We start from the raw sequence: 57,671 nt of genomic DNA, 5'->3' as shown, positions 1-57,671 counted from the left end.
TGACTTATCGTTTCATCTTTTAAATGTAAACTTAATATGTGGGCAAAATTAGGAATAGCTTTTTTAAAGAAAATCTTATCCTCTTTTTCAGTAAGCAAAGCAGATAGTTTTATCGCTAAATTACGGCTGTTGTTTACTAAAGCTCCCCATTGCTTTCTGCCTTCCCACCAACGGTCATAAGCGGTGTTTGTTCTAAAAACGAGTAATAATGAAATAACAAATCCCAGCATGCCGTGCATGATGGGAATGTTTTTTAAATTATGATTTTCAGCTAAATTAAAATGCTCCAATTCAAGATATGCAATGATACCCGAAAAAATACCTATGCTTATCATCAGCGGTAATAATTGTCTGAAAGTATCCGCTTTATGAAATTTGAATATAAATGTAAACCAATCTTTAGGATTGTATGAAATCATAGTAATCAGTCTTTATAAACTCGTGTCATTTCAATCTTCTCAGGAGCATGAAGCACCATTGGGAATTTTTCAATTTTTACTGAACTGATATCTAATCCAAAGGCCTTTTCTTCAGAAAGTGAGAACTGTTTTAAGAAGAAATATGTATTCATGACTACTTTTTCGTAAAAACTCAGGAAACTGTCGTTTGAAAGATATTTTTCAGAAAGTACAAATTTGAAATCACCTAAAATTTTGTTTTTATGCAAAGATTCATAACGGCTGGTGATATCCACTTCACCCTTTTCAACCATATCCTTGATAACTTCTTTAAACATTAAGTTAATCTTGGTTGGCTCTCTAAATCCAAGATTGAAGTCTATACGGTATAGATCGTCTTTTATGATTTCAGTAACACGGTATTCTTTTTTATAAGGTTCGTTAGTAACATTAACGTGAATGAACCAATACATGTCAGCTCTTTTAGGACGTTTCTGCAATATAGAATACATTACTTTTTCTTCAATTTCATCAGTACGTCCTGCATTTGTCATGTAAACCAAATGTGTAGCATATTTAGGAATTGATAAATCTACACTTAATTCTGCCAGTACTTTTTTATAACTATCGACTTTAACGAATTTGGTATATGTTTTACCAATCTGTTTTGCTTTGTACCAAATCGCCATAATAGCAATCAAAGCAGATGCAATAATTATAGTCACATAACCACCATGAGGGAATTTGTCTAAACAGGCAACCAAAAAGCTCAATTCAATTGTAAGATAGAACAGAACAACCGGTACGATTATATAAACAGCTATGCGTTTGATTACCATATAGTACATTAATAAAATCGTTGTCATAATCATACAAAGTACAATTGCAAGACCATAAGCGGCTTCCATTTTTCCTGATTCTTTAAAGTATAAAACAATACCTATACAGCCAGCCAATAATAACCAATTGATTGAAGGGATATACAATTGCCCTTTTAAAACTGTTGGGTATTTAATTTTAACTTTCGGCCAGAAATTTAAGCGCATTGCCTCGTTGATCAAAGTAAATGAGCCTGAAATTAAGGCTTGAGAGGCAATTACCGCAGCTAATGTAGCAATAAGGATTCCAAATGGCTGGAACCAATCAGGCATTACTAAATAAAACGGGTTAATGTTATTTGGATTGATACTTTTTAAAGTTTCTCCCTGATGTTTGATTAAATATGCTCCTTGTCCGAAATAGTTTAATATCAACGCAATTTTTACAAAAATCCAGCTGATTCTAATGTTTTGACGTCCGCAATGCCCCATGTCAGAATATAAAGCTTCAGCCCCTGTTGTACAAAGGAAAACGAAACCTAACACATAAAATCCTTCCGGATGTATCTGCAATAAATGGATTGCATAGTATGGGTTTACAGCTTTTAATACATCAAAATTATCTGAAATTTGAATAATCCCAAGAATTGCCAGCATTCCAAACCAGATTGTCATCATAGGAGCAAAAAATTTACCCACCAGACTGGTGCCAAACTGCTGTATAATAAATAGCATTATCAGGATACCTATTACAATCGGCACCGTATTGATTTCAGGGAAATACAATTGTAAACCTTCAACAGCTGATGAAACCGAAATAGGAGGAGTAATAATACCATCGGCCAGTAAGGCAGAACCGCCAATAATAGCCGGTATGATTAACCATTTTACTTTAGTCCTTTTAACTAAAGCATACAATGCAAAAATTCCACCTTCACCGTTGTTATCGGCAGAAAGCGTCATGATTACATATTTTAAAGTTGTTTGTAAAGTTAATGTCCAAAGGATGGCAGAAATTCCGCCTAAAACAACATCCGGACTAATTGCATGATTGCCAATAATGGCTTTCATTACATACAAAGGTGAAGTACCAATATCACCGTAAATAATTCCAAGAGTTACAAGAATTCCACCCAGAGTATATTTGCTGTGGAGGTCTTGATGATGCGATGCGCTCATACTGAAGTTAATAAAATAAACATCAAAAGTAAAATATTTGCAGATAATACTTTGTATTTTTAGGCAAAATTTACATACTAAAAAAATAAATCACTGAATATGAAACTATTATCAATTCGATTGGCGGTCGTTTTTATGATTTTTATACAATTATCCTGTTCTACAGATAAGAATTTAATAAAGTCTCCCGGATATACACAAATAGTTGTGGATACATTATTAAATGAAAAAATGAGCAGCAGAGCATTGGCCATTGACAAAGATAAAGTCTGGTATGGGGCTTCAAACGGTAAATACGGGTATATTTCTTTAAACGGAGCGGCTGATTTTTCTGCAATCATTGAAAAAGAGAATTTAAAACTCGAATTCCGAAGTTTAGCGCAGACTCCTGAATCTGTTTTTATTTTAAGTGTAGCCAATCCGGCCCTGCTTTACAAAATTGATAAGGAATCTAAGCAAATCAGTCTGGTATATGAAGAAAAGCATGAAAAAGTATTTTATGATGCCATCCTTTTTATGAATGAAAAAGAAGGCATTGCCATTGGGGATCCTACAGATGGCTGTCCTTCCATTATTAAAACTTCAGACGGAGGAAATACCTGGAATAAATTATCCTGCACAGGTCTGCCGAAATTTGCTGAAGGCGAAGCATTTTTCGCAGCCAGTAACACTAATATTACTTACAGAAACGGTAAGCTTTTTATGGTTTCAGGTGGAGTAAAATCGAAGTTTTATGTTTCTGCAGATAAAGGAGAAACATGGATTGGGTATGAAACACCTATTGTTCAGGGTAAGGCCATGACAGGAGTATTTACTTCTGATTTTTATGATGAAAACATTGGAATTATTGCAGGCGGTAATTACGAAAAATTGGAACAAAACCTACAAAATAAAGCAATTACTTTCAACGGAGGAAAAAAGTGGAAACTGATTGCAGAGAATGCCGCTTTTGGGTATGCTTCATGTGTTCAATTCCTGCCTGATACAAATGGAAAATGCATTTTGACTGCTGGAGCCACCGGTGTTTTTTATTCTCGGGACAGTGGTAAAAAATGGCAGCAGTTATTGCCTGATAAAGACTTTATAGCTTTTAGATTTATTGACAATAAAACAGCTGTTGCTTCGGGGAAAAACAGAATTGTGAAGTTTACTTTAAAATAATTTCTTATACCTGACAGGTATTAAGAACCTGTCAGGTATAAGAAATGCTTGTCAGCGGTTACAATTTATTTAATTCAGTAAGAACTGCTTTTCCAACAGCTTCAGCAGATTGCGGATTTTGTCCTGTAACCAAACGCTGGTCTGAAACTACATGGGATTGCCATAACCCTGATTTTTCAAAAATCACTCCTCTTTCCTTTAGTTTGTCTTCCAATAAAAATGGAACCACTTTTTCTAAACCAACAGCAATTTCTTCTTCATTGGTAAATGCATTTACTTTTTTGCCGTCAACCAAATATTTTCCATTACTCAATTTAATATTCACAATTCCTGCAGGACCATGACAAACAGCACTTACAATTCCGTTATTTTCGTAGATTTTGGTTGCAATAGACGCAATTTCAACATCATTTGGTAAATCCCATACAGCACCATGTCCGCCCGCGTAATGTATAGCAACATAATTTGAAGGAACAACTTCAGAAGGCTTTAATGTATTTTCAATCTTGTTGCGATATGCATCATTCTCCCAAAACTTTTTATTAATCGGATCCGTTAAATCAAATCCGTCAACAGGTGCTTTACCTCCTTTAGGGCTCACAAAATCAATTTCATAACCTGCTTCGTGCAGTACTTCCCATGGGTGGGAAACTTCGCTTAAATAATACCCTGTAGGCTGACCGGTATCGCCTTTTTTATCGTGACTGGTAACAACAAATAAGATTTTTTTCATTTTTTTAGATTGTTTAATTTGTGCCATTGCTTCTGTTCCTGAACTCATAATGACGAAGCCGGCAATGATCATCATGAGTTTCTGTAAATGTTGTGCTAATTGTTTCATACCTATAAATTTAAGAATTATGTGAATTATTTTTATTGATTTTAATGCTAATAAAAGTGACGATAATTGCCAACACAACCAATATTGCCCCGATCCATGGTGTTGCTCCCAATCCTAATGAAGAAGCTACTGTAAGTCCGCCCACATAAGCTCCAATAGCGATACCTACATTAAAAGCAGCAATATTAAACGCTGAAGCCACATCTTCTGTTCCGGGCATGTGTTTTTCGGCAAGTTGTACCACATACAGTTGAAGACCGGGAACATTTGAAAACGATAAAGCTCCCATTATGAATAACGTAATAACTCCCAGTATAGGGTCATTGGCAGTAAAAGTGAAAATAAAAAGCACTATAGCTTGTAAAATAAACATCCAAAGCAATGCTTTTAAAGGCTGTTTGTTGGCTACTTTTCCTCCGATAAGATTTCCCAATGCAATAGCTGCTCCGTAGACTACCAATATCATATTTACCATAGATTCGCTTAATCCCATCACTTTTTGAAGAATAGGAGACAAATAAGTAAAGGCAACAAAAGTTCCGCCATAACCTAAAGCCGTCATCAGAAAAGCCAACAGTAAACGTCCGTTTGTCAATATTTTAAACTGACTTAGTAATGATGAAGTTCTTGGTTCGTTTTTGATTTGATCAGGAACCAAAATCCAGCTGGAAATTAAACCTATTAATCCCAAAGCTGCCACGCCAATAAAGGTAGCTCTCCATCCAAATTGCTGTCCGATAAAAGTACCAAAGGGAACTCCTGTTACAATGGCTACAGTCAGACCTGTAAACATAATAGATATTGCCGAAGCTCTTTTATGAGCAGGAACCAGAGCTGCTGCAATGGTTGAGCCAATGGAAAAATACACTCCGTGAGCAAAACCGGTAATGATTCGGGCAATAACTAAAGTAGTAAAACTGGGCGCAATTGAAGCTAATCCGTTACCAACAATAAAAAGCAGCATTAAGTAAATAAGCAATTTTTTTCTTGGAATACTATTCGTTAAAGCCGTTAATATTGGCGCTCCTATGGCTACACCTATGGCATAAAGGCTCACTAATAAACCCGCCGAAGGAATATTAATATTTAAATCAGCTGCTACTGTAGGCAGTAAACCAACAATAACAAATTCGGTGGTACCAATTCCAAAGGCACTAATCGTTAATGCCCATAAAGACGCTGGGATTTTGTTTGATTCAGTATACGTTTCGAGTGTATTTACACTATCAATTGTTTTCATATCTGTATTGCTAAAATTAACAGTACAAAATTCAGCACAATTGAAAAACTACGCGAGGAGGTATGTCAACCTTTTAAAGTGATGTAGGTCACATTTTATCCTTTCAGACGACTCAATGTTTCTCTGGTAACGCCCAAATAAGCCGCCAACATCTTTTTAGGAACGCGCTGTATTAATTTGGGTAATTTTTTAATCAAGTTGTTGTATCGCTCTTCGGCTGTTTCGGTGAGCAATGATAATATACGTTGTTGTAAAGCAATATAGCCGTGATGTGATTTTATTCGGAAGAAGTTTGTCATTTTAGGAACTTCAACACAAAGCGTTTCACGATCTTCCAAACGAAGAGAGAAAAACTCTGAATCTTCAATACAATCAATAAAAATAGTAGCCGGAATCTGATTTTGGAAAGCATTAAAGTCGGTTGTCCAGTATTGTTCCAAAGCAAACTGAAGAATGTGTTCTTTCCCGTTACCGTCTATAGCATACGCTTTGGTAAGTCCGCTGATAATCCAGAATTCCGCAGGGACAGCTTCGTCTTTCTGTACCAGAAACTGATGCTTTTTCATTTTTTTATATTTGAAAAATTGCGATACGAAAGTCCACTCCTCATCAGTGAGTGGTATGATTTCTTCTATATGCCTGCGTAACAGCGTGTATTTTTCTTCCATAAAATGATAAAAGCAAAAATAATAAAATGAATTCTTTTAGAAGAAAACAAAATAGATTATAAAAAAATAGAGGAGTAAAATCTCCTCTATTTAATTAGGTCAAATTTATAATTAAACCTCCTTCAATAGGAATCAGCTTTATTAATGAGGATTATTTTCATGATTTTGTTTCACAGGCCGGCGTGAGTTTTCATTTCTGCGTTGTGGCATTTCCTTTCTTTGTGATGATGGTTCCATACGTCGTGGTTCTGCCTGTTGATTGTATTGTCGTCTTTCCTGATTTCTTTCCTGTGGGTTATTTTGCTGCATTTCAGGTTGACGGTGCTGTGGCATTTTACGCATTGGTTCATTATTCTGTCTTTGCGGTTGTTCTATCCGGCGTTCATTACGTTGCGGCATTTGTCTTTCCTCATTGTTCATTTTTTGTTCAACCCTTCTTTCACGATTTTGATTAGAGCTTTTTCTGTCGGTAACTATAGCAGGAAACGCTTTTTTTCCTTTGTTGCTTCGTTCCACTCTGGGTTTGTACAATTGTAATTCGGTTTGACTTAATTTTTGGCCTGGGCTATTTCTTTCTCTCAGACCAAAATGTGTTACTGCGTTACCAGTTCTTTTTTGAACATGGTTTCTTTCCGGTCCGGCGTAGTATCTGTTTCCGTTATTTGTTTTAATATTGTTTATTACGACCGATTTGCCGATAATAGTTCTGTTATTGGAAGTGCTTACATAATAGTTATTGATGTTTCTTCTGCCGAAATCCCTTTCTCTCACAAATACCCATTGATTATAAGGGACACTATAGGTACTGCCAATTGAAATACTGATGTTAGGACCTATAGCCGCCCAGCCATAATACCCGTCACAGTAACGCCAGGTAACCCATGCAGGAGCCCAAATGGTATCCGGTACCCACAACCATCCATAATACGGATCGTAAAACCATCGCCCATAATGGAAAGGTGCCCATCCCCATGAGTAGTTGGAAACCCATGTCCAACCATAATCCGTTAATATCCAATAACCGTTGGTACGGTAAGGTGCAAATCCGGCACCCACTTTTGGAGACCACACATAACCATAATTTGGGTCGGAAATCCAACTGCCATAAACACTTAAATTATCATAAAACATCTGAAAGCTTACAGATACCTGAGCTGTAGCTTTTTGCGATGTTGTTCCCATCATTCCAGCTATCAGTAACAATAGGAGTACTGCTTTTTGTATCGTTTTCATAACATTTGTATTAAAAAGATTCATAGCTCCAGATGCTATTGAAATCCATAGATTTTTACAAAATAAAATTACTAAATAATTGATTTTTAATCTTATAGGAATTTTTGAAAAAGTTTCATAATTACCATCATGTGCAGAAGTATCAATACATTAAAAATGATTAACGGAGTAGTATAAGAATATAAAAATTCCAGACCTTGAATTATTTTCAAAATCTGGAATTATGTCTGTTAGTTAAATTTACCTGCTGCTTTTTAGTAAAGAACAGATTGGGTTTTCTATTAAACCGAATTTAATCGCAATTTCCTTCAATGTCACAGCTTTGACCTACAGTATTAATAGAAACATTTTTATCCATTTTCCATTTATCATGGAATTGCGTCAGGACTTGTAAAAAACTTTCTGGAGGTAAAGCACCGCTGAAAGCAGCTTCATCATTAATCACAAAATGAGGAACGCCTCTTAACCCGGCATACTGTGCGTTAGTAATATCTTCTTGTACAGCTTCAGTAAAAATATCGCTTGAGATTGCTTTTTCAGCATCCACTTCTGATAATCCTAATTCTTTGGCAATGCCTATTAATTGTTGGATATCACTTATGTTTTCACCTCTTACAAATACTGCTTCAAATAAACGTTCTTCCATTTCGTGTGCTTTGCCTTCTGTTTTAGACCATTGCAATAAACGGTGTGCAGAAAATGAATTAGCCCACTTCATAGCATCGATATCAAAAGTGATACCTGCTTGAGCCGCCATTTGGGCTACTTGAGTGTTCAACTGTTTGGCGGTTTCATAAGGCATTCCTTTGTGGTCCGCCAGTGCCTGATGCGCATCTTTATTGGGGTTGTATTCCAAGTTGGGTGCTAACTGGTAGCTGTACCAACGGATGTCTATATCAGCTGCATGTGGGAATTGTGTCAGTGCTTTATCAAGATTCCGCTTGCCTATAAAACAAAACGGACAAAGCATATCCGACCAAATATCTAAAGTAAGTTTAGGGCTCATGTTTTTTATTGCAAAGATAAAAGGGAATGAAGTTTCATTTCCTTAAAGTTTGGTTAAAAGTGGCTTTGGCTTCGAGTGCCTTAGTCACCTCGAGAAATCTTCATGAGACATGTTATGATAGATGTATTAACTTTTAATTAATTCCTTGATTTTTTGTTGTTTATATTTAAAAAAGTAGTATTTTTCTTTCAATATTTAATATGAGTCAGAAGACATATTTTTATTATTTACTAAAAACATAACTAATAATTACTTTATATGAAAAAACTATTACCTCTTATTTGTTTGTTTTATGCTAGTTTCTCTTTTTCACAACAGCATGTTTTACCCGAAAGATTAGTGAAGGCGTTTTGCCCGGAGGATTATACTATTGCAGGGGATGTTACCGTAAAATCGGAACTGGATAAAGATGATTTTTATGAAATAACGCTTGATTATGATGGAGAACAAAAGAGTTTTAAATTGAAACCATTGACCTTTCCAAATTTTAAAGCAAAATTTAAAAGAGTTTTTGGTGAAATAATTAAAGCTAAAGCAAATGGTAATATTATACCATCCGATAGTTTGGTTGATAATCACATTGCATTACTCTTTTCACAAATTGTGACGTATCAAAATAGTGAAGAAGAGCGACCAGAAGTGGCAAAAATTTACCTAAAAGAAAACATACCGGTTTATTATTACAAATCAGGTGCGGTTGATAAAAATTTTGAAGCAGAACTAACAGAGGTTCAGGTTGAAATTTCATTTTTTGGTGGTTTTATAGAAAAAATGCAAGTAAATGGAAAAATTGGGAACACACCGGTGACTTTTAATAACAAATACTCAATTGGGATAAGTTCTACAAAAAATATTCAACAATTGAATGAGTATAGATTGTTTACAGGTGAACGATTTACTGAAACGGAATTTAATCAAAAAATGATTCCTGCTAGTAAGAAAATTGCATTTTCTAATGAGTTAAAAGAATCTAAGGATGAATTATTAAAAGCAATTAACCAATATACAGTAGTAAACGATAAGTATAAAGAAAAAAAAGCGCAAATAGATAGTCTCATTGCCTTAAAAAAGACAACAAAAGATTTAGATGTTTATAAAGATTTAGAAGTAAAAATAGAAAATAATCAAATAAGTCTAAAACAGATTGAGGTAGCTCAAAAAGAGTCATTGGGTATTCTAGAAGTAAAAAAAATGCAGTTTAATGATATCGAAAAGAATGAGAAAAAAGATACTGTCTCACAAGAAACAAATCCTTCAGAAGATGAAGAAAGTCTCATGATATATGTTAGTGATGTGATCCGCTATGTAAAAAAAGTAGATGTTAATGCCAATGATATTAGTCCAGTACCACAATTGGTTATTTTAGATCAAAATCAAAAAGAAACAAAATTGTATCGCGAAGAATCATCAAAATTATTTGAAGCGGTTGTTTTTACCGACTTTTTAGGTGTTTTTGATGAAGAAAACCCTAATGGTATAATCCAGACAGAGGTAACTAAACGATTTAATCTTAATACAAAAAGAGGTGATACAAAATGGTACCATAAGTTATTTATAATTCCTATGTTTTTTGAAGGTATCGGTTTTCTCCAATATTTTGATGCCCAATTTCAGTTTTCTAAAATTGAAAAGAGTAATAAATTTTTGTTACCATCTGTTTATAATGGAATAGATGGAAGTGGGAATCCTTTCTCAGAAAATTATTATAGTCCACTTTCATTATATCAGTATCGCAATTACTCTATAGGAGGGAATTTAACCCTCTTTTTTCTAGAAAATCAAAATGCAAAAATAAACGGTACGTTGGATACAGGGTTTTTATTTGGACGTAGTGGTATTAAAGAAAATGTTGACCAAGAAGATGGAGATTTTTTGAATAATCTTGAAATACCGATAGAATTTAAATTACAAATTTTACCAGAGAAAAGATTTAGTTTCTTTATGTCAGATCGTTTATCATGGTTTGAAATTTTTGATTCAAACATAAACCTTAAATCAATAGAAGATAATAAATTAGTTTCTAAGAATCGTTTTTTGAATACCTTTAATGTGGGTATGAATTTAGATATTTCTTCATCAGGGAAATTATTTCTACGTTATAAACTAATTCATGAATTAGATAACATCAATACGAATTTTTCACAATTACAATTTGGATATTCTTTTTACTTACTGCAAAAAAACGGTTTGAAAAAGAAAGATTAAGTATAACGATATAATTTTCTTATTGTCTATTCGATGAAAGGATATATGTACATTTTAGAATGTTCCGACGGAAGTTATTACACAGGAAGTACAATTGATTTAGAACGGAGATTACAACAACATCAGGATGGGGAAGGAGCCAACCATACCAAAAAGCGTCTTCCTGTAAACTTAGTATATTACGAAGAATTTTCTAGAATCGATCAGGCTTTCTATCGCGAAAAACAAATACAAGGCTGGAGCCGAAAAAAGAAAGAAGCGTTGATTGAAGGAACACCAGAATTGTTGCCTGAATTTGCAGTAGCCTATAGAGATTTGGATAAATAGTGTTGTTAAGGTGGTTGAGGTCCTCGAAACCACCGGCTAGAGTGAATTAGCTTTTGTCTTCGAGTGCCTCAGACAACATTTTTAAATCACGTTATGGTGGCTTCGAGAACCTCAGCCACCACGAGAACCTCAGCCACCACAAGAACCTCAGCCACCAAGAAGCTACAGCCATNTCTTCCTGTAAACTTAGTATATTACGAAGAATTTTCTAGAATCGATCAGGCTTTCTATCGCGAAAAACAAATACAAGGCTGGAGCCGAAAAAAGAAAGAAGCGTTGATTGAAGGAACACCAGAATTGTTGCCTGAATTTGCAGTAGCCTATAGAGATTTGGATAAATAGTGTTGTTAAGGTGGTTGAGGTCCTCGAAACCACCGGCTAGAGTGAATTAGCTTTTGTCTTCGAGTGCCTCAGACAACATTTTTAAATCACGTTATGGTGGCTTCGAGAACCTCAGCCACCACGAGAACCTCAGCCACCACAAGAACCTCAGCCACCAAGAAGCTACAGCCATCACATGAATCTAATCGGTTCAGAAAGTTTATTTTCTTTAAACGAGCATTATACTATCATACCGCAATCCAAGGTGGTTGAGGTCCTCGAAACCACCGGCTAGAGTGAATTAGCTTTTGTCTTTGAGAGCCTCAGACAACGCTTTTAAATCACGTTATGGTGGCTTCGAGAACCTCAGCCACCACGAGAACCTCAGCCACCACAAGAACCTCAGCCACCAAGAAGCTACAGCCATCACATGAATCTAATCGGTTCAGAAAGTTTATTTTCTTTAAACGAACATTATACTATTAAACCGAAATCCAAGGTGGCTGAGGCACTCGAAGCCACCGACTAAAAAAAAACAACCCAAGGGTGGCTGAGCGTAGCCGAAGCCACAAACCCCAAAAGCTAACGCCTTTGGGGTTTCAATGACACCACAGCAAAACTACAACGTGGCTTTCTTCTGCGTTATCGAAGTAATGAAAGCGTCAATCTCGGTGATTTCCTTCGAGAGGCGCTCCACATCCAGTTCCTTTTCCAGCAATGCCACCACACCATAATTGATTCTGCGGTCTTCGAGTAGAAACTTTCTGTAATCCAGTTTACGGAGTTTTTTCAAATTGTCCTCCTTGATACTGCCCTCAGGAAGCGTTGGCAAAATCGCATTAATAGTGTTGATCTGGGTGATCACCGCCTGTAATTCGGTTTCGATACTCAAAGAGGTATTCGAATAATTTCTGGTGAGTTTGCTCTCGTTCAGTTTTTTTAATTCCAAATTCTCTTTTTCGGTTTGCGCCCAAGTTAACACAGCGTCGCAATCAGATACCTGTGTCAGTTTTTCAATTGAATACATGATATAAAATGTTTATTGTTATACCCACAATCGAAACAAAATTCAGTCCAAAAAATCCTACAAAATCATCTTTTAGCACAAGATTAACAAGACGAGAAACAAAGGCTAAAACTACGTTAATTTTTATATTAAAACCTTGAGCCCCGCGTTACTACAGCTTGTCCTTATGTGCCTTGAGCGCCGCAATCATACCTTCTAATGCCACTATTTCAAACTGACATGCTAATTGTTTCTGCCAATTGTTGTTTGCCAACTTTTTTTCTGCCTGCCATTGGATGTGTTCCACAGTGTTTTTGTTTGCCTTTTTGTTATGGGTTTGTTCGTACATGGCCACCTGCAACGCAGCAAACGCCTTTTGTTCAGTGGCTTTCATTTTCTTCAAGTTGCGCTCCAGTTGTATTTTTTTTAATTGGTGTTTGGCAAGCAGTTCGTCAATTATAGTGCCCGATTCCCTATGCACAGTTTTCTGATCAACATCCACATGCTTTTGCTTATTCATGGCATCACTCACATGATTGGACAAGGTGGCCAGTTTGACAAGTGCATGGGTGGGTAAATCCCGTTTGCCCAGTTCGTACATAGATAATTGTCCTCTGGTTACCCCAAGTATTTCAGAGGCTTCTTCCTGTGTGATTCCTAGTTGTTCTCTAATAGTCATTTTTTAAGATACTACTTGTTGCAAAATTTTAAAGTTAATTCATTTTGCAACAACTTTGTTGCAATTTTTTTATAAAATATTTTTTCGCAACAGTTTTGTTGCAATTTAAAATTTGAAAGAGATTTTGCAACAAAACAAAAAGGAATACTTTTTTATACATAATTGTGCTGTTTGTGTCTTGATTATCGGTCCAGTAATAAATAGGTATAGTTGTAAGTAACTATAGAATAAGTAATGTTAGCGGTTATTGCAAACTTTAGACCTAACAGGTTTCAAAAACCTGTCAGGTCTAAATAACTGTAATGACGAAGTAAACTAAATCACCAATTTTTAGTGATTGTGTAAGTGTTTATTTATGGTTATGTTTAGAGAGTTTTCAAAAGGGAAATGTTTATTTTATTTTGAAGATGTAATTACCAAATAAAGTGAAAGCTACTTTTAAATATACAATTACACAAAAACTATATTATTAAGGTAGATATTTGCATTAAATAGTTGTAGATTGTTTAGACCTATGCTAAAGGTTTTAATAAATTTGTGCGGAAGAATAAAATAAATAACAGCTAATTCTAAATAGCGACATATAAATAAAATGACAAGCACCATTCAAAAACAAGAATTACAAAATAAAATATGGAAAATAGCCAATGAGGTACGTGGTGCCGTTGATGGTTGGGATTTCAAACAATTCGTTCTAGGAGCATTATTCTATCGCTTCATTAGTGAAAATTTTAAAAATTATACAGAAGCTGGTGATGAAAGTATTGACTACGCTAAATTATCGGACAGCATTATTACGCCTGAAATTAAAGATGATGCCATAAAAACTAAAGGATATTTCATTTATCCAAGTCAGCTTTTTGAAAACATGGCTAAAACTGCCTATACCAATCCAAACTTAAATACTGATTTAAAAGCCATATTTGATGCTATAGAAAGTTCTGCCAATGGTTATCCATCGGAACAAGACATTAAAGGATTATTTGCAGATTTTGATACTACTAGTACTCGTTTAGGAAATACCGTTGAAAACAAAAATGATCGGTTGGCTAAAGTTTTAAAAGGCGTAGAAGATTTGAACTTTGGAAATTTTGAAGACAATCAAATCGACTTGTTTGGTGATGCTTATGAGTTTTTAATTTCCAACTATGCAGCCAATGCAGGTAAATCGGGTGGTGAGTTCTTTACGCCTCAAACTGTATCGAAACTGATTGCACAATTGGCCATGCACAAGCAAACTACAGTTAATAAAATTTACGACCCAGCAGCAGGTTCGGGTTCCTTATTATTACAAGCAAAAAAACATTTTGACAGTCATATTATAGAAGATGGGTTCTATGGTCAAGAAATCAACCATACCACCTATAACTTGGCGCGTATGAACATGTTTTTGCATAACATTAATTACGATAAATTCAATATAGCTTTAGGTAATACGTTGTTAGACCCACATTTTGGAGACGAAAAACCGTTTGATGCTATTGTTTCTAATCCACCTTACTCGGTAAACTGGATTGGTAGTGACGATCCTACTTTGATTAACGACGACCGTTTTGCTCCTGCTGGAGTTTTAGCTCCAAAATCGAAAGCTGATTTTGCCTTTGTATTACATTGTTTAAGTTACCTATCTAGTAAGGGGCGAGCTGCATTAGTTTGTTTCCCTGGAATCTTTTACCGTGGCGGTGCGGAACAAAAAATTAGAAAGTATTTAGTAGATAACAATTTTGTAGAATCTGTTATTGCTTTAGCACCTAACTTATTTTATGGTACATCTATTGCCGTTAATATTTTAGTACTATCTAAAAGTAAAACGGAAAACAAAACCCAATTTATTGATGCTACTGGCGAAGACTTTTTTAAGAAAGTAACCAACAACAATGAGCTTAAAGATAAGCACATAGATAAAATTATGGAAATGTTCGATAGTAAAGCTGAAGTTGCACATGTAGCAACCACTATCGACAATGCTAAAATTGCAGAAAACGATTATAACCTTTCGGTTAGCTCGTATGTTGAAGCCAAAGACAATAGAGAAAAAATAGATATTACAGAACTAAACCAAGAAGTTGCCAAAACTGTAGTAAAAATAGACCAACTTCGTGCTGATATTGATAACATCATAAAAGAGATTGAAGCATGAGTTTTTTAGAAAAATTATTAGACGGTGTTGCTGTGGAATGGAAGCCATTGGAAGAATTTGCAGATTACGTACAACCTACAAAATATTTAGTAAAATCAAATAATTACAATGATGTTTTTCCAACTCCTGTTTTAACTGCTGGTAAAACATTTATACTAGGATATACAGATGAAACTGATGGTATTTATAAAGCCTCAGAAAATCCTGTTATAATTTTTGATGATTTTACAACTGCAAATAAGTGGGTTGATTTTGATTTTAAGGCTAAGTCATCAGCTATGAAAATGATTACATCTAAAGATAAATCAAAAGCTTCATTAAAATATATTTATTATTGGATGAACACTTTGCCTAGTGACTTAGTGGATGGTGACCATAAAAGACAATGGATAAGTAATTATGCTAATAAAAAAATCCCAATCCCATGCCCAGATAATCCAAAAAAATCACTCGAAATCCAACAAAAAATAGTTGGAATTCTCGATACCTTCACAGAGCTTACAGCAGAGCTTACAGCAGAGCTTACAGCACGAAAAATGCAATATAGTTATTATAGAGAGAAATTGTTTAGTTTTGAGGATAAAGACTTGGAATGGAAGAAATTGGGAGAAGTGGCGATTATAGGTACTGGTAAACATGATACAAAAGACGCAATTGATGATGGAGATTATATTTTTTATGCAAGAGGAATAAAACCATTAAAACTCAATTCATTCGATTTTGACGAAACAGCTATTATAACTGCAGGTGATGGCGTTGGTGTTGGTAAAGTTTTCCATTGGGCTGTTGGTAAATATGCTCTTCATCAAAGAGCATATAGGATAGTTCCTAATGAATCAAATGTTAATTCTAGATATGTATATCATTATATTGTATCTAAGTTTTACCCATACATAGAAAAAACTTCTGTTAGTTCTTCAGTTACGTCAATGAGAAAGCCTATGTTTGAAAATTTTCCAATTCCAGTTCCTTCAAAAGAAGAACAAGAACGAATAGTTTCTATCCTCGATAAATTTGATACTTTAACAACTTCTATTAGTGAAGGTTTACCAAAAGAAATAGAATTGAGACAAAAACAATACGAGTATTATAGAGATTTATTGTTAACATTTCCAAAAGAAAATTAATAAGCTGATATGAGTCAAAAACTAAAAGAAATTGCACAAACTTTAAAAGCCAATGATAAAAAAGTACAGCTCATTTATGCCTTTAATGGGACTGGTAAAACACGACTTTCTCGTGAATTTAAAGAAGAAGTAGACCCTAAGAATCAAAAAATAGCAGAATCTCCAATTAAATTTATGTATTACAATGCATTTACCGAAGACTTATTTTATTGGGATAATGATTTGGATGCTGACACCAATAGAAAGTTGATTGTAAGACCAAATGGTTTTACAAATCTAGCACTTTCATTTTTAAAGTCGCAAGAATTAGACAATAATATAATTACTAATTTTCAGCATTTTACAACATCTAAGATCACACCCTCATTTAATGATAATTTTTCTGAAATTACATTTAATTATTTAAGTGGTGGTGATAATAGTGAGCCTAATATAAAAATCTCAAAAGGAGAAGAAAGTAACTTTATTTGGTGTATTTTTTATAGCTTAATTGAGCAAATAATAGAACTTTTAAAAACTGAAAAGGACAATAGATCTAGCCATGATTTTGATGAATTAAAATATATATTTATTGATGATCCGGTAAGTTCTTTAGATGAGAACCATCTTATTGAGTTAGCAGTCAATTTAGCACAACTCATAAAAAATTCTAATGGTTTAAATTTTGTCATATCCACGCACAATCCATTATTTTATAATGTATTGTATAATGAATTAAATTTAAAAGGCAGTAAATATTGTTACTTACTCTCAAAAAATGATGACGGATCGTATAATTTTGATAATAAATATGGAGATTCAAATAAAAGTTTTTCCTACCATTTATATTTAAAACATACGATTGAAGAAGCAATAAAAAATAATGCAATTGAAAAGTATCATTTTACTTTGCTACGTAACTTATATGAAAAAACAGCAAATTTCTTAGGATATGAAAAGTGGTCAGATTTATTACCAGATGATAAAACAGTTTATTATAACAGAGTAATTCAATTTACTAGTCATTCTACGTTGTCAAATGAAGTAGTTCCAGAGCCTACTAACGCGGAAAAAAATGTAGTTGGATTTTTATTAAAACATTTAATCGATAGTAAATATTGGAAAGAAGAAATAATAGCTGCTACACCAGTTATAGCTGGAACTTTAACAACACAAACAGAAGATGTCGCAATATAACACCATAGCCGAATTCAATAATTTCATTGTTTTAGATAAATACACCAAGTATGCAAAGGTTAATGAGGGACCCTCATCCTATCAAACCGAAGCCGCTTTGGAGAAGGAATTTATTGAAGATTTAATGAATCAAGGGTATGAAAATGCTTTCGATATTAAATCATTAGAAACCATGTTAGCCAATGTACGTGTACAACTCCAGTCATTAAACAACATGGAATTTACGAATAGCGAATGGACGCGTTTTGTAGAAGAATATTTAGATAAAACAAGTGATAACTTAGTAGATAAAACAAGAAAAATACACGATAATTATATCTACGATTTTGTATTTGACGATGGTCATATTCAAAACATTTATTTGGTTGATAAAAAGAACATTACCCGCAATAAAGTACAAGTAATTTCTCAATTCGAACAAAAAGGCACACACACTAACCGATACGATGTTACTATATTAGTAAATGGTTTGCCTTTAGTACAAGTAGAACTTAAAAAACGTGGGGTGGCTATTCGTGAAGCCTTCAATCAGGTACACCGTTACTCGAAAGAGAGTTTCAATACCAACAATTCACTTTTTAAATACTTACAACTTTTTGTTATTTCCAACGGTACCGATACCCGATATTTTGCCAACACCACTGAACGCAATAAAAACAGTTTCGACTTTACCATGAATTGGGCGAAAGCCGATAATACCTTAATTAAAGACCTAAAAGATTTTACGGCTACATTCTTTCAAAAAAACACACTTTTGAATGTATTATTAACGTATTCGGTTTTTGATACTAGTGATACTTTGTTAGTGATGCGTCCCTATCAAATCGCTGCTACTGAAAGAATGTTATGGAAAATAGAAAGTTCTTATACTGCTAAAAATTGGTCTAATGTAGAAAGTGGTGGTTACATTTGGCATACTACAGGTTCGGGTAAAACATTAACTAGTTTTAAAGCCGCACGTTTAGCTACCCAACTGGATTTTATAGACAAAGTTTTTTTTGTGGTGGATAGAAAAGATTTAGATTTTCAAACCATGAAAGAATACCAACGCTTTTCTCCAGATAGTGTAAATGGTTCTGATAGTACTGCTGGTTTAAAACGTAACTTAGAAAAAAACGACAATAAGATTATTGTTACCACCATTCAGAAGTTAAACAACTTAATGAAAACGGAAAATGATTTGGCTATTTATCAAAAGCAAGTAGTTTTCATTTTTGATGAAGCGCATCGCTCTCAATTTGGTGAAGCACAAAAAAACCTAAATAAAAAGTTTAAAAAATTCTATCAATTTGGTTTTACAGGAACTCCTATCTTCCCACAAAATGCGTTAGGTGCCGAAACTACTGCAAGTGTTTTCGGTCGTGAGTTACATTCGTATGTTATTACGGATGCGATTAGAGATGAAAAGGTACTAAAGTTCAAAGTAGATTATAACAATGTTCGCCCGCAATTTAAAAATATCGAGGCAGAACAAGATGAGAAAAAATTGTCTGCTGCAGAAAACAATACCACTTTACTTCACCCTAAGCGTATTAAAGAAATTTCACAATACCTTTTACAAAATTTCAGACATAAAACACACAGAACAAAAGGAGGCAACACAGGGTTTAACGCTATGTTCGCCGTAAGTAGTGTTGATGCGGCAAAATGTTATTACGAGGAATTAAACAACCTACAAAAAGAAAGCGAAAAACCACTTAAAATTGCAACCATCTTTTCATTTGCTGCAAACGAAGAGCAAAATGCTGTTGGTGAAATTGTTGATGAAACTTTCGAACCAACTGCTTTAGACAGTTCTGCAAAAGAGTTTTTAACAAAAGCCATCAACGATTATAATGCGATGTTTAAAATGAATTATAATGTTGAAAGCGAGTTTCAAAATTATTATCGTGACTTGGCAAAACGCGTAAAAAGTAAAGAAATCGACTTGATTATTGTCGTAGGAATGTTCCTGACAGGTTTTGATGCTCCTACCTTAAACACACTATTTGTAGATAAAAATTTACGTTATCACGGGTTGATGCAAGCCTTTTCACGTACCAACCGTATTTACGATGCTACCAAAACATTTGGAAACATTGTTACATTTCGTGATTTAGAACAAGCTACTATTGATGCTATTACTTTATTTGGAGATAAAAATACCAAAAATATTGTACTTGAAAAAAGTTACAAGGAATATTTAGAAGGTTTTACAGATATCGTTACAGGTAAAGCGCGTAGAGGATTTAAGGATGTAGTAAATGAGTTGAATACCAAATTTCCAAATCCAGATGATATTGTTACCGAAAAAGACAAAAAAGAGTTTGCAAAGCTTTTCGGAGAGTACTTACGTGTAGAAAATATTTTACAGAATTACGATGAATTCACACATCTAAAAGCGTTACAAGATATTGACATAAACGATAGTGATGCAATAGCAGCTTTCAAAGAAACCTATTTTATATCTGATGAAGATATTGCAGTAATGCAAGAAATAAGTGTATTGCCAGAAAGAACCGTTCAAGATTATCGTTCAACGTATAATGATATCCGTGATTGGTTACGTCGTGAGAAAAACGGTAAAGAAGCTGAAGAATCTAAAATTGATTGGGATGATGTCGTTTTCGAAATTGATTTATTAAAGTCACAAGAAATAAACCTGGATTATATTTTAGAATTAATTTTTGAGCACAATAAAAAGTCTAAAGATAAAGTTGCCTTAATAGAAGAAGTGCGTCGCGTTATTCGTGCTAGTATTGGCAATAGAGCAAAAGAAAGTTTAGTAGTTGATTTTATCAACGAAACAGAACTAGACGCCATCGAAGAAAAAGCTAATATTATTGATTCATTCTTCAAGTATGCGCAACAAAAACAAAAAATAGAAGCAAACGAATTAATTGTAGATGAAAATTTAAATGAAGAAGCTACTAAAAGATACATCACTGCTTCATTAAAACGTGAATTTGCAAGTGAAAACGGCACAGAATTAAATGCAATTTTACCTAAAATGAGCCCTTTAAACCCTCAGTATCTAACCAAAAAACAAAGTGTTTTTCAAAAAATAAGTGCTTTTGTGGAGAAGTTTAAAGGGGTTGGTGGGCAGCTTTAATTTATTTCTACAATTGATTTAAAATTTTAAAAATGAATTTATATCAAATAAATAATACCCAACTAAAGACATTAAAAGAAAAACCTTTTAAACTAGAACGAGAAATTCAAAATCTATTTGAGCAAAACTTAACCTTACTCACAGGTTTAGAGTTTGTAAAAAGTGAGTTTACTATAAAAGGAAAGCGTATTGATACACTGGCTTATGATGCACAGTCGGAAGCTTTTATCATTATCGAATACAAACGAGAAAAAAATATAAGTGTCGTGGATCAAGGGTTTACATATTTGAGTCTGATGCTAGAAAATAAGGCTGATTTTGTATTGACGTATAATGAGACTTTAAATAAGAACTTGCATAGTAGTAAGGTAGATTGGTCGCAAACTCGCGTTGTGTTTGTTTCGCCTAGTTTTACCGAGAATCAACGTTTAGCAACGAACTTCAAAGATATTGCTATTGAATTATGGGAAATCAAACGTTTTGAAAATGATATTATTAGTATCAGCCCCATCAAGAAAACGAGAGCAGCTGAGAGTATTAAACCAGTAACAAAACAAAATGATAAAATTAAATCGGTTACTGCTGAAATCAAAGTGTATACCGAGGAAGATCATTTGAATGCTGCTTCAGATGAAATCATTGAGTTGTATGAAACGTATAAAAATGCTATTTTAAATTTATTTGACGATGTAGAAATAGTACCTAAAAAACTCTATATCGCTTTTAAGAAAGATAAGAATATCACTGATATTGTTTTTTTGAAAAAAGCATTAAAGTTGTCTATTAATCTCAAAAAAGGACAATTAGATGATCCTAAAGGTCTTACAAGTGATATGTCTGAAAAAGGGCATTGGGGAAATGGGGATTATGAATTAACGGTTTCGGATACTAAAAATTTAGAGTATATCATGAGCTTGATTAAACAAGCAATTGTATAGTATTCTAGCCTTATTTTATTTTTAATTATATGATGAAAACAAAAATTTTACTGTTTTAATAAGAGATTGCTTCGTTCCTCGCAATGACCTCCCGCAAAGTCATTGCGATGAACGGGCGCCATCTCAATAATATAAGATAAAATTATAATGAAACCGGGATTCATTTACATACTCACTAATAAAAACAATACCACATTGTATGTTGGAGTAACATCTAATTTACCAAACAGAATAGTAGAGCATAAAGAAAAGCGGTATCAAAATTCGTTTTCGGCACGGTATAACTTAAATAAATTAGTCTATTACGAACAATTTCAAATGATTGGTGATGCCATTGGAAGAGAAAAACAACTAAAAGCAGGTAATAGATTAACCAAAGAAAATTTAATCAACAGCATCAATCCCAATTGGAATGATTTGTATGATCAAATAAAAGATATAATGGGGTGATTGCTTCGTACCTCGCAATGACGGTCACAGGTTTGAATCCTGTCGGGGTCATAACCTTTATTTTCAAAAAAAATACATTTTCCCACCTGTTTTTCGTTATAATCTATATACTCTTTGTTAATCAAAGAACAATAGGAAACGTCATGCAGCTGTCAGAAATCATAGTGCATAAAATTCAGGACAACGGATCCATTTCATTTCATGATTTTATGGAAATGGCACTCTATTATCCTCAATTGGGGTACTACACTTCAAACGGAAATCCTATTGGTGTAAAAGGCGATTATTACACCAGTCCGCAGCTTACGCCTTTATTCGGGGTGCTGATAGGTAAGCAGCTTGAGGAAATGTGGGAAGTAATGGGAAAAGGGAAATTCACCGTCGTGGAATACGGAGCCGGCACGGGAAAACTATGCAGAGACATTATGGATTACCTTAAAACGAATGCTGAATTCTATGAAAATCTGAATTATTGCATCATTGAAAAGAATCTTGAAAGGAAAGAAAATGAAAACTGCCGCTTGCCGGAAAAGGTAAGTTGGCACGATAGCATAGCCGATATTACTGAAATCAGGGGATGTATCCTCTCGAATGAATTGGTCGATAATTTTCCGGTACATCAGGTGGTGATGGGAGAGGAGCTTATGGAAGTCTTTATCGGGTATGACAAAAATTTCATTGAATTGCTTAAACCGGCTTCGGCAGCACTGAAAGACTACTTTGAAGAACTCAATATCATCCTGCCCAAAGATTACCGTACAGAAATAAACCTTCAGGCCACACGATGGATAACCGAAATAGCAAGAGCTTTAAAAAAAGGATATGTCATCACCATTGATTATGGTTACACTTCCGCCCAATTGTACAGAGAACAAAAAAGGCTGGGCACACTGATGTGTTACAATAAGCACACTACCAATGAAAATCTGTACACGAATATAGGGAGCCAGGATATTACGTCACATGTCAATTTTTCGGCACTGTGTCATTGGGGATTTAAAAACGGATTGAAATGCGTCAGCCTCACCAGTCAGGCTGATTTTCTCATGCAGCTTGGTTTTAAGGAATGCCTCAGAGAAATGACTATGACCAATAAGAATATTATTGATGCGGTCAAAGAAGAAGCTTTTCTTACCTATACATTGTTATTGGATATGGGAACCAAGTTTAAAGTACTTATTCAGGAAAAAGGAATGACAGATAATTAACGTATCAATACTTAATCCAAATAGAGAAAAAACCAAAATTGTGAATATCTCTTTCTAAAAATTGCCGTATCCTTTCCCTTAAAAAATTACCTTTGCGCTCCTTAAAAAAATAATTATGAGCGCAACTTGGTACGAATGCAAAGTAAAATTTAGAAAAGTAGATGAAACAACCGGTGCACAAAAGGTCACTACAGAGCCTTATCTGGTTGATGCCTTATCTTATACAGAAGCTGAATCCAGAATTACGCAGGAAATGATGAGTTATGTAAGTGAGGAATTCAAAATTACCAATATCAAAGTGGCAAATTACAGCGAAATCCATCCGTTTGAAAATACAGACCGTTGGTTTCGATCTAAAGTTGCGTTAACAGCTTATGACGAAGAAAGCGGTAAGGAGCGCAAGACCAACTTGTATTTATTAATACAGGCTAATGATGTAAGAGAAGCTTTTGACAATACGATGGTTGCGATGAAAAATACGATGGGAGATTTTTCGATACCTGCTATTTCAGAATCGCCTATCATGGACGTTTTTCCATACTTTAGTGGGGAAGAAGACGGACTGGAGCAAATAGAAAAGTTTAATGCGCTTAAAGCTTCCAAACCTGAATCTGTTACCGAAATCATAGACCACATGGAGTTTGATGCTGAGGTACTGGAAGAATATCAGGAATAAGAACTTTTAAAAGTGTTTTGAATAGAGTAAACATCCTAATTTTGCCCATAGTTAGGATGTTTTTCATTTACTATCGTTTCTTAATAAAATTATAAACAGTTAAGATTTTGTTCCGTAGGAAAAATAGCTATATTTAAAGATGAAAATTTTAATTTCGTTATGACTGATACGATTTTAAAATGATTTATTTTAATCATATATAAATAGCATTGTATGAATATATTAATTTCAGACGAACTCCTAAACGGTACTGTTACAAATCAATTTGAAATTGAAGTAGAATCAACATCTATCACCGTTGAAGAACTGATAACTAAACGTGTTACTGTTGAAATAGAAAATTATAATAAACGTTTGCCTGAATATTTTACTGGATTGGTAGAGCCCACAAATGCTGAACGTACCCTTAACGGATATAAACTAAAAGCAAAACAGTTAATCGACGTTGAAAAACAAATCTATATTGCTTTAAATGCTTTTCAAAAAAACGGTTTCTTTATTCTGGTAGATAATCAGCAGTTGGAAAAACTTGACCAAAAGGTTACTTTTAAAAGTGATTCTAAAATTTCTTTTGTCAAACTAATACCTTTAGTAGGAGGATAATTATTTTATGGAATTATTCAAAAAAATTAAAGCAGCCATTGGCTTGGATACAGTAGAAAATACTGAATTTAGAAATGCTTTTTTACGATGCATTGAAGAGTATTCAAATAAATCACAGTATTTTTATACTATTACTTTTTCAGAAATTCCGTTTTATAACGAAACAATTAAAAAATGGGATGATGAAAAAAAGGGAGAGTTTGTTATTTTTTTAGCAAATACTGTAAGAAATACGTATTCATCTTATTTCAAAGGAAATAAAAAGTTATCTGAAGAATATCAAATGGCTTTTCAAATGCTCCAAAATATGTTCAGGAGTAAAATGAAGTTTTCTGAAAGTACTATTATAACCATTTATGACATTTTTAATAAAAAAATTTCAGATAAGGGGGATACAGGAATATATTGGTGGCCTGTTTCGGGTTTTTTTAGACAAATTGAAAACAGTTTTCCTGCAAATGATATTCCTGAAAAAGTTTTAGAAATACTTAATGAAATTATCAGTATTAAAAAACATGCAAATTCCTACTTCTACAAAGATCAGGTTAAATTAGATGAAAAAATCAAAACGTATCTTCATACTTATGAAAAAGGGGAAGAAGCTGCAAAGCCAACTTATTTCATAGGCGAAGATAGATTCCAAATATTTGCCAATACATTATTGGACAAACAAAAAGAAGAAGATAAAAAAAATTGGTTTGAATTGGTTGCACTGGCGCAAAAGACAACTGGAAGTAAGCCTTCACAAAAATATCTTAATGATACTAAAAAAATTATCGATCAGTTAGGGTCTGATAAATTCAAGAAGGTAACCCAGGAATGGTTTACGTTTGTTATTGATTTAAAAGAAACAATAACTCCGTTAACGCAAACGTATGGCGAACATGAATATACTTATAATGTAATTGAATTTTTAAGCAGTCTGAATTCTGATGCGATTAAAGGTTTTGTCTGGATGTCCTCTTGGTTTTATGATAATACCACAATTCAAACGATTAGTAAATTAGCCGAACGTTGTTTTAAAAAAATACCCGAAAAAGGACCTGCCGCCGCTGGAATAGGTAATGCGTGTTTGTATACACTCTATGCTTCAAAAGGATTGGACGGAATTGCCCAATTGTCACGGTTGCGTTTAAAAATAAAGCAAAATAATACATTAACATTAATAGAAAAGTATATAGAAGAAGCAGCTCATAAGTTAGGCGTTTCTGCTGTCGAAATTGAAGATTTGGCAGTTGATGATTTTAAATTAAAAGATTATCAGCTGAGTTACACTTTCGATGATTATAAAGGAGTAATAGAACTGTCTGGAATTGGCAAATCCAACCTAAAATGGTTTAAACCAGATGGTTCGGAACAAAAAACGGTTCCACAACTGGTAAAAGACAAATTTGCTGTAAAACTTAAAAAACTCAAAGCTGTTCAAAAACAAATAGATCAAACGACTGCTTCGCAAAAAGAGCGATTTGACAGAATGCTCCGAAGTAACAGAAGTATGAGTTTGGATTATTTTAAAACAAAGTATGTACAGCACGGATTACTTTCTTTTGTTATTAATAAAGTGATTTTTAAGTTTTCCAATGCTACAGAAGAATGCTTGGCCATCAATATTAATAATCAATGGATTAACAATAATTACGATAGTGTCGATATTGATAAATTTACAACGGTATCGTTATGGCATCCAGTAACCAGTAGTACTAATGAGGTGAAAGAATGGCGTAAATTTTTATTGGAGGGGCAAATTCAACAACCGTTTAAACAAGCTTACAGAGAGATTTATCTATTAACTGATGCTGAAGTCAATACGAGAACGTACAGCAATCGTATGGCATCACATATCTTGAAACAACATCAGTATGTAACCCTAGCCAAAGGAAGAAACTGGAAAGCCCGATTGATAGGTGCTTGGGATGGTGGAGACCAGGATACAGCCCAACTTTTCCTGCCTGAATATAATATTTGTGTGGAATATTGGGTAAATGCACTAAATGCTGATGATGAGTTTAATGCTAATGGTATTTGGAATTATGTAACAACGGATCAAATTCGTTTTTTGAATTCAGAAACCAATGAATTAATTGATCTTGTTGATGTACCTCCAATTCCTTTTTCTGAAGCTATGCGGGATGTGGATTTGTTTGTAGGTGTTGCGAGTGTAGGAAATGACCCAACTTGGAGTGATTCTGGAGGTTTGCCAACTTACAGAGATTATTGGCAGAATTATTCGTTTGGTGATTTATCTGAAATTGCCAAAAACAGAAAGGAAATTCTTCAAGGACTTATTCCTCGATTAAAAATAGCCGCTGTGACACGTGTTGAAGATAAATTCGTGGTGGTAAAAGGTAAATTAAGAACCTACAAAATACATATAGGCAGTACTAATATTTTAATGGAACCAAATGATCAGTATTTGTGTATCGTTCCGGACAGAAGTAAAAAAGACATGAATGAAAACTTGTTTTTACCTTTTGAAGGTGATAACGGTCTTTCGGTTATAATTTCGAAAGCATTTTTGTTAGCTGACGATGATAAAATTACAGATAAGACGATTACTTCTCAAATCAACCGATGATGAAACGCTACAATCAACAAATGCTTCTTCCCGAAATAGGAACAAAAGGACAAGAGAAGCTTAATGAGGCAAGTGTTTTAATCATTGGGGCAGGCGGTTTAGGCACAGTTGTAGCAACGTATTTAGTGGCTATGGGGGTAGGCAGAGTTGGCATCGCTGATTTTGATCAAGTAGAAGAAACTAATTTACATCGTCAGTTTTTATATACACCAGCTGATTTAGGAGTAAATAAAGCTAAAGTTTTAGCGCGTAAGTTGAAAGTACAAAATAGTTATGTCGAGGTGATTTCATTTGAAGAAAGAATAACCAGTGAAAATTTTACAACTATTAGTGCAGATTCTACAATTTTATGTGATTGTTCGGATAATTTGTCAACCAGATTAATATTGGATAAACAGTGTTGTTTATATAAAATACCATTGGTACATGGAGCTGTTTCTGATTGGCAGGGATATGTTACGCTATTTCATTATAAAAATGAGTTTCATTATCATGATTTGTTTGATATGGAAACGCTTTTAAAAAATGACTCTTGTGAAATAAACGGAATTAGTAGTCCAATTTGTGGGGTTATTGGCAGTTTAATGGCTAATGAAACTATCAAAATTATTTTGGATCTAAATTCTAATTTAGATGGAGGATTTTTATATTTTAATGGTTTAAAAAATGACTTTAAATTGTTGAAATTACAAAAAGTATCGGGTTGAATCAGTTCATTGTTGCAAACCAATATGACTGAAATTTGCGGGTTCGTAGACCACATGGAGTTTGATGCTGAGGTACTGGAAGAATATCAGGAATAAGAACTTTTAAAAGTGTTTTGAATAGAGTAAACATCCTAACCTTGTCCTTTAGATTGCTTGGTTAGGATGTTTGCTTTTTTTACAGTTTCTCCATAAAATCGTAAATGTACCAGTAGTTTTGACCCGTTGTAGTCGTATTCAATAAGAATGTTGGATTTGGCAATACACATGGTGTTATATTGGTATTATGGGATATAATTCCCATAGAACTTCCCACAGTCCATCGTTTACCGCAGCAGGCATCAAAATGAAAGCCCAATTCTTTCATCGTCCATGATGGGGTAGTGGTTAAATTTTTATACGAATACTTGCCAACATAAGGACCTCCAGCGGTAGTATACTCAAATATATCTCCGTAGGTAGGATTACAAATTAAGTTGGTTGTTCCCGAAATAGCATGAAATTTATTTCCCACAACTGTTAGTCCGTTGTATTGTGGTGTTGGACCGGCAGGAGCAAACACACTGCAAAAGCCTGATGGTACGGATACTTTCATTAATTGTGAGGTGCCTTCCTTGATAGCTACGAATAATCCGGTAGTTCCGTAGTTTTCAATATCCTGCAATGGAACCGTAGTAGTTGCCACTACACTTGCACTTCCAGTTGAAATCTGCACTCGCAGTAATTTGCTGGGAAAATTGGAATTCATTCCTGTTACGGCCCATGCAAAATCAACAACACCAGGCATATTGCACAAACCAGTTACGGATCGAACAGGTACTCCCGCCACATTAATTTGCGAAACAAAGTTGTATCCTGTAGGTGCTGCACATAAATCGACTTTAAAAATGGTTGAGGCAAAACCTGCAGGTACAGGTGAACTGCTTGATCCTGATAATACTAAAGCATACACTGGAGCACAAGGTGCCAGAGCCTGTACTGCCGTTTTTTGGTCTTTTGGATTTTCCTGCTTCAGTTCTGATTTTTCACAGGCAGTAAAGGCAGTAATCAGTACCAATGTAAGAACGGTTTTGATTAAATTTTTCTTCATAATTTATTGATTTTTAGTTTGTTAATGATGATTAAAGATAATATGTTTTTTCTTACAGGAAGTGCGGAAAAACCGTAAACATGGTGGGTTATATAATTCGTTTTCAAATTAATAGAGAAGTGATGCAATATGAAAATTGTGTTTTGCAGCTGTTCTTGAATATTATTTTAGCTGTTTTGTTTAGAATCGAAAAGGAAAATATTTTTTATTTATTTGGTAAAAGAAGAGTTTTTTTAATCTTAATTTTGTTTCGTAAAGGCTAAAAATGAAGGAAGAATGATAAAGATTTCTTATTCATAAAAATTTCTATTTCTGTTAAATTAGCAGCAAGTTTAAGTAACTGAAAGTATGTCTGAAAACCACTATATATATTGTTTGGAATCGGTTCCTGATATAACGGCTGTCCATAAGAATCCTATTGTCCCGGCGTTAGAAACCCTTGCTTTGCAGTATGGCATAACTAATGTGTATACTACTTGTGACAGTATTGAAAGTTTTGAGGAAAGCATCAGTACCTTGCTGTATGAAGACCGTCATTTTAAGGACTATTCTATAATATATCTGGTTTTTGAAGGCAGAAGCAACGAACTCAAAATCGACAATTACTATTATAGTTTTGAAGAAATAGCCGAATTTTTTGAAGGCAAGTTAAAAGGTAAAATAGTTCATTTTGCCAATACCCTGCAATTGGATTTGGAAGAAGAAACGTTTCAATATTTTCTTGACGTAACAGGTGCAAAAGCCATTTCAGGCTACGCTAACCAGATTCCTATATTAAGCACTGTTTTGGATAATTTTTATTTCTCACTTAGTGAAGAAACTGATGATGTAGTGGAACTCACACAATCACTTTTCGAAAAAAAATACACCTTATGCAAAAGCATGGGCTTTACGGTATACCATTAATAAAGGTGGCTGAGCCGGTTCCTGTGCCTGCCGAAGGGCGAAACCACACATTATTAGACGGCTGAGGTTCTCGAAGCAACTTTCTTCTGATAACTGAGCTGTTTCCTGAGCTTGTCGAAGGGCGAAGTCACATTCTCTTTTATAATTTTAAAACTATTGGTGACTAATCTTGTTCCTCAACTTGCTGAAAGGCGAAACCATCATTTATTAAAGATATTTTTGTCCGCTGGTGGCTGAGTTGGTTCCTGAGCTTGTCGAAGGGCGATGCCACATATTTCTCATAAAAATAATCCAATTAAATTTTTTAAATGTAAGAAATATATTACATTAGCTTCTCAGTAATAAAAAGTTATGGGTTTATTATTTCAATCAGATAAAAGAATGAGCACGTCATCTCAAACAGGAAAAAAAGTGTTTGAGGTAAATCAGCAGCAATTTCAGGGTGGTCTTTTGGATAAGACACTTCAGTATGAAATGGAAGTGACCTTATTGGGACAATCCAATAATACAGATTTTGGTTATGAAATTGACCGGAGAAATTTACTGATTGATAATGAAGAGCCTAATACTGTTTTTGAGCAATTGGCATTTGAATGTGGAAAAGCAATTTTTCCATTGCGCTTTACCATTGATAAAAATGGTGTAATCAAACAACTTTACGAATACCCTAAAGTGGTCGAGCGCTGGCTGGTAATCAAAGAACAGCTCCTTAATTATTACGAGGGAGATATGGCGGTAAACTATATCAAATGTACCGACCAGAATCTTAAAAACATGGATACAATCAAACAATTGATAAAAAATCAGTTGTTCGTTTATTTTTTCTTCAATCCTTTACAAAATACAGTTACTGAACCTTTGGTTTGGAAAACGGCTCCATTTATGGATTTTGAAGGAAATATTACTATGTTGAAAGCTACGGATAGTGAAGGCAGTGGTGAATTGGTTTTACAGTCTGATTCCCCATTTATTAACATCAATGCCAAATATACTTTCGATGAAAAAAATAAGAGTATAGATTCTTGTAACGCCTCAATTGTTCAGGATAATGATTCAGAAATAAAATTATCCTTTATAGCAAAACAGGTTGAAGTTTTGAGTAATTAAAGTCAGTGTGTAATTGTTTTAAGTGAGAGAGTATGTCTGAAAAACACTTAGTATGTCAAGGGGCGGTTTGCCAGTGCAAGTTTGGTAATGCACCCGATAAGTTAAAAGTCAAAACCCAAAAAAAGACTTTCATTAATGACCCTGAGGGTAGCGAAAAATTAATGGCTACCAATAAAGATATTGGTCAGACTTTTGAGAAAAACACCTTTGGTCCCTGTAAACAGCAGCCTCTTCCGGGCGGCGGATATAAGCCCTGTCAGGCACAGGTAACGCAATGGAGCGGTTTTTACGAAAAAATCACTTTGGAGGAAAACAGAGGAAAAGCACTCATGGAAACCAGCAAAGCCACCTGTCCTATAGGTGGCCCCGACTGTATAACCATAACCGATCACGGACAAAAAGCAAAACCCAGCCAGCAGCAGGCCAGAAAAGCGGATCCGGTTGCCGCAAACCAACTCAATCCGGCAGTGGACACAGCTGCGTATAAATTAGATCAGGAACAGGAACAAACTAATCATGCGGAATATGAACAATAAGTATAACGATTTTAAAACATATACTGTAAGAGGGAACGAGTCGGTTCAGGAAATATGCATGGCAAATAATATTTCTGAAAGTGATTTAGCACAGGCAAACCCTCAAATTCCTCTTGCCTCATATGGTGGGTCAATGTTTAGTTCAACCAGGTATAAGTTGGATGTCAATCAGGGTGATGTACTTAAAATCCCTTTTTACAATGCTGATAAAGATAAAAAAGGAGTAAAAAAGATTTCCGGAAAAAGAATGCTTAAAGTAGGTGATTGGGAAAATTATGAAATAGCTGAATGGTTTGAAGGTACCCCTCCGGAAGATAGAGACATATCCAAAGTCAAATGGCAATTGTACCACCTGCAAAACGGTACTAAGCCTGTATGGCTTTTTGATATGGATAAAGGAAAAATCCGTTTTCAGGAAAAGGCAATAGGTAATAAATATAAAATTGTGGCTTATCAGCATGAGCCGGAATTGAATAATGAAAGCGCATTACTTTTAAATGTAGAACCATCTGAAAAAAGAGAAATACTTAGTATAAAAGTCAGTGATAGTAACGATAAACCAATAAACGGCCCATTATCGTATGGCCAAACTATAAACGTTCATGTAGAAACCACAGGCATGAAAGGGGAGTATGTTTATATTTCGCTTTGGGAAGATGATATAAATGGCTCAGGACACAGCAGTAATCAAAATGCAAAAAATAAGGTCATAAAAGATGTTAAATCCTTAGTCGGAGATAAGGGAGTAGCACATGAAATTCTCGAAATTAAAGCAGATTTTGAAAAAATAGCCAATGCTTACTTATCCAAAGGAGATTCAAACGAAGGCAAACAGCACGAATATTATGTGACGGCCTATGCCACAGGAGAAACCAAGGCAAGTCCAAATTTTAATGTTAGAAACTCGGAGTATCAAGAACAGAGAAGGACAGAAACGCAAGACCATCTTGGCGGAAGAACACAGCCCGCAAGAACGAATGTTCCCCCCTATAGAGGTAACGCAGGAAGCAACCAGCCGGTTGCAGCAAAAGGAGTAAGCAAAGTTGTTTTAACCAGAAAAGGTCCCAAACAATTATTGGCTACGATTTATTCCAAAGGCTTGAAAGGAAAAAAAATCCGTTTTCAAGTTTTAGAACACGATAACTCCGGAAATGATAAATTGGTTGATCAATACTATATATTGAATGAAGATGTATATAATATTAATATCTTTCTAAATAGAATCCCTCAAAGCAAAGGCGGAGGATTTTTGGTAGAAGGTAATGAACAGGAACTTTTTGTAGATGTTGAAGTGTTAGAAGCACATACCCATATAAAAAGTAAAATTGTAAATGTGGATATCAATGCCTTTAAAGTTGATGTGGCTGAAAGTACGACTGTGGCTAAGGTAGCGGATACTAAACTTCCTGAAAAAGGGGAAAAGAAAAAAGGTTGTATTTGTAAAGAACAATATGCTGATTTAATTTGGGGAGCAAAAGTAAGTTGTGATTTTAGAAAAAAAGTAGTTCAAATTGCTAAAAGGTTAGGTAAAGACCCAAATCTTTTGATGGCGGCTATGGCGTTAGAGACTGGTAGAACTTTTTCTCCTACTGCAGGAAAAGGGTCAAGTTATGTTGGTTTAATTCAATTTGGAGACGATGCAGCGTCCTCAGTTGGAACAACAAAGGAAGCTCTTTTGAAAATGACAGCTTTGCAACAATTGGATTACGTTGAAAAGTATTTAGAAAAAAAGAAAGACAAACTAACAACCTTAACAGATTTTTATATGTCAATTCTTATGCCTGTTGATGTGGGTAAAGGTGACAAACCTAATCATGTTGTGTTCGATAATAAATATCCTCTTGCATATAAAAAAGATGGTAAAACGTTGACAGATTTAAGTAAGTCGAGGCATTATGGCTATAGGCAAAATCCCGCTTTTTTTTATGAGGAAGGGGAAAAAGAGAAGGTAAAAAAAGGAGGCGGAAAAAAATACACTGGGGAAGGGAAAACATATATTTGGGAAATAGAAAAATTTTTATCGAATATATATAATGAGGGCAAAAATCACAAAGCAAAAGTATTTAATTGTGAAAGCAATGCTGACTCAAAACCAGTAGTTACAGAATCAGGTACATGGAATGTAGTAATTACTGAAAAATATACAGGAAATAAGTGTGAACATGAAAAACCTAGAAAAAATTGTAGAAGAGGTAAAATAGATGTTTATGATCACAATAAAAAAATCGTTTTTACGATTTCAGATTGTTTATTAGAGGGAGTAGCTGGAGAAGATAGAATGAAAACTAATTCAGACGCGCCGTTTGGTACATATGCAATTTCATCAACCCCTTTTATTATGGGAACTAATTCGGGACAGAAAAGAATTTCTTATGGCCCACAGCCAAGATTGTCATTTGAACCAATAAATGGTTCAGGTGATGAAGCAGATAAAAGTAATAGGAGTTTAATAAGAATACACGGTGGCAGACAAGAGGACAAAACTACATTTAAGCCACTTTCTAACCCGGTTTTGAAAAGAACTCAAGGGTGTATAAGAGTTTACGATACTGATGCTAAAGATTTTTATGATTGGTGGGTTAAATTCCATAAAACAAATCCTAATGTAAAACCAGGTAAACTTAAAATTGTAAAATAGTAATTATGAAATATATTTTTTTAACAGTGCTAATATCACTGACATTATCTTGTGAAAATTCAAAAAAAATTAAAAATGCAAATAATAATGATATCATGAATGAGAAAAAAACTGATATGACGGATTCAAATAAATCATTATCAAATGGACTAGATTTGTCCAAAGTTATTTATTTCAATGAAAAGTTAGAATTAAAAAAATATAAGTATCAAGATGATTTTATAGAAGATATTAAAATTAGTGATTTATTAAATGAATCTTATAGAAAAGATTTTTTTACTTATTTAAGTAATTCAAGTCCAGAGAGTGAAGATGAATTTAAAACAACTTTTTTTTCAATCATTCTTTTTGAAAGAATAAAGCAGTTAAAAGATACTAATGCTTTTTTATTGCTTTCAGAATCTTCAAAAGAGGAGTCAATTTCTTATAATGGTATTGAAATGTTAAGTGAATATTTATTCAAAGATTTGTTAGATAATTTCTCTTTTTATGTAAAAGAATCTACTAAGTATAATGACATCACTATTTTGGAATATGTCTTACAAGATATTACACCACAATATCTGAAAAAAGAAGTTGAGATAAAAGACCCTACACGTATGTGTGCATGTGAAGAGCTTGAAAAAGGATTAATTCTATTAAATAAAGATACTTTAGATAGTAAGGACGATCTTAAAAGGTTTAAAAATGATTTTAAGAGTGAAAAAATAGTTGAAATTGATTGTTCTCCAAGTTTAGAGAATGGATGGAAATCCACTACTGAAGAGTATTATGACCTAAAATCTATTATTCAAAAGAATATCGAATCTAAATTGGATGTTAAAGAAAAAAACTTTTTGAAATTAAAGATTTTTCCAATTCTTACTGATTATACTACAAAATAATTCATGTAAAAAAGCAAAGTTTATACTTTGCTTTTTTATTATTTGAAAAATAAAATATTTTTTTTTAACGATGTAAGTACTCCATTTTTTTTGTAAGATTAAATAAGATAGATGAAATTAAACAAACAGAATGATATTGAAAATCCTGAGACACTAAAGTTTGATGAAAAAAAATGGAATGCTATAATTGATTGTTATTTTAAGAGTAATAAAAATTACTACATAGAAAAAAGTCAACTCAACAAATCAAATGATTGTGTTACTGAACAAATCGAAATGGGTTCAAAAGAAATTTGTACTATAAAAAACACAACTTTAAAAAATGCTTATATTTCAATTATTAAAAATAAAGAAGTAGATAAATCAGAGAAATTAAAAAAAGAATTACCTCTTAAATCTGAAACTATTAAAATCAATTCTGATGGCTTAATTTCAATAGAATATAAAGTGGCCAAAAATAGAGTTGACATAACAATGTCTTTTGATGGAGGAGAAACTACAATTTTATTACACCAAAAAGGAAATGATGTCCAAAAGACAATTATATATAGTGCTGATTAATAATTTATATAAGTCATTTTATATGTTTTCATATTAGAGTTTTAAAATGAATTTAAAATTAGTTTTTTGTTTTATAGCATTAGCTATATTAGGGTTTTCTTGCAAAGAAAATCAAGCTTCAAAGAATACGGTTACAGAAAAAAATACAACCGAAAAAACTTTAAATAAAACATATCAAATCCCTTCTGGATATAAAATTGAAAATCAAGAAGAAGTTGATTTTGATAATGATGGAATGAAAGAAACCATTATAACAGCCTCAGATGAAAGTGCAATAAAAACGACAGAATTTTGGATTAAAGATAATCAGCTACTTTATGAATTTACTTATCCGTGGGAAGGTATTAAAAAAAGATGGCTTGTTAATTTAGATGATGATGCTTTAACAGAAATTGTTAGAATAGAAGGTGATGAAGATGGTACAGATTATGTGATTTACGATATAGTAAATAAACAACAAAAACCAATTCTCTTTTTTAATCCTGTTTTAGAAGACAGTCGATATCCTGGACAATACATGTGGGCTTATCCCAATGACATTGAAGGATTAGTTGTTAATCAAAAAAAGGAGATTCAAGTCTCTTTAAATAATGATTTTGTAAGAGATGACAATCATACCGAACCTGAAAATCAAAAGGAATTACCTTTTGTCTTTTTTAAAAGAAAAACTAGTCAGCCTAATATGAAGCTTTCAAAAATGAATAAACCTCAATTCATTAGGCTGGAAGGGTTAGTTGCAAAAGTATTTAAAAACAAAGAAGACCAAGATGCATATAAAAAATGGACAGGAAAATATTCATGTAACTTTTTAAGAATAAAGGAAGAATCAGTAGATCCACGTGCTTGGGGAATGATTTATTTAGTATTTCAAGATAATAAAGTCAATTTTAAATTAGAGAGTTATGTTGAAAATATATTCAAAGATTTACAATTGGAAAGTATAGATAAAGACAAAATAGTTTTATCTATAAAAGAAGATAAAAGCAAGCTTTTTACTATAACAGATAATGGTAAAAATTTTATACTTAAAAGTTCATTTATTGATGATACCATTGGTGAATTACAAACTTACAAATTAGAAAAAAATAAAATGTATAGATAACACCGCTGTATTTTGACTATTGCTCTAAATTTTTTTATCGTTACTCAAAGTCGAGAGAGTTTGTGTAGCAGGCATAGATGACTTATAAATGATGTAATAACTAACCCTGATAAAAATAAACAAACAGGAAACTAACATGAAAATCAAATCACAAATTTATATTTTATTTATATTAACATTTTTAATTTCTTGTAAGAAACAAAATGAAAGCAATAATATTGTTGATAATAAAAATAAAACTAGCTTACCTGATACAGTAAAAAAAGCTACAATACAAAGAGATGTTTTTATTAATAAAGAATATTTTGAACAAGAAGAATTATTAGATACAAAAATTTTAAATTTCAAAGAGACATCTATTGATAGTATCTTCTACTGTTTATATAAAATCAATAATACTGAAAGTTATATTTTTTCTCTTGACAAATTTTTAAAAAATGACGAATTAGCAAAATATAAAATTATTGATACTGTTAATCTCAAATCTGACAAAATAAAAGTAAACATTGAAGATTTTTCTGATTATAAAACTTTGAATTTATTCTTGGATAATAAAGCCGTAAAAAAATGGAAATTTAAAACTTATCCTAAAACAACCAAAAAACTAGCCATCTTAAATAGCTGGAAAAATGATAATATTGAAATACACATAACTATCGATAATATTTTTTATTTATTTCACGGACAATGTCTTTATACTTTTCCGGTAAAAATATTAAACGACAATGAAGTTGAATTAATATGGGGATATATAGGTAGGGATTGCGTATATGATGTGCTATTTGATGAAACGTTTGATTTGCCCAAAGATAAAATTCCCCAAAATGGAAAACCATTTTCAAAATACACGCTGGAAAATAACGTTGTAAAAGTTACTTATTATTACAATGAATGGTTAAAAAAGTATAGAAAAAAAATGGAAGAAAATGATAAACCCTATCCTTTTTTAACTTCATTTTCTATTAAAAGAGAATAGTTTTCAACTCATTTGTGCGGATTTGCTATCCATGCCTCGACAATGATAAAATGAAATTATCTTAAAAATTTTTTATCGGTAAAAGTGGAATTAGATAATTAGCCTCCATTGATTTTGCATATATGATTATTTGTTAACAAGGATTGAAAATCAGCGTTATCGGGGTTGTATGAAAACAAAATTTGATGATATGGTGAGAAAATATAGAATGATGAAACAAATAATAAAAGTAGTATTGATTTGTTTATTGTTTATTTCCTGTAATGGACAAAACACACACAAAAACAAGCAATATGTAAAGGATAGTAAAAAACAAATTGAAAATTCAAATAAACAACAATTTTCTGTTGATTTTTTTGACCAAAAATACTTCAACGGTTATCAGATTTCATTTGGGGATTTTGATATATCAGAACACCCATACCGCTATTATTATAATTATGAAAATGATCAGGTACAATGGTTTGCTATAAGTTATGTTCCAAAAGACATTACTTTACATAATTATTGGCTTAACTATCTCCAAGGAAAGACCAATCCAGAAGAAATTACACAAAGTTCAGTAATTGAAAAAATCGTCAATAAGAATTTAAGTTCGTATAATATTTTTGCGATTAACATCCCTAAGAAATTTTTAGATGTATCAAATGGAGAATCGGAGGAAGCAATGTTATTTAAAAATGACACGGAAGTCTATTTTTATTTATATAATTTATCAGAAAAAAAATGGAGGTTCTTAAAAAAAGTAAAAACAAACAGTCCGCTTTTTGGAAAGCACAATTTTTTTTCAAGTCAATTTCCTGAATTATTTTCTTTTAATAGAGATTCAGAAAAATTGAATAAAAAGGACAATTCATTTAAAGCAAAAAATAATGATGATTTAGAATCATTGTCAGATAATTTCTCGATTGAAGGAAATTGGAAATGTTTATGTAATAAAGAAAATGATTCAGAATTTATTTTTCCTAATAATGAGGGAACTTTTTTTATGAAAGACTCAAAAGGTAATTTAATAGCTAAACTGATTGTAGGCTATAATGAAGAATCTAAAACTATCAGATATATTGGCGCACCAATTGTAAGTAGAGATTATATGTATATTGATTGGGATTTTGGAATAAAGTCAAACACTCCATTCGCCGTAATAAAAAAAGGAGATAATAAAAAAATCCACTTAGAATGGAAAGGTTTTCTTAATAGTAAAACTGGAAAAATAGAATTCCACAAAAATCCTTTTAATCAAACAACAAATACTATAATATTAAATAATTGTGATTAAGACATAATGAAATTAAAAATTTTATTATTACCTACTACACAAATTCTCCCAACTTTGAGTTACTTAAAAAAATATCTCTTAAATGACGAATTTTTATGAAATTCATTGCTCTATTTTGATTATTACTCTAAATCTTAATTATAATTACATAAAACCTCCCGACTTTGTGTAACATAGGTAAATTGTGCTGTAAGCCTTATTTTTATTCAAGAAATACATATGGACAAGATTAAAATTTTCCTTTTTTTAATTCATATTTTAATAGCAACCAGTTATAGTGCACAGGAAAAAAAATCTGTTGATAGAGTAACAAACAATTACAATAAAAAAGATGTTATTTTAAGCTATGAAAAAAATGATTCGTATTTTATCAGAGATATAGACGTCAATAATGATAATGCTGCAGATAAGATAGTTTGCAGTAAACCTTATGAGGGTAATGAATTGTTGGTTTTTTTAAACCAAAAAGGTAAATATGAACTTGAGTTAAAAAGCATTAATTTTTCGGAAGATGGAGGAAATATTATTGACGATGTTTTTTTAAATAAATCTGATAAGAATTCATTCATTGTAAAAACAAAGTTTCCTGATAGAGGACTGTTCGAATGCCAATACATTATCAAGTTTGATAATAATGAATGGATACTTAAAAATACAACCATAAGAACATACTCTGATAATAGTGTGAACAGGCAGATTTTAATTTGCGATATCAAGCAGAATTTGAATCTAAAAGACAAAGATTTTGAATCAAAATTAAAATACCTTCCAGAGAGTGAAGCAGAGAAAATAAAAATTTGCAAAAAAGAAGTATCTGGAAAAAAAGAATTCAAGATTTTTGATAAGGATGGTTTTACCAATTTGCGAAAAGAGAAAACAGCAAAATCTGAAATTATTCAAAGTGTAAAAAATGGCTCTACAGTTGATGTTTTAAATGATTTCGGTGACTGGTGGCTGGTAAAAACAAAAGAAGGAAATAAAGGTTATGTACATAAATCGAGAATCATATCTGATTGAAAATATTAAAAAAGAACTGATTTAGCTTATGATTTTCTGTAAATTGTGTTAGTATAATATGAAAATAAAATTTATAATTCTTTACACAGCCTGTTTTTTCGTCAGTTCGATAATTGATGTAAAGTCAAATGTGAGTAAGAATGAGGAGATTAATTCACTGTCAAAAAATATTAATAGTCCATCGATTGTAAATCAAGAAAATGCTGATTCAAAATACGGTAAAACAAAATTTGAATTGGTTGAAGTCAAACAAATATCAAATAATAAATATCAGGACTCAATTGTTTCAAGACTTAAATCCCTCAGAGTTGAAATTGATGAAAAGAATATTTATATCAACAATATTTCGGCAAAATATTCAAGTGACAAATCTGATTCAAAACGATTTTTCAGGAGAAATTATGTGTATAATTATTACACCGATTATTTGTACAAAAACTATAATGTTGATGTAAAAAAAGAGGTCAATTATCTTGAAATAAGTTATGAAGATGCTCAAAAATATCCTTTTAAAGATTTTTTTCTAGAAGGAGGAGTTACTGTTTTCATGAATGATTATTTGCTTCTTCAATATTCAGATTATATAATAACATTTAAAAAATCATCAAATAAATTTTCTGAAAAAGAAATTTCTACAGCAGAGATATTAATTAACAAATCGTCTTTAAGACAAAAAGGCTTTTACGTTCACGATAGCTGCTTTGTGAAAAATGAAAATACTACTTTTAAAATAATAGCAATTGAAAAGATAGTAAACAAAAACAATAAAGGGAATTGGTATTTTGGTCTGCCTATTATCATTTTAAAAAACAATGAAAAAAGAGAATTGTACAGAAATGATAATTTAGTATTCAAATTTTATGATAATTGTCCTGCAGATGGGTATGGACGTCTGGTTGCTAAGGGTAATTATTTCACTATAGAGCAAATTTCCTGCGTGGATTTTCTATTTGTACGCTCCTATATAACATTTAAGATTGGTAATGACAATTCAGTTTTCATTCATAAATACAGCGAAGAATATACTGATAGAAGTGACCCAAATAAAGTAATTCCAACTAAATTTTGGACAGTAAATGATTTTGGAAAATTAAATTTCGAAGATGTGTCTGAAAAGTTTCTTATGAAGTTAAGACAGACTAAACCTAAGATATAATTTCTTTCTTGAACCATAACAATCATATTTTAACCTATAATATGTTAATTATATCATTAAAAGTTAAAGATAATAAATGAAAAAAATAACTTTTTTAATTCTAATCGGATTGTTAATCAGCAACTGTAAAAAAGATGATACTTATAACAACCGAAAAGCTGAAATACAGAAAACAGATAGTGTCAATAACCGTAAAACAGCCGGTGTTGTAAAGACCGACAAAGAAAATACTGCTGAAGAAAAAAAATCTTTTGTATTTAGTTGTGGAACTGAATGCGCTATTGTATTTGATGAAATATCAAGGGAAAGAAAAAAGAATACGGTGGAAATTAAATATGCAATTACTCAGTATGTTAATGATAATGTTGAAACTGAATTTCAGGAAGTTTACTTCTTTGAGGCAGATGGTAACGGAAAATTAATTAGTATTCATTCAGATAAGAATAAGGTAAATATCTTAAATGATGATAGTTTTTTTGGCAGAGAGAAATTTATAGAAATTGGAATGGAGTTATTTCCAAAAGGGATTGCCAATCTAAATGATTCAAAAGAAACCGAATTAGTTACAGAAAATAAGCCATATAGTCTGATGAGTCTTCCATTTGACTTAAAAGACTATATTAATAATCTTCCGAATGAAATTAAAAACAGTTACACCCCAGCAGATAGACTAAAAGATTATCTGGTTTCAAAAGGGTATGATGGTGAAAAATATAAATGTTTTTTCCTGAAAACAGATGATAATGATGCTGAGATTATAGTTTCAATTACAAGAGGAGACTCAGAATATTTTTTATTGGTTACGGTGTCAGCAGGTAAGTTTACTTCTTATAAAGAAATTGGAAGTGTAGGTGAAGAAACCAAATATTTTAAAATTGATAAAAATTTTAAAGTAATAACATATTAATAGATATATTTTTAATTAAAAGACTTTTTCTAAAATTCATAAACAAACATAATGAAAAACCTATTCTTATTATTCGCTCTATGCATTACAAGCCTTAGCTACGCCCAGACCATCCACTTCCAGGAATATTACGAAGGCACACTAGACAACAAAACTAAAATTATTTTCTATTTCAAGATGTCGGAAGACGGGTGTCCCAGAACCTATGTTGATGCAATTTATAAATATGCCACAAATAAAAACAACGAATGGATACTGCTTAATACCACTTTTTCCGAAGAAAAACAGCAATACACCCTTGTGGAGCATTACAATACAGGAATGTTTTTACTAAAAAGAGACAAAGGCAAACTATTCGGTTTATGGATTTCCCCTGATGGAAAGAAACAGTTAAAAGTAGACTTAACCAAAATCAAGGTTCCAAAAACAAAAATTGAATCATTGGAAAACCAACTCGAGAAAGAACAATACGAAGCCCACGACTGCTAAACCCAAGAATCAAAAATGTATCACTCCCCTTAATCCCTCATTAGAGTGGGTAAGGGGAGTTTTTAGCATAATTAAAGTATATCTGAATTATAAACTAATACATCAGGCTAAGAGTCTATTATCTATCATCTATTATCTCATCTTCCACAATTCACCGCTCACCACTCAACTACACCCTCGCATACTTCAACCGCAAACTATTCATCACCACACTCACACTACTTAGTGCCATAGCTGCACCTGCAATCATAGGGTTCAACACAAACCCGTTAATAGGATACAAAATGCCTGCCGCAATAGGAATCCCGATCAGGTTATAAATAAACGCCCAAAAAAGATTCTGTTTAATCGTATTCACCGTTTTGGTGGAAAGCTTGAAAGCCGTTATGATTTTATTCAAATCGGAAGAAATAATAGTCATCTTCGCTACATCTATCGCAATATCGCTTCCTTTCCCCATCGCAATACTCACGTTGGCCTGCGCCAATGCCGTACTGTCGTTAATACCGTCACCCACCATGGCAACCGTTTTACCTTTTGACTGGAGTTCTTTAATAAAATCCGCTTTGTCTTTAGGCAGTAAATCGCCTTTAAAATGGGCAATCCCAGTCTTTTGAGCAATGGCTTTGGCAGTATTGGTGTTGTCACCGGTAAGCATATAGACGTCAATCCCCATGTTTTGTATTTCTTTGATGGCTTCAATGGAGGTTTCTTTAATTTCATCAGCTATGGCAAATACCGCTAATGCATGGGTACTGCCGGCAAACCAGATAACTGTTTTAGCTTCATCCAGCCATTTTTCAGTCTGTAACACTAAATCTTCTCCAAGTGCAATTTTATTTTCCAGCAGCAGTTTTTTATTGCCCGCAAAATAGTATTGCCCGTTATAATGCGCTTTGACTCCCATACCGGTCAGACTTTCAATATGATGAATGTGAACCGGTTCGGTTGAAGTGTAATAAGCCGTTATGGCTTCAGCTAAAGGATGTTCGGATTGGTTTTCTATTCCGACTAAAATCTGTTTAAGCCCTTCGTTTTCTTCTGCCCAGAAAATATCAGTAACCATCGGTTTTCCTTTGGTAATGGTTCCGGTTTTATCTAAAATGATCGTATCCACTTTTTTAGCCAGCTCCAGACTTTCGGCATCTTTAATCAAAATGCCCTGTTCAGCGCCTTTACCCACACCCACCATAATAGCCGTTGGAGTAGCCAGCCCCAGCGCACACGGACAGGCAATTACCAATACCGTAACCATAGCGAGTAATCCTTGCGTAAAGCCGTTTTCGCCTCCCAGCAGTAACCAGACAATCAAAGAAAGAACCGCAATCCCAATAACAATAGGTACAAAAATACCCGCAATTTTATCGACCAGTTTTTGCACAGGTGCCTTACTGGCTTGGGCATCCTGCACCATTTTGATAATTTGGGATAGTAGGGTAGCGGCACCTACTTTTTCAGCTTTAAATTGAAAACTTCCTTTTTGGTTAATGGTTCCCGCAAAGACTTTATCATTGGCTTCTTTTTTTACAGGTAAAGGTTCCCCACTCAACATACTTTCGTCCACAAATGAACTGCCTTGTAATACGGTTCCGTCAACTGCAATTTTTTCACCGGGTTTGACTATGATGATGTTGTCTATAGCCACCTCTGCAATAGGTATTTCGGATGAAGTGCCATCAGGACCAAGAATGGTAACCGACTTCGGTTGTAATCCTATTAATTTTTTGATAGCAGAAGAAGTGTTGCCTTTTGCTTTTTCTTCCAGTAATTTTCCTAATAAGATAAAAGCAATGACCACCGCAGCGGCTTCAAAATACACATGGGCATGCAAGCCTTTTTGGTGCCAATACTCAGGGAACAGCGTGTTAAAAACACTAAACAAATACGCCACACCGGTACTCAAAGCGACCAGCGTGTCCATGTTGGCCGATCTATGTTTGGCTTGTTTCCAGGCATTGACAAAGAAATCTTTTCCAAAAATAAGGATAACGGGTGTCGACAACACCCACATGATATAATTGGCATAAGGCAGTTCCATAAAAAACATCCCAATCACCACGATAGGCAAACTCAAAAGCAATGCCCCAAAGGTGCTACGCTTTAGGGCATTATACTTTTTTTCGTGAATGCTTTCTAGATCTTCGCTTGCTGCAGCAGTGGTTTCTAAAAATAAATCGTAGCCTAACGCTTGTACTTGCGTTTTCATTTGCTCTTGCGTCACCAATGTTGGAATATATTCCACCGTAACACTAGCTGCTGCAAAATTTACCGCAGCACTAATAATACCAGGTAAAAACTTCAATCCATTCTCGATGTTAAAAGCACAAGAGGCACAGGACATTTGTAATACGGGTAGCGTAGCTTTCACAGTAGTTACCTCATACCCCAAACCTCTTATAATTTGTACCGCCTCAGGAATAGCTGTGGTAGGGGTTTCTGTCGTAATAAGTGCCCTTCTATTATTCAACTCAACCGTATGGGTAGTAAGACTAGGTAAAGTCGCTAATCCTTTATCGACAATTAAAGCACAATGCTCACTCTCCACATTTTCAAGAGGAATATAAAATGTTGTAGTATCCGTTTTCATAATAATATTGATTTATGATACAAATTTCCATCTAAAACACGAACCCGACTTGCATAATTATGGATATGATTTACACAATTTTGAAGAGTGGTTGCCACGAATACACGAATGTTTTATTCAATCAAAATACTTTCAACAAAGTCTTCATTCAATGTAAGTAGATATCAATTACAAACCCAAAACATCAGGCAAAGCGTCTATTCTCTTTCCTCTTTCCTCTTTCTTCTTTCCTCTTCAAAAACTAACCACTCATAACTCACTCACTCTATCAATCTGCACCCTTTTCGCTTCTTTAATTTGTTTGAAAAACGTAGGCGAAAACCCCGTCACCTTTTTAAACTGGTTGCTCAAATGCGCCACACTGCTGTAATGCAGTAAATCCGCAATTTCACTCAAACTCAGCTCATCATACATTATAAGTTCCTTCACCCGTTCGATTTTTAGTTGGATATAATACTTCTCGATACTAATCCCTTCCACCTCCGAAAACAAATTGCTCAATTTACTGTAATCGTGAGGAATAGTAGATGTAATGTACTCCGAAAGATTCAAATTGATATCCGCATTCTTATGATGAATCAGGTCGATAAGCAATGTTTTAACCTGTTCGATAAGCCTACTCCTCTTATCGTCAATCAGTTCAAAACCAAAACTTTCCAGCCGTTTTTTAATCTCATTTTTAGTCTCCGCAGTTACAGTCTCAAACAGTTCCACTTCCCCTAAAGTCATTGTTTTTATCGAAAGTCCCAGTGCCTCAATTTCATTTTTTACAACCCACTGGCAACGGTCGCAAACCATATTTTTAATATGTAATTTCATAACAGAAAGATAGTGAAAAATAAGAAATGATTGGTATTATATAAAATGATGGCGCTGTCTCAAAGTCAGAAGTAAACACTTAGTTAGTCACTCCAACGTTAGGAGGAGTCTCATAATCAATGTGATGTGATATTTCCTTTTGTCGAGATTACAGGTTAGTTGACTTTTGAGACAGCCCCTTATGTTTTTGGAGTAGGATAAAAAACAATTCAAGATATTACAACATCGTAATTTAATTTTCTCCCGGATTTATAATTGTGGCTCTTTTTTTAGTTTTTCCAGTAATGCACTTTTAACAGCATCCCATTCTGTATCAATAATGCTGTAGAAAGCAGTATTTCGGTAATTGCCGTTTGGTTCTATTTTGTCTTTTCTGAAAATCCCTTCCAATTGCCCGCCGATTTTCTCAATGGATTTTCTCGAACGGATATTGTCTGATTTTGCTCTGAACTGCACCCGGTTCATCTTCATCTTTTCAAAACTGTATTCCAATAACAGATATTTGCATTCCAAATTGGCCTTCGTGCCCCAGTACTCTTTTTTTAGCCAGGTAACACCAATTTCCAGTTTTTTATCGGCTTTTGAGATTTCCAAAAACCGTGTGGTACCTATAATCGAATCATTTTTTTTGTCAAGTATGACAAACGGATACACGGTTCCTGCTTCTTTGTCGGCAAGCGCTTTAGTATTAGTACTGAAAAAAATATCCGGATCAGAGTAGTTAACAGAGGTCAGTTCCCAAATCTCCTGATTGGAAGCGGCTTCTAAAAGTTGAGGAAAATGTGTTCTTTCAAGCGGAATCAATTTTACGTTATTCCCATCAAGAAGTATGGTTTCAATATGCATAGAAAGTTTTTAAAGATTGTCAATGGATATGTTGCTTGGCTAAGTTCTAAAAAAAACGGGAGATTTAAAAGTTTATTTTAAATCCCCCGCACTTTATTATAGATCAATTCTTACAATGAATGAAACAGTCTGTTGTCATCATGTATCAATTTGAAAAGTTTAGTAGACCTCTTGTGTGATAGTCCTAAGCGAATAAAGCTTTTGATAGTACATAAAAGAAATACCCAATACCAGCAAAATAAGCAACGGAAAAAACGATTGAAAATGTACCCCGTCAATGGCAAAATGGCTGATGCTTGCAAATAGGAAGTTAAACAGAAACCCGGCATAGGCCAATTCTTTAAAGCGTTTAGGTACTTGCGGTATCACTAAGGCTAAGGCGCCCAGTATTTTGAATACGACCAGCGCGTTTCCAAAATAAACAGGATAGCCCAAATGACTGATTCCTTGTTGGGCCATTTCCGTTTGAAAAGTTAAGGCCGGCATGATGCCTTCCATCATAAAAAGGAGGATAGTAGTTACCCAATAAATTGTTTTATCTGTTTTCATTTTTAATTTTTTTAGTTGTTAGGATTTTTTAGTGTAATTGAGTATCCAATGAGTACCAAACTTATCGGTAAGGTCACCAAACAAAGTGCCCCAAAAGCTTTCTTCCAGTGGGTGAGTGGCTGTTCCTCCTGCCGAAAGTTTAGCATAACAGGCTTTAATTTCTTCTTCACTGCTGCAATTTAAAGAGAGTGAAACACTGTTGCCTTTAATTAAACCTTGCTCACTTACCATATCAGATGCCATGAGTACCAAAGCACCTTTGGAAAGCGTTGAATGTAAAATACAATTTTTCATTTGCTCTGGCATATCAGAAGACAATGGCGATTCACCAATAGTCTGAAAGACGAGTTCACCACCCAGACAGTCTTGGTAAAAGGTCATCGCTTCACGGCAGTTACCGTTAAAGGTGAGATATGAATTGATTTGTGCCATGTACATCTTAAATAATCGTTTTCAGATTTAATTTTATGCATCAGGAATAGTGGGCTCGGTCAGTTTTTTTAATTTTTCCAAGGATTCCTGCCAGCCCAGATAACACATTTCCGCAGGAATCATAGCTGGAATACCTGTTTGTGTAATTTGGATCGAGGTGCCGCAGCTTACCGCGGTTAATTGTACCGTGGTAATCATTTCTCCGGGCAGATTGGGATCGTCAAATCGATCCGAGTATTTTAATAATGCATCAGGAACAATTTCCAGATAGTTTCCCCCAAACGAATGGGAACTTCCTGTAGTAAAATTGGTAAAGCTCATTTTGTAGCTGCCACCCACTTTAAAATCAAAAGCGTGTACTTTGCAGGTAAAACCATAAGGCGGTAACCAGCTTGCCATGGCATCTGCATCCGCAAAGGCACGGAATACTTTCTCTGGAGAAGCGGTTAACACGCGGTGTAAGGTAACTGTGTTGGTTTCCATACTGTCTATTTTTTAGTTGTTTTCTGTATACTGTTTGAAATTGTTTAAAATCGCTTGCCATCCGCCTCGTTGCATATCAATAGAATGTTCGGTCTCGGGGTCAAATGCGACTATTATTTCCGTTGCATGGTCGTTACCATTAAATTGAACGGTAGCGGTTCTCCCTCCAAATTCATAACTAAACGCTTGTCCTTCTTTAATGTCGGTATAAACGGCTTCAAAGTCAAAACCAAAACTACCGTCTTTCGCTTCCATTCTTGCTTTGTACGTACCGCCTATAGTCATGTCGTTTTCGGCAGTAGGGCAGTGCCAACTAGGATCGGCGAAATTCCAATGGATAATATGATTCGGGTTGGTGTAGTAATCCCAAACTTTTTCAGTATTGGCATCAACAAGGGCTTGAACAGTGATTTTTGAATTTTCCATAGTGTTATTTTTTAGATTGTTAATTGATAGTACAAAGATGCAACGGATATCGATACAAGACCAAGTGCAAAAATGACAACTAAAGGGTAATTTACGACAAACTTTGTGTTATCTTTATTTTCAGATAAAAAATTTAGTACCTATGAAGAATGTCAGTATTCTTGTGCCTGAAAATTCAGTAATGCAGGCCATAGCCGATCCGCAGTATTTGTTCTCCGCCGTCAATCAGTTTTTGGCAGTATCGGGTAAAAAGCCCTTGTTTAATGTGGAATTGGTAGGTTTAAAAAAGCAAATAAAAATCAATGAGGGCTCATTTTCTATCCATACCGCACAACTGTTGCATGAAGTAAAACAAACCGATTTGGTCATCATCCCGGCGTTGTTTGGCGACATGAAAACCGCTATTGAAGCCAACCAAAAAGCAGTGCCCTGGATCAAAGAACAATACAACAATGGGGCAGAAGTAGCCTCGCTTTGCGTGGGCGCTTTTTTATTGGCTTCTACCGGTTTGCTTAACGGAAAGAAATGCTCTACCCACTGGGGGTTTCAAAATGAATTCCGGGAGATGTTTCCCGAGGTGGAAGTCATCGACGGCAGTATTGTGACCGAGGAATACCGATTGTATTCCAGCGGCGGGGCCATGTCGTACTGGAATTTATTGCTGTATTTGGTGGAAAAATATACCGACAGGGAGACGGCGATTTTGGCCTCCAAATATTTTGCTATAGATATTGACCGCGACAGTCAGGCGGCTTTTGCCATGTTCAATGGACAGAAAAACCATCCCGATGAAGCCATCAAACTGGCACAGGACTATATTGATAAAAACATTCAGGAGAAAATCACCATCGAGGAGTTGGCCGACTTGACATCCTTAGGCCGACGCAGTTTTGAACGACGTTTTAAACAAGCCACAAACAATACGGTGCTGGAATACATCAACCGCGTCAAAATTGAATTTGCCAAACGCAGTTTCGAATCCAGCCGAAAAAACATAAACGAGGTAATGTATGAGGTAGGCTATACCGATACCAAGGCCTTTCGCTCCATTTTCAAAAAAATCACGGGGTTGACGCCGGTGGAATATCGAAATAAGTATAATAAGATGGTGGGTGGGTAAAGCTTCACTAAGTCTTATATATGCTTTAGGAAGTATTTGTTGATTATCTTAAAATTATACGAATTTTACTATAAATTTTTGTTAAAACGTGTTTTATGGTACATAAATTGATTCTTTGTAAGAAAATCATTTAAACATAAAATTTTAAAAGATGGCAACAAAAAATCAAATCAGTATCGAAATTCCACAAAATGTAATTGATGCGGTAAAAGACAAATTACAAGAATGTAAAACAGCCTTAGCGCCTTATTTACAAGGTTTAACCATGGAAGAACGTTTGTCTTTATTTAAAATGGGCGATAAAACGGTAGCCACGGTGCAAAAAACAAAATCGTATGTAGAGACTAATCCCGAGTTTGTACCTGTGTATATGGACAAAACCGAATTTTTAAAAGACGAAGCACTGGTAAGTACTTTAAGTCCTATTGCGAATTTAGCCTCGCAATTATCTGCTGATGTTAACGATACCATTATGTTAGCGGGAAGTGAAGCCTTACAAGCCTCAATGTTATATTACGGGCAGGTAAAAGAAGCAAACAACAAGGGTATAGTAACGGCTAAACCAATTTATCAGGATTTAAGCCAGCGTTTTGTCAGACCGAGCCGTAAAAAAAGTGCCAATTGAATAGATAAATTTTTTAAAGTTATGTACAATCAAGACCCCAGGAATGGGGTCTTTTTTTGTTTATCTTCATGTAATACTTGTAGTAAGCAAAAAGTTACAGTTTTTATTCTAAAAGAACTTAATTTGAATCAAAAAGACTGGAACTTGAGCCAAAAAGGTTCAAACTTGAACCAAAAAGACTGGAAATTGAGAGTAAAAGGTTGGAACTTCAGCCAAAAAGGTTGCTCGTTGAATCTAAAAGGTTCAAATTTGAACAAAAATGAATGGACGTTGTGTCTAAAAGGTTGTTTTTAATGTTTGGGTGATTCTGTAGTGACGGAATGATTTGCGTCTTCTGATATCCAGAAATCTAATAATATAAAGATCTGTTAATAATTCATTTATTTCAAATTTCAAATAGTTTTCTTGTTTCATTGAAAACATGATTTTCATATGAATCAAATGAGTTTTTTATTTTATCTTTTGAGGATACAGATTTTGCATCGTAATAATCTATGATACGTTGTGGCACCCCGTAGTCACTAGCTATTTTAGCCTGATCCGTGAAAGCATTATATTCAAGTTTCGTAAGTAAGCGATCTAATCCAGAAACATCATCAAAAAATTCTGAATCCCGCTTTGAAATGTAATATTTATACATCGTATTAAAGACACCTAAGTACTTTACTAATTGATATTTAAATGTATTGTAAACCAACTCAGATGCTTTGCGCATTGCCGTGTCAACATCTTCATTTAAAGTATCAAGCCTATATGTAAGTAACCCATTGAAACCATCCTTTAAATAAAAGTAAAGTGTGTAGGTAATTCGCGAGTAATCTTTTTGAACAAATTCATCATTGAGATTATAGGATGATTTATCCAATAAATGTAGAAAATTTTTGTCTCTGACAATTGGTTTAATTGTTTCTATAAAAACCTGAAAACCGTCAAAATCAATTTGATTTTGCATAGTCTTTTGTATTAATCCTTGAATTTTACTTAATTCTTGATAACCTAGGTTTTTTATTCGATCATAAATAGTTATTTTATCTTCTTTACTTATTGTCTTAAATAATTGTATAATTTCGTCAGGAATGCCCCTATCTTCCTGCATTGTTTTTACCTGTTTTTTCTTTTGGAGTCCTTGCTCTCCCAAATACACATCTTCTGTCATATCAAGATCGGCTCCATTTTTTGGGACCAAAACATCAAAATTCTTATGTTTAATCCCTCCATCTGCTGAATCAATGACTTTATCAAAATCATTTTGAATACTTATCACAGAACCTTGAAAATGTTCCATAAATCGACCAGCTCTACCAGCAATATTCTTAGCATCAAATGCCTTAAGTGGCTTACTTCCTTTTCTGTCAAAAAGTGCAATCAGATTTTTTGCCGAAGTATTAACCCCTTCTGTAATTGTTGTGGTACATACCAAAAAAGTTAGACCACCTTCTTTAGTATTAAATAATTTAATTATCTCTTTCTGAATGTATTTTGGTACTACACCATGGTGAATGCCCACTCCCCCTTTAAGTGCTTTAATCACGCACCATTCTTCATTATATACTCTCTCTAAATGATCTATAAATAAATTAAATCCTTCATCATTGGGATGTTTAGCGATTTGCCAAGACAATATGCTATTCGCATAGTTTTCTACAGTTACTTTGGTACTGCAATAGACAATTGTTTTGTGCTCTTTTTCTGGTTTATTTTTAAGAAAATTACTTAACAAAATTCTGAGCCTTCCTGGTTTTGATGTAATATTCTTGCCATCTTCTGTAAAGTCAACAGTAATTCCATCAATTACCTGCTTTTTTTTACTCTTTACTACCGTCAATTCTTTACCAACAATTTCATAATCATTTTTATCAATTAATTTAATATTGTAATTTGACAAGAAAAGATCGAAGGATTCGTTATAAGTAGAGTCCAATTTATCATAAAAGGTTATATATGGACCAGCAAGCATTAAGTCAACATTTTTACTAAGCAAAGCATAATATATAGCCATCCGATATGCTAGATCTCGATCGTGCTCCTTCAGCTCTTCCTGATCGTTGTCCATATATTCATTATCTATTTTGTATACTTCATCTACGAAAACAAAATCAATCTTTATTCCAGAACCTTTTTTATCTAAAAAGGAAAGATATCGTTCAGGTGTGAAAATGAAAATATTCTTTTCACCATACTCTTCTTTTCCATCACTCAGAGTATGCAATGCATAGCCATTTTCTGCAAAATAACTATAGTTATCCTTTTCTTTTAATCTTGATAAATTTTCAGTTAAAAGTGCAACAGTAGGAAAAATAAGAATTATATTTTTGTACTTCATCTTTTTTATTACTTCATAAGTAAGGTGAGTCTTTCCAAACGAAGTCGATGCTGATAAAAAATATCGATTAAGTTGCCCATGAATAAATAGATTCAAAATTTCTTTCTGATAACGATGAAGCTTAGATTTTTCATCGGTATAAAGTGAAGTTTCGCATAAAAAAGCAGCAAACTCACTAGCATTAATAGTTGCTTCTTCAAACAACAAGTCTTCATACTCTTGTGTTTTAGCCAGCATATCAAAATAATGCGGAATACCTGCCTTATTTGCCAAATAAAGCATGAATGATTTATCTGCTTGTGATAAATCAAAATTCTTCACATAATCAAAATAAGAGCAAATCTTATTCACAAGTTCAAAATCAGAAATCGTAGCTAAGTTATAAGCATTAACTGCTTTAGCTATATCAACTGTTCTTTCGACTCTATCCATTTAATAACAGTTTTTTTTACGTCTTTAACCTTTTCCATTGGAATAAAAATGAAGAAAATTGTACGATCAATTGAGAGCTTATCAAATTTTAGTGCAGCATAATTTTTCTTGATGTAATCCAAGCAGTTTGTAATACTTTTATCATATCCTCCAGCACTTTGCTTAAATGCAATCATAATCGGGTAAACTATGCCGATATTATTTGCTTTAAAATCATCGATATTTATGATTCCCTTTTCAATCCAATCCGTTTTTATATCTAACAGCTTACTTCCTGCAAGTAAGGCGTCATAATTCGTGTTCTTAGACATTTCGTCAAAAATTGGAATAAAATTATTTTCTAAAAAGTACTTATCTGTTAATACCTTATTAGATAAGCCTTCAAGAGCGGTCTTAATACTTGATGATGAAGTTTCTCGGAATTTAGCTTCACCGAACCATAAATGAACTTGTCCATGTGCTTCCACAATATGATAAGAATCGTAACCTTTCGATTCACCATTACCTGCGATAAAAAAATGTCCTTTAGATATAAGTGGTGGCACTTTATAAATTACATGTAAAAGTGCATGCAACAAAACCTCTCCATAAAAGCCATACCCCAATTTTGCATTCGATGAAGCTTTATGATTGTATCGTATTCTAGAATACAAAGCTTTTGTTAGTAGAACCTCATCTCCTTGAAGCATTTCAAAAACATCATATGCGTAATTAATGATATTATTATAAATCACTTTCGAAAGATTGACTGAATCCAATACTTTAAAACAATTATCGTCTTTAGTAGATAATACTGTCTTTTCATGGATACGTGGATGGCAAGGCAAATTACATTCCAGTATTATAGTATTCTTGATTAAATCAATAAGTTCTTGCTTCATAGAAATTAAGTTATTAACTCGAAGTATAAATATAGAGAAAATCCTACAATCAAAATAAACATCTTTATTAGTTATAATTCTGCTGGGTAAATACATTAAAAAAATATCTATTTGCACTTAGATATACTACTTTTTCCTAAATCTATTACAATAATTTCCATAATAACACTTGTTTAGTAAAGCTATTTACAAAGTAAGTCTCAACTTATTTGTAAGCGCAGAGTTTCATTCCGTGCCTACAAAGTAAAAGAGAGGAAATTAATTTACAATTTGATTTTCAGTACTATTCCATCTTCTAAAATTAGTGTTATGTTTATTTATCGAATAACAAATAACAGTTATAAATTCATTATTTCATTACGGAAAACCGTAACAAGAAATGATTTTTAACAAATGACCTCTACTGCCGCGTGCGTCTCGCTCGTGTTTTTGAAGTTATACTATTATATTTGCAGGTTGTGGAAGGCTTTATTTAAAAAGGCATTCCATAGTAGAGTTTTTTACAAAATTATAGTGGCTTATAGAAGAATATGATTTTAAGGATATTTTTTTGTAATCCAAAAAAATGATAAGTGATAATGCAAATTGAAAAATTTCTTATACTAGTTTTACTAATGTTTTCAAAAACTATTGGTCAAAACACTGCAACCTATGCTCAAGATAAATCTATAATGTTTAGTAATAGATATATTCTAAATTTTGACGCCATGACTTTTGAACATATTTATATGACAGATGATGGACAAATATGGATGGGTAAGGGAACGTATATTATAAAATCGAATATGATTATTCTAAAATTCGAAAATCCGTCTTTGCAGACTTCTGCTTTAGACTTAAAATATTTGAATGATAAATCAATTGATACAAATATTTTTTGTTTGCGTAATTTAAGTATACAAAGAAAAGGTTACTTGCAATCATTTGTCAAAACAAAATTAAACGGCATTATTACAACTCCTGACTCTGAAGGTAACATTTATATTGATGCAACAAAAAATAGTGATGCTAAGATTGAGTTTTTATTAGAAGATAAAATTGTTTTTTCTTTATTTATAGAGGATTTAAAGAAATTTAATCTTTTAGAAATAGATGGATTTTCTTTTGAAAAACCAATTCATTACGAAAGTAACTTTATAAGAGTACTTAAATTTAAAGGTGATTATTTAATTTCTAAAGACTATTATAATACTTCAAAGAAAAAGAAAGTAAGGTTTAGCAAAATATAAGGTAATTTTTAGAACCAGATTATGCAAATAATGACCAAGTAAACCTCAACACATTTGTTACCGTTGAATTAGATTCACTACCTACAATATCAAAAAGTAACTACTAAATTTACAATCTAGTTTTCTCAGTACTTTTTGTTCCATCCCTCATTTTTAAACCTTTTAGTTTGTTAGTGACTACACTAAAAATACCAACAAACACTAAGAAAACCATGATTTTTATTAGTAAGGTAAGTACATAATTGGAAGGATAAATGTCCAAATCGCTATACATTGTCCAAGAACTAGGGAGGTAATCACGATGAAAAGCTGTAATGATAATTACCATCCGTTCAATAGATAGCATCAAGAAAATACTAAATAAAATACGTATAAAAACATTTTTTCGAATGATTTGGAATCGTAACAATTGGGTCAGTAACACCCATAATAAAGGCTGCACCCAATAACCAAACCAATACTTGCCAAACATTCTGTGTATAAGTTCGTTTCTGTCTGCCTGATTTAAACTATTTAATTCTACTATTATTCCTGTTATCCATATCAGTAAATAGACTATTCCAGCAAAGGAGATAAAGGCATTGGCTTTGTCGTCAATTGTTTTAAGAATAGGCTTTTTACTAAAAATAGATACAATAAAGTAAAGAAAGGTATATAATCCAAAAGCAGTAAAAAAGTCGATTTGGATGGCTTGTAACGTGAAAAATACTTCTTCAGTCATGGAGTTGTGTAATTCTTTTTTTCTATGATGTAAATATACTTAAATCGGTCGTCAAATATATTCTTAATAATCAATCCAACAATCCAACAATCCAATAGTCTAATAATCCAATCAACTACTTCCCGATACAAAAATTCGCAAAGATATTCCCCAGTAATTCATCATTAGTTACTTCACCTGTAATCTCTCCAAAGTAGTACAACGCCTGACGGATATCAATTGCCATCAAGTCAGAAGACAGGTTTTGCTGCATGCCCCATTGCACCTTTTGAATTTCTTCCAAAGCCTTAAGTAATGAATCGTAATGTCTTGTATTGGTGATGATAGTTTCATTATTGCGTAAAGCGCCAGTATTTACAAACGATAACAAAGCATTCTTCAATTCTTCAATACCTTCTTTGTTTTTAGCACTAATAAATAAAGAGTGCTCAATTTGAGATTGTAATGTTTCTATCAATTCAGCCGACATCAAATCTTTTTTATTGAACAGAACCAATAAAGTTTTTTGAGGATATTTATTCTTAATACGTTCAACTTCTACTTTCAAATCTTCAATTCTGTCAATTGTCAATTGCGAGCTGTCTACTAAAAATAATACTACTTGTGCTTGCTCAATCTTCTCAAATGTTTTTTGGATACCAATGCTTTCTACATAGTCTTTCGTTTCACGAATACCGGCAGTATCTATAAATCTAAAACCAATACCGTTGATAACCAATTCATCTTCAATGGTGTCACGTGTAGTTCCAGCGATATCACTCACAATGGCTCTTTCTTCGTTAAGCAACGCATTCAATAAAGTCGATTTCCCTACGTTGGGTTCACCTACAATCGCCACAGGAATACCGTTTTTAATTACATTACCAACAGCAAACGAATCGATTAAACGTTTTAAAACAAATTCAATCCTATTTAATAAATCTACAAACTGACTTCTATCGGCAAATTCCACATCTTCTTCAGCAAAGTCCAATTCCAATTCTATTAACGATGCAAAATTCAACAATTCTTCACGTAGTTTGGCCAATTCATTACTAAAGCCACCACGCATTTGTTGCATGGCAATTTGGTGACTCGCTTCATTATCAGATGCAATTAAATCAGCAACAGCTTCCGCTTGTGATAAGTCCATTTTTCCGTTTAAGAAAGAACGTAAGGTAAATTCACCAGCTTGTGCCATTCTACATCCTTTTCGAAGCAATAATTGAATAATTTGTTGTTGTATAAAAGTAGAACCATGACACGAAATCTCAATAGTATCTTCCCCTGAGTAAGAGTTGGGACCTTTAAACACCGCAACCAGAACCTGATCCAAAGTCTTTTCTCCTTGTCCTGAGCCTGTCGAAGGGTCAATAATATGACCCAAATGTATCGTATGTGATTTTTGTTTTGTTAAGTCTTTATTTCGAACCGATTTAAAAACCTGACTGGCAATTGCAATGGCATCTTTACCGGAAATTCTAATCACAGCAATAGCACCGGCACCGGACGGTGTAGCTAAAGCAACAATGGTATCATTCGGAATCATAATCGTAGTAATCTAATTTTTTGCAAAGATAAGGATTTGCTACTGGTTTACTACAGATGTAAAAAGTTTCAAAGGTTTAGTGTAACGGCATGAATAATAGTGAGCCAAAACTAATTAACCATTAACCATTAACCATTAACCATTAACCATTAACCATTAACCATTAACCATTAACCTTAAAATCCCTCAAAAACTCCTAATCCAAATAATGCAAAGTCATATTTTACGGGATCATTCGGGTCAAGTAATCTC

53 protein-coding genes (1 of these 53 running past the window's edge) are annotated in these 57,671 nt (G+C 33.4%); 31 read left to right on the top strand and 22 right to left on the bottom strand.

Annotated elements, in window-relative coordinates; translation table 11 throughout:
* Together EZM65_RS07300 and EZM65_RS07295 are read right to left on the bottom strand one after the other, a co-directional pair.
* On the bottom strand, window positions 1-419 hold the 5' end (the start) of the coding sequence (locus EZM65_RS07300) for a bestrophin family protein (RefSeq protein WP_136667900.1). Its footprint begins 445 nt before the window's first position; 419 of the gene's 864 nt are visible here — the first part of the coding sequence; the start codon lies at window positions 417-419; the stop codon falls past the left edge of the window.
* 5 nt (window positions 420-424) lie between these two features.
* Window positions 425-2,395: a KUP/HAK/KT family potassium transporter gene (locus tag EZM65_RS07295; protein WP_136667899.1), complete on the bottom strand. Its 1,971-nt coding sequence runs from the start codon at window positions 2,393-2,395 to the stop codon at window positions 425-427.
* A 99-nt stretch (window positions 2,396-2,494) separates the two neighbouring features.
* Between EZM65_RS07295 and EZM65_RS07290 the strand changes: the two genes are divergently transcribed.
* Entirely contained in the window at window positions 2,495-3,556 is a 1,062-nt protein-coding gene (locus tag EZM65_RS07290) for an oxidoreductase (RefSeq protein ID WP_248574836.1), read from the top strand.
* A 58-nt stretch (window positions 3,557-3,614) separates the two neighbouring features.
* Here the strand turns inward: EZM65_RS07290 and EZM65_RS07285 are convergent, their stop codons facing one another.
* The 5 genes from EZM65_RS07285 to EZM65_RS07265 all read right to left on the bottom strand — a co-directional run bounded on the left by EZM65_RS07285 (window position 3,615) and on the right by EZM65_RS07265 (window position 8,544).
* Entirely contained in the window at window positions 3,615-4,397 is a 783-nt protein-coding gene (locus EZM65_RS07285; RefSeq protein ID WP_211196200.1) for a type 1 glutamine amidotransferase domain-containing protein, read from the bottom strand.
* A gap of 10 nt (window positions 4,398-4,407) precedes the next feature.
* Window positions 4,408-5,637: an MFS transporter gene (locus tag EZM65_RS07280; protein ID WP_136667898.1), complete on the bottom strand. Its 1,230-nt coding sequence runs from the start codon at window positions 5,635-5,637 to the stop codon at window positions 4,408-4,410.
* 95 nt (window positions 5,638-5,732) lie between these two features.
* The gene (locus EZM65_RS07275) at window positions 5,733-6,305 is read right to left on the bottom strand and encodes a Crp/Fnr family transcriptional regulator (RefSeq protein ID WP_136667897.1); all 573 of its coding nucleotides are present in this window, start codon (window positions 6,303-6,305) and stop codon (window positions 5,733-5,735) included.
* Between the two features lie 141 nt (window positions 6,306-6,446).
* Window positions 6,447-7,538, bottom strand: a complete 1,092-nt coding sequence (locus EZM65_RS07270) for a DUF6600 domain-containing protein (RefSeq protein ID WP_136667896.1) — start codon at window positions 7,536-7,538, stop codon at window positions 6,447-6,449.
* 292 nt (window positions 7,539-7,830) lie between these two features.
* Window positions 7,831-8,544: a DsbA family protein gene (locus EZM65_RS07265; protein WP_136667895.1), complete on the bottom strand. Its 714-nt coding sequence runs from the start codon at window positions 8,542-8,544 to the stop codon at window positions 7,831-7,833.
* A gap of 258 nt (window positions 8,545-8,802) precedes the next feature.
* Between EZM65_RS07265 and EZM65_RS07260 the strand changes: the two genes are divergently transcribed.
* The 3 genes from EZM65_RS07260 to EZM65_RS07250 all read left to right on the top strand — a co-directional run bounded on the left by EZM65_RS07260 (window position 8,803) and on the right by EZM65_RS07250 (window position 11,418).
* Window positions 8,803-10,749, top strand: a complete 1,947-nt coding sequence (locus EZM65_RS07260; protein WP_136667894.1) for a hypothetical protein — start codon at window positions 8,803-8,805, stop codon at window positions 10,747-10,749.
* 45 nt (window positions 10,750-10,794) lie between these two features.
* Window positions 10,795-11,076: a GIY-YIG nuclease family protein gene (locus EZM65_RS07255; protein ID WP_248574835.1), complete on the top strand. Its 282-nt coding sequence runs from the start codon at window positions 10,795-10,797 to the stop codon at window positions 11,074-11,076.
* Window positions 11,077-11,172: 96 nt separating this feature from the next.
* Window positions 11,173-11,418, top strand: coding sequence for a hypothetical protein (locus EZM65_RS07250; RefSeq protein ID WP_248574834.1), 246 nt, complete (start codon window positions 11,173-11,175; stop codon window positions 11,416-11,418).
* A gap of 598 nt (window positions 11,419-12,016) precedes the next feature.
* Here the strand turns inward: EZM65_RS07250 and EZM65_RS07245 are convergent.
* Window positions 12,017-12,424 (bottom strand): hypothetical protein, encoded by a 408-nt coding sequence (locus tag EZM65_RS07245; protein ID WP_136667892.1) that lies wholly within the window; start codon window positions 12,422-12,424, stop codon window positions 12,017-12,019.
* A 151-nt stretch (window positions 12,425-12,575) separates the two neighbouring features.
* On the bottom strand, window positions 12,576-13,082 hold the full coding sequence (locus EZM65_RS07240; protein WP_136667891.1) for a helix-turn-helix transcriptional regulator: 507 nt from the start codon (window positions 13,080-13,082) through the stop codon (window positions 12,576-12,578).
* Between the two features lie 592 nt (window positions 13,083-13,674).
* Here EZM65_RS07240 and EZM65_RS07235 point away from each other — a divergent pair.
* The 11 genes from EZM65_RS07235 (at window position 13,675) to EZM65_RS07185 (ending at window position 27,773) form a co-directional block, all read left to right on the top strand.
* Window positions 13,675-15,222 carry a type I restriction-modification system subunit M gene (locus EZM65_RS07235; RefSeq protein ID WP_136667890.1) on the top strand — a complete coding sequence of 516 codons (1,548 nt, stop codon included), beginning with the start codon at window positions 13,675-13,677 and terminating at the stop codon, window positions 15,220-15,222.
* On the top strand, window positions 15,219-16,349 hold the full coding sequence (locus tag EZM65_RS07230; RefSeq protein WP_136667889.1) for a restriction endonuclease subunit S: 1,131 nt from the start codon (window positions 15,219-15,221) through the stop codon (window positions 16,347-16,349). Before EZM65_RS07235 ends, EZM65_RS07230 begins: the two co-directional genes overlap by 4 nt.
* A 9-nt stretch (window positions 16,350-16,358) precedes the next feature.
* Window positions 16,359-17,525, top strand: a complete 1,167-nt coding sequence (locus EZM65_RS07225; RefSeq protein WP_136667888.1) for an AAA family ATPase — start codon at window positions 16,359-16,361, stop codon at window positions 17,523-17,525.
* On the top strand, window positions 17,512-20,616 hold the full coding sequence (locus EZM65_RS07220; protein WP_136667887.1) for a type I restriction endonuclease subunit R: 3,105 nt from the start codon (window positions 17,512-17,514) through the stop codon (window positions 20,614-20,616). Before EZM65_RS07225 ends, EZM65_RS07220 begins: the two co-directional genes overlap by 14 nt.
* Window positions 20,617-20,648: 32 nt before the next feature.
* Entirely contained in the window at window positions 20,649-21,554 is a 906-nt protein-coding gene (locus tag EZM65_RS07215; protein ID WP_136667886.1) for a DUF5655 domain-containing protein, read from the top strand.
* 147 nt (window positions 21,555-21,701) lie between these two features.
* Window positions 21,702-22,004, top strand: a complete 303-nt coding sequence (locus EZM65_RS07210) for a GIY-YIG nuclease family protein (protein WP_136667885.1) — start codon at window positions 21,702-21,704, stop codon at window positions 22,002-22,004.
* Between the two features lie 143 nt (window positions 22,005-22,147).
* Entirely contained in the window at window positions 22,148-23,212 is a 1,065-nt protein-coding gene (locus EZM65_RS07205; RefSeq protein ID WP_136667884.1) for a class I SAM-dependent methyltransferase, read from the top strand.
* 115 nt (window positions 23,213-23,327) lie between these two features.
* Window positions 23,328-23,888, top strand: a complete 561-nt coding sequence (locus EZM65_RS07200) for a DUF4494 domain-containing protein (protein WP_136667883.1) — start codon at window positions 23,328-23,330, stop codon at window positions 23,886-23,888.
* A 213-nt stretch (window positions 23,889-24,101) separates the two neighbouring features.
* Window positions 24,102-24,491, top strand: coding sequence for a hypothetical protein (locus EZM65_RS07195; RefSeq protein WP_136667882.1), 390 nt, complete (start codon window positions 24,102-24,104; stop codon window positions 24,489-24,491).
* 7 nt (window positions 24,492-24,498) lie between these two features.
* Complete coding sequence (locus tag EZM65_RS07190) at window positions 24,499-27,066, top strand: DUF4132 domain-containing protein (RefSeq protein WP_136667881.1); 2,568 nt, start codon at window positions 24,499-24,501, stop codon at window positions 27,064-27,066.
* Window positions 27,066-27,773 carry a HesA/MoeB/ThiF family protein gene (locus tag EZM65_RS07185; RefSeq protein ID WP_169051664.1) on the top strand — a complete coding sequence of 236 codons (708 nt, stop codon included), beginning with the start codon at window positions 27,066-27,068 and terminating at the stop codon, window positions 27,771-27,773. The genes EZM65_RS07190 and EZM65_RS07185 overlap by 1 nt, the downstream gene beginning before the upstream one ends.
* A gap of 175 nt (window positions 27,774-27,948) precedes the next feature.
* Here the strand turns inward: EZM65_RS07185 and EZM65_RS07180 are convergent, their stop codons facing one another.
* Window positions 27,949-28,860, bottom strand: coding sequence for a hypothetical protein (locus EZM65_RS07180; RefSeq protein WP_136667879.1), 912 nt, complete (start codon window positions 28,858-28,860; stop codon window positions 27,949-27,951).
* Window positions 28,861-29,208: 348 nt separating this feature from the next.
* Between EZM65_RS07180 and EZM65_RS07175 the strand changes: the two genes are divergently transcribed.
* From EZM65_RS07175 to EZM65_RS07115, 13 genes are all read left to right on the top strand, one after another.
* Window positions 29,209-29,766 carry a DUF6642 family protein gene (locus EZM65_RS07175; protein WP_136667878.1) on the top strand — a complete coding sequence of 186 codons (558 nt, stop codon included), beginning with the start codon at window positions 29,209-29,211 and terminating at the stop codon, window positions 29,764-29,766.
* A gap of 351 nt (window positions 29,767-30,117) precedes the next feature.
* Window positions 30,118-30,873 (top strand): hypothetical protein, encoded by a 756-nt coding sequence (locus tag EZM65_RS07170; protein ID WP_136667877.1) that lies wholly within the window; start codon window positions 30,118-30,120, stop codon window positions 30,871-30,873.
* A 32-nt stretch (window positions 30,874-30,905) separates the two neighbouring features.
* Window positions 30,906-31,409, top strand: a complete 504-nt coding sequence (locus tag EZM65_RS07165) for a DUF4280 domain-containing protein (RefSeq protein ID WP_136667876.1) — start codon at window positions 30,906-30,908, stop codon at window positions 31,407-31,409.
* A complete protein-coding gene (locus tag EZM65_RS07160; protein ID WP_169051663.1) occupies window positions 31,399-34,047 on the top strand; it encodes a L,D-transpeptidase in 2,649 nt (882 codons plus the stop codon). The genes EZM65_RS07165 and EZM65_RS07160 overlap by 11 nt, the downstream gene beginning before the upstream one ends.
* Window positions 34,048-34,052: 5 nt before the next feature.
* Window positions 34,053-34,931: a hypothetical protein gene (locus EZM65_RS07155; RefSeq protein WP_136667874.1), complete on the top strand. Its 879-nt coding sequence runs from the start codon at window positions 34,053-34,055 to the stop codon at window positions 34,929-34,931.
* Between the two features lie 111 nt (window positions 34,932-35,042).
* Entirely contained in the window at window positions 35,043-35,492 is a 450-nt protein-coding gene (locus EZM65_RS07150) for a hypothetical protein (RefSeq protein ID WP_136667873.1), read from the top strand.
* A 46-nt stretch (window positions 35,493-35,538) separates the two neighbouring features.
* Window positions 35,539-36,594 carry a hypothetical protein gene (locus tag EZM65_RS07145; RefSeq protein WP_136667872.1) on the top strand — a complete coding sequence of 352 codons (1,056 nt, stop codon included), beginning with the start codon at window positions 35,539-35,541 and terminating at the stop codon, window positions 36,592-36,594.
* Between the two features lie 136 nt (window positions 36,595-36,730).
* Window positions 36,731-37,570 carry a hypothetical protein gene (locus EZM65_RS07140; protein WP_136667871.1) on the top strand — a complete coding sequence of 280 codons (840 nt, stop codon included), beginning with the start codon at window positions 36,731-36,733 and terminating at the stop codon, window positions 37,568-37,570.
* 169 nt (window positions 37,571-37,739) lie between these two features.
* A complete protein-coding gene (locus EZM65_RS07135) occupies window positions 37,740-38,849 on the top strand; it encodes a hypothetical protein (RefSeq protein ID WP_136667870.1) in 1,110 nt (369 codons plus the stop codon).
* A 219-nt stretch (window positions 38,850-39,068) separates the two neighbouring features.
* On the top strand, window positions 39,069-39,866 hold the full coding sequence (locus EZM65_RS07130; RefSeq protein WP_136667869.1) for an SH3 domain-containing protein: 798 nt from the start codon (window positions 39,069-39,071) through the stop codon (window positions 39,864-39,866).
* Window positions 39,867-39,924: 58 nt separating this feature from the next.
* Window positions 39,925-41,022, top strand: coding sequence for a hypothetical protein (locus EZM65_RS07125; protein ID WP_136667868.1), 1,098 nt, complete (start codon window positions 39,925-39,927; stop codon window positions 41,020-41,022).
* 76 nt (window positions 41,023-41,098) lie between these two features.
* Window positions 41,099-41,929, top strand: a complete 831-nt coding sequence (locus EZM65_RS07120) for a hypothetical protein (protein WP_136667867.1) — start codon at window positions 41,099-41,101, stop codon at window positions 41,927-41,929.
* A 51-nt stretch (window positions 41,930-41,980) separates the two neighbouring features.
* Window positions 41,981-42,418, top strand: coding sequence for a hypothetical protein (locus tag EZM65_RS07115; RefSeq protein ID WP_136667866.1), 438 nt, complete (start codon window positions 41,981-41,983; stop codon window positions 42,416-42,418).
* Window positions 42,419-42,587: 169 nt separating this feature from the next.
* Here the strand turns inward: EZM65_RS07115 and EZM65_RS07110 are convergent, their stop codons facing one another.
* From EZM65_RS07110 to EZM65_RS07080, 7 genes are all read right to left on the bottom strand, one after another.
* Window positions 42,588-45,005 carry a cation-translocating P-type ATPase gene (locus EZM65_RS07110; protein WP_136667865.1) on the bottom strand — a complete coding sequence of 806 codons (2,418 nt, stop codon included), beginning with the start codon at window positions 45,003-45,005 and terminating at the stop codon, window positions 42,588-42,590.
* A 249-nt stretch (window positions 45,006-45,254) separates the two neighbouring features.
* A complete protein-coding gene (locus EZM65_RS07105; protein WP_136667864.1) occupies window positions 45,255-45,824 on the bottom strand; it encodes an AraC family transcriptional regulator in 570 nt (189 codons plus the stop codon).
* Between the two features lie 249 nt (window positions 45,825-46,073).
* Entirely contained in the window at window positions 46,074-46,670 is a 597-nt protein-coding gene (locus EZM65_RS07100; protein ID WP_136667863.1) for a GNAT family N-acetyltransferase, read from the bottom strand.
* A gap of 159 nt (window positions 46,671-46,829) precedes the next feature.
* Window positions 46,830-47,219 (bottom strand): DoxX family protein, encoded by a 390-nt coding sequence (locus EZM65_RS07095; protein ID WP_136667862.1) that lies wholly within the window; start codon window positions 47,217-47,219, stop codon window positions 46,830-46,832.
* A gap of 18 nt (window positions 47,220-47,237) precedes the next feature.
* Window positions 47,238-47,651, bottom strand: a complete 414-nt coding sequence (locus tag EZM65_RS07090) for a VOC family protein (RefSeq protein ID WP_136667861.1) — start codon at window positions 47,649-47,651, stop codon at window positions 47,238-47,240.
* Between the two features lie 33 nt (window positions 47,652-47,684).
* Complete coding sequence (locus tag EZM65_RS07085; protein WP_136667860.1) at window positions 47,685-48,134, bottom strand: SRPBCC family protein; 450 nt, start codon at window positions 48,132-48,134, stop codon at window positions 47,685-47,687.
* 12 nt (window positions 48,135-48,146) lie between these two features.
* On the bottom strand, window positions 48,147-48,560 hold the full coding sequence (locus tag EZM65_RS07080) for an SRPBCC domain-containing protein (RefSeq protein WP_136667859.1): 414 nt from the start codon (window positions 48,558-48,560) through the stop codon (window positions 48,147-48,149).
* Between the two features lie 142 nt (window positions 48,561-48,702).
* On the opposite strand from EZM65_RS07080, the gene EZM65_RS07075 reads away from it, so the two are divergent.
* The gene (locus EZM65_RS07075; RefSeq protein ID WP_136667858.1) at window positions 48,703-49,680 is read left to right on the top strand and encodes a GlxA family transcriptional regulator; all 978 of its coding nucleotides are present in this window, start codon (window positions 48,703-48,705) and stop codon (window positions 49,678-49,680) included.
* A 151-nt stretch (window positions 49,681-49,831) separates the two neighbouring features.
* Window positions 49,832-50,305 carry a hypothetical protein gene (locus EZM65_RS07070; RefSeq protein WP_136667857.1) on the top strand — a complete coding sequence of 158 codons (474 nt, stop codon included), beginning with the start codon at window positions 49,832-49,834 and terminating at the stop codon, window positions 50,303-50,305.
* 385 nt (window positions 50,306-50,690) lie between these two features.
* Here the strand turns inward: EZM65_RS07070 and EZM65_RS07065 are convergent, their stop codons facing one another.
* Both EZM65_RS07065 and EZM65_RS07060 read right to left on the bottom strand, forming a co-directional pair.
* On the bottom strand, window positions 50,691-53,060 hold the full coding sequence (locus EZM65_RS07065; RefSeq protein WP_136667856.1) for a helicase-related protein: 2,370 nt from the start codon (window positions 53,058-53,060) through the stop codon (window positions 50,691-50,693).
* On the bottom strand, window positions 53,030-53,941 hold the full coding sequence (locus tag EZM65_RS07060; RefSeq protein WP_169051662.1) for a Hachiman antiphage defense system protein HamA: 912 nt from the start codon (window positions 53,939-53,941) through the stop codon (window positions 53,030-53,032). Before EZM65_RS07060 ends, EZM65_RS07065 begins: the two co-directional genes overlap by 31 nt.
* A 578-nt stretch (window positions 53,942-54,519) precedes the next feature.
* On the opposite strand from EZM65_RS07060, the gene EZM65_RS07055 reads away from it, so the two are divergent.
* Window positions 54,520-55,170 carry a hypothetical protein gene (locus tag EZM65_RS07055; protein WP_136667854.1) on the top strand — a complete coding sequence of 217 codons (651 nt, stop codon included), beginning with the start codon at window positions 54,520-54,522 and terminating at the stop codon, window positions 55,168-55,170.
* Window positions 55,171-55,279: 109 nt separating this feature from the next.
* Here the strand turns inward: EZM65_RS07055 and EZM65_RS07050 are convergent, their stop codons facing one another.
* The 3 genes from EZM65_RS07050 to EZM65_RS07040 form a co-directional block, all read right to left on the bottom strand.
* The gene (locus tag EZM65_RS07050; RefSeq protein WP_136667853.1) at window positions 55,280-55,891 is read right to left on the bottom strand and encodes a hypothetical protein; all 612 of its coding nucleotides are present in this window, start codon (window positions 55,889-55,891) and stop codon (window positions 55,280-55,282) included.
* Window positions 55,892-56,006: 115 nt separating this feature from the next.
* Window positions 56,007-57,419 (bottom strand): tRNA uridine-5-carboxymethylaminomethyl(34) synthesis GTPase MnmE, encoded by a 1,413-nt coding sequence (mnmE, locus tag EZM65_RS07045; protein WP_136667852.1) that lies wholly within the window; start codon window positions 57,417-57,419, stop codon window positions 56,007-56,009.
* Window positions 57,420-57,595: 176 nt separating this feature from the next.
* Window positions 57,596-57,671: DUF2400 family protein (locus EZM65_RS07040; protein WP_136668137.1), on the bottom strand; the 76-nt coding region annotated here is incomplete at its 5' end.

The organism is Flavobacterium sp. H122, from assembly GCF_004959765.1.
In the GTDB taxonomy this organism is placed as follows: Bacteria; Bacteroidota; Bacteroidia; order Flavobacteriales; family Flavobacteriaceae; genus Flavobacterium.
Note: the sequence above shows the minus strand (reverse complement) of the source record. Positions and strands in the feature narration are given on the sequence as shown.

What these genes read in the sequence shown, in the direction of transcription:
- EZM65_RS07295 (WP_136667899.1), bottom strand. Translation starts at nt 2,395, where the DNA reads ATGAGCGCATCGCATCATCAAGACCTCCACAGCAAATATACTCTGGGT.
- EZM65_RS07290 (WP_248574836.1), top strand. Translation starts at nt 2,495, where the DNA reads ATGAAACTATTATCAATTCGATTGGCGGTCGTTTTTATGATTTTTATA.
- EZM65_RS07285 (WP_211196200.1), bottom strand. Translation starts at nt 4,397, where the DNA reads ATGAAACAATTAGCACAACATTTACAGAAACTCATGATGATCATTGCC.
- EZM65_RS07280 (WP_136667898.1), bottom strand. Translation starts at nt 5,637, where the DNA reads ATGAAAACAATTGATAGTGTAAATACACTCGAAACGTATACTGAATCA.
- EZM65_RS07275 (WP_136667897.1), bottom strand. Translation starts at nt 6,305, where the DNA reads ATGGAAGAAAAATACACGCTGTTACGCAGGCATATAGAAGAAATCATA.
- EZM65_RS07270 (WP_136667896.1), bottom strand. Translation starts at nt 7,538, where the DNA reads ATGAAAACGATACAAAAAGCAGTACTCCTATTGTTACTGATAGCTGGA.
- EZM65_RS07265 (WP_136667895.1), bottom strand. Translation starts at nt 8,544, where the DNA reads ATGAGCCCTAAACTTACTTTAGATATTTGGTCGGATATGCTTTGTCCG.
- EZM65_RS07260 (WP_136667894.1), top strand. Translation starts at nt 8,803, where the DNA reads ATGAAAAAACTATTACCTCTTATTTGTTTGTTTTATGCTAGTTTCTCT.
- EZM65_RS07255 (WP_248574835.1), top strand. Translation starts at nt 10,795, where the DNA reads ATGTACATTTTAGAATGTTCCGACGGAAGTTATTACACAGGAAGTACA.
- EZM65_RS07245 (WP_136667892.1), bottom strand. Translation starts at nt 12,424, where the DNA reads ATGTATTCAATTGAAAAACTGACACAGGTATCTGATTGCGACGCTGTG.
- EZM65_RS07240 (WP_136667891.1), bottom strand. Translation starts at nt 13,082, where the DNA reads ATGACTATTAGAGAACAACTAGGAATCACACAGGAAGAAGCCTCTGAA.
- EZM65_RS07235 (WP_136667890.1), top strand. Translation starts at nt 13,675, where the DNA reads ATGACAAGCACCATTCAAAAACAAGAATTACAAAATAAAATATGGAAA.
- EZM65_RS07230 (WP_136667889.1), top strand. Translation starts at nt 15,219, where the DNA reads ATGAGTTTTTTAGAAAAATTATTAGACGGTGTTGCTGTGGAATGGAAG.
- EZM65_RS07225 (WP_136667888.1), top strand. Translation starts at nt 16,359, where the DNA reads ATGAGTCAAAAACTAAAAGAAATTGCACAAACTTTAAAAGCCAATGAT.
- EZM65_RS07220 (WP_136667887.1), top strand. Translation starts at nt 17,512, where the DNA reads ATGTCGCAATATAACACCATAGCCGAATTCAATAATTTCATTGTTTTA.
- EZM65_RS07215 (WP_136667886.1), top strand. Translation starts at nt 20,649, where the DNA reads ATGAATTTATATCAAATAAATAATACCCAACTAAAGACATTAAAAGAA.
- EZM65_RS07210 (WP_136667885.1), top strand. Translation starts at nt 21,702, where the DNA reads ATGAAACCGGGATTCATTTACATACTCACTAATAAAAACAATACCACA.
- EZM65_RS07205 (WP_136667884.1), top strand. Translation starts at nt 22,148, where the DNA reads ATGCAGCTGTCAGAAATCATAGTGCATAAAATTCAGGACAACGGATCC.
- EZM65_RS07200 (WP_136667883.1), top strand. Translation starts at nt 23,328, where the DNA reads ATGAGCGCAACTTGGTACGAATGCAAAGTAAAATTTAGAAAAGTAGAT.
- EZM65_RS07195 (WP_136667882.1), top strand. Translation starts at nt 24,102, where the DNA reads ATGAATATATTAATTTCAGACGAACTCCTAAACGGTACTGTTACAAAT.
- EZM65_RS07190 (WP_136667881.1), top strand. Translation starts at nt 24,499, where the DNA reads ATGGAATTATTCAAAAAAATTAAAGCAGCCATTGGCTTGGATACAGTA.
- EZM65_RS07185 (WP_169051664.1), top strand. Translation starts at nt 27,066, where the DNA reads ATGAAACGCTACAATCAACAAATGCTTCTTCCCGAAATAGGAACAAAA.
- EZM65_RS07180 (WP_136667879.1), bottom strand. Translation starts at nt 28,860, where the DNA reads ATGAAGAAAAATTTAATCAAAACCGTTCTTACATTGGTACTGATTACT.
- EZM65_RS07175 (WP_136667878.1), top strand. Translation starts at nt 29,209, where the DNA reads ATGTCTGAAAACCACTATATATATTGTTTGGAATCGGTTCCTGATATA.
- EZM65_RS07170 (WP_136667877.1), top strand. Translation starts at nt 30,118, where the DNA reads ATGGGTTTATTATTTCAATCAGATAAAAGAATGAGCACGTCATCTCAA.
- EZM65_RS07165 (WP_136667876.1), top strand. Translation starts at nt 30,906, where the DNA reads ATGTCTGAAAAACACTTAGTATGTCAAGGGGCGGTTTGCCAGTGCAAG.
- EZM65_RS07160 (WP_169051663.1), top strand. Translation starts at nt 31,399, where the DNA reads ATGAACAATAAGTATAACGATTTTAAAACATATACTGTAAGAGGGAAC.
- EZM65_RS07155 (WP_136667874.1), top strand. Translation starts at nt 34,053, where the DNA reads ATGAAATATATTTTTTTAACAGTGCTAATATCACTGACATTATCTTGT.
- EZM65_RS07150 (WP_136667873.1), top strand. Translation starts at nt 35,043, where the DNA reads ATGAAATTAAACAAACAGAATGATATTGAAAATCCTGAGACACTAAAG.
- EZM65_RS07145 (WP_136667872.1), top strand. Translation starts at nt 35,539, where the DNA reads ATGAATTTAAAATTAGTTTTTTGTTTTATAGCATTAGCTATATTAGGG.
- EZM65_RS07140 (WP_136667871.1), top strand. Translation starts at nt 36,731, where the DNA reads ATGAAAATCAAATCACAAATTTATATTTTATTTATATTAACATTTTTA.
- EZM65_RS07135 (WP_136667870.1), top strand. Translation starts at nt 37,740, where the DNA reads ATGAAAACAAAATTTGATGATATGGTGAGAAAATATAGAATGATGAAA.
- EZM65_RS07130 (WP_136667869.1), top strand. Translation starts at nt 39,069, where the DNA reads ATGGACAAGATTAAAATTTTCCTTTTTTTAATTCATATTTTAATAGCA.
- EZM65_RS07125 (WP_136667868.1), top strand. Translation starts at nt 39,925, where the DNA reads ATGAAAATAAAATTTATAATTCTTTACACAGCCTGTTTTTTCGTCAGT.
- EZM65_RS07120 (WP_136667867.1), top strand. Translation starts at nt 41,099, where the DNA reads ATGAAAAAAATAACTTTTTTAATTCTAATCGGATTGTTAATCAGCAAC.
- EZM65_RS07115 (WP_136667866.1), top strand. Translation starts at nt 41,981, where the DNA reads ATGAAAAACCTATTCTTATTATTCGCTCTATGCATTACAAGCCTTAGC.
- EZM65_RS07110 (WP_136667865.1), bottom strand. Translation starts at nt 45,005, where the DNA reads ATGAAAACGGATACTACAACATTTTATATTCCTCTTGAAAATGTGGAG.
- EZM65_RS07105 (WP_136667864.1), bottom strand. Translation starts at nt 45,824, where the DNA reads ATGAAATTACATATTAAAAATATGGTTTGCGACCGTTGCCAGTGGGTT.
- EZM65_RS07100 (WP_136667863.1), bottom strand. Translation starts at nt 46,670, where the DNA reads ATGCATATTGAAACCATACTTCTTGATGGGAATAACGTAAAATTGATT.
- EZM65_RS07095 (WP_136667862.1), bottom strand. Translation starts at nt 47,219, where the DNA reads ATGAAAACAGATAAAACAATTTATTGGGTAACTACTATCCTCCTTTTT.
- EZM65_RS07090 (WP_136667861.1), bottom strand. Translation starts at nt 47,651, where the DNA reads ATGGCACAAATCAATTCATATCTCACCTTTAACGGTAACTGCCGTGAA.
- EZM65_RS07085 (WP_136667860.1), bottom strand. Translation starts at nt 48,134, where the DNA reads ATGGAAACCAACACAGTTACCTTACACCGCGTGTTAACCGCTTCTCCA.
- EZM65_RS07080 (WP_136667859.1), bottom strand. Translation starts at nt 48,560, where the DNA reads ATGGAAAATTCAAAAATCACTGTTCAAGCCCTTGTTGATGCCAATACT.
- EZM65_RS07075 (WP_136667858.1), top strand. Translation starts at nt 48,703, where the DNA reads ATGAAGAATGTCAGTATTCTTGTGCCTGAAAATTCAGTAATGCAGGCC.
- EZM65_RS07070 (WP_136667857.1), top strand. Translation starts at nt 49,832, where the DNA reads ATGGCAACAAAAAATCAAATCAGTATCGAAATTCCACAAAATGTAATT.
- EZM65_RS07065 (WP_136667856.1), bottom strand. Translation starts at nt 53,060, where the DNA reads ATGGATAGAGTCGAAAGAACAGTTGATATAGCTAAAGCAGTTAATGCT.
- EZM65_RS07060 (WP_169051662.1), bottom strand. Translation starts at nt 53,941, where the DNA reads ATGAAGCAAGAACTTATTGATTTAATCAAGAATACTATAATACTGGAA.
- EZM65_RS07055 (WP_136667854.1), top strand. Translation starts at nt 54,520, where the DNA reads ATGCAAATTGAAAAATTTCTTATACTAGTTTTACTAATGTTTTCAAAA.
- EZM65_RS07050 (WP_136667853.1), bottom strand. Translation starts at nt 55,891, where the DNA reads ATGACTGAAGAAGTATTTTTCACGTTACAAGCCATCCAAATCGACTTT.
- mnmE (WP_136667852.1), bottom strand. Translation starts at nt 57,419, where the DNA reads ATGATTCCGAATGATACCATTGTTGCTTTAGCTACACCGTCCGGTGCC.